General features: G+C 69.3%; 52 protein-coding genes and 2 tRNA genes. 24 read left to right on the plus strand and 30 right to left on the minus strand.

The window, feature by feature from the left end:
• Positions 1–1,198, plus strand: a 1,198-nt coding sequence (locus tag JNL41_RS05225; protein WP_293473217.1) for a pilus assembly protein TadG, incomplete at its 5' end; no start/stop codon positions are given.
• 73 nt (positions 1,199–1,271) lie between these two features.
• On the opposite strand, the gene JNL41_RS05230 is transcribed toward JNL41_RS05225, so the two are convergent.
• Complete coding sequence (locus JNL41_RS05230) at positions 1,272–1,823, minus strand: MOSC domain-containing protein (protein WP_293473218.1); 552 nt, start codon at positions 1,821–1,823, stop codon at positions 1,272–1,274.
• A 95-nt stretch (positions 1,824–1,918) separates the two neighbouring features.
• Here JNL41_RS05230 and JNL41_RS05235 point away from each other — a divergent pair, with 95 nt between their 5' ends.
• Entirely contained in the window at positions 1,919–2,149 is a 231-nt protein-coding gene (locus tag JNL41_RS05235; RefSeq protein ID WP_293473219.1) for a sulfurtransferase TusA family protein, read from the plus strand.
• Here the strand turns inward: JNL41_RS05235 and JNL41_RS05240 are convergent.
• Positions 2,146–3,078, minus strand: coding sequence for a YihY/virulence factor BrkB family protein (locus JNL41_RS05240; RefSeq protein ID WP_293473220.1), 933 nt, complete (start codon positions 3,076–3,078; stop codon positions 2,146–2,148). The genes JNL41_RS05235 and JNL41_RS05240 overlap by 4 nt on opposite strands.
• Positions 3,079–3,319: 241 nt before the next feature.
• A complete protein-coding gene (locus JNL41_RS05245; protein ID WP_293473221.1) occupies positions 3,320–4,432 on the minus strand; it encodes a CaiB/BaiF CoA-transferase family protein in 1,113 nt (370 codons plus the stop codon).
• Between the two features lie 112 nt (positions 4,433–4,544).
• Between JNL41_RS05245 and JNL41_RS05250 the strand changes: the two genes are divergently transcribed.
• Positions 4,545–4,883, plus strand: a complete 339-nt coding sequence (locus JNL41_RS05250; protein ID WP_293473222.1) for a VOC family protein — start codon at positions 4,545–4,547, stop codon at positions 4,881–4,883.
• 14 nt (positions 4,884–4,897) lie between these two features.
• Here the strand turns inward: JNL41_RS05250 and JNL41_RS05255 are convergent, their stop codons facing one another.
• Positions 4,898–5,674 (minus strand): SDR family NAD(P)-dependent oxidoreductase, encoded by a 777-nt coding sequence (locus tag JNL41_RS05255; RefSeq protein ID WP_365697872.1) that lies wholly within the window; start codon positions 5,672–5,674, stop codon positions 4,898–4,900.
• 103 nt (positions 5,675–5,777) lie between these two features.
• Between JNL41_RS05255 and JNL41_RS05260 the strand changes: the two genes are divergently transcribed.
• Both JNL41_RS05260 and JNL41_RS05265 read left to right on the plus strand, forming a co-directional pair.
• Positions 5,778–7,109, plus strand: a complete 1,332-nt coding sequence (locus JNL41_RS05260; RefSeq protein WP_293473224.1) for a diguanylate cyclase — start codon at positions 5,778–5,780, stop codon at positions 7,107–7,109.
• Positions 7,109–7,630, plus strand: coding sequence for a CcdC protein domain-containing protein (locus tag JNL41_RS05265; protein WP_293473225.1), 522 nt, complete (start codon positions 7,109–7,111; stop codon positions 7,628–7,630). Before JNL41_RS05260 ends, JNL41_RS05265 begins: the two co-directional genes overlap by 1 nt.
• Positions 7,631–7,634: 4 nt before the next feature.
• Here JNL41_RS05265 and JNL41_RS05270 read toward each other — a convergent pair whose 3' ends face one another.
• The 5 genes from JNL41_RS05270 to JNL41_RS05290 all read right to left on the minus strand — a co-directional run bounded on the left by JNL41_RS05270 (position 7,635) and on the right by JNL41_RS05290 (position 12,673).
• A complete protein-coding gene (locus tag JNL41_RS05270; RefSeq protein WP_293473226.1) occupies positions 7,635–7,991 on the minus strand; it encodes a hypothetical protein in 357 nt (118 codons plus the stop codon).
• A 67-nt stretch (positions 7,992–8,058) separates the two neighbouring features.
• Positions 8,059–8,511: a hypothetical protein gene (locus JNL41_RS05275; RefSeq protein WP_293473227.1), complete on the minus strand. Its 453-nt coding sequence runs from the start codon at positions 8,509–8,511 to the stop codon at positions 8,059–8,061.
• A gap of 4 nt (positions 8,512–8,515) precedes the next feature.
• Entirely contained in the window at positions 8,516–8,893 is a 378-nt protein-coding gene (locus JNL41_RS05280) for a hypothetical protein (protein ID WP_293473228.1), read from the minus strand.
• 14 nt (positions 8,894–8,907) lie between these two features.
• On the minus strand, positions 8,908–12,384 hold the full coding sequence (gene mfd, locus JNL41_RS05285; protein WP_293473229.1) for a transcription-repair coupling factor: 3,477 nt from the start codon (positions 12,382–12,384) through the stop codon (positions 8,908–8,910).
• Positions 12,377–12,673 (minus strand): succinate dehydrogenase assembly factor 2, encoded by a 297-nt coding sequence (locus JNL41_RS05290; protein WP_293473230.1) that lies wholly within the window; start codon positions 12,671–12,673, stop codon positions 12,377–12,379. The genes mfd and JNL41_RS05290 overlap by 8 nt, the downstream gene beginning before the upstream one ends.
• 69 nt (positions 12,674–12,742) lie before the next feature.
• Between JNL41_RS05290 and JNL41_RS05295 the strand changes: the two genes are divergently transcribed.
• Complete coding sequence (locus tag JNL41_RS05295; protein WP_293473231.1) at positions 12,743–13,663, plus strand: sulfotransferase domain-containing protein; 921 nt, start codon at positions 12,743–12,745, stop codon at positions 13,661–13,663.
• A gap of 3 nt (positions 13,664–13,666) precedes the next feature.
• Here the strand turns inward: JNL41_RS05295 and JNL41_RS05300 are convergent, their stop codons facing one another.
• Entirely contained in the window at positions 13,667–14,506 is an 840-nt protein-coding gene (locus tag JNL41_RS05300) for a peptidyl-prolyl cis-trans isomerase (protein WP_293473232.1), read from the minus strand.
• 84 nt (positions 14,507–14,590) lie between these two features.
• On the opposite strand from JNL41_RS05300, the gene recG reads away from it, so the two are divergent.
• Together recG and JNL41_RS05310 are read left to right on the plus strand one after the other, a co-directional pair.
• The gene (recG, locus tag JNL41_RS05305) at positions 14,591–16,666 is read left to right on the plus strand and encodes an ATP-dependent DNA helicase RecG (protein ID WP_293473233.1); all 2,076 of its coding nucleotides are present in this window, start codon (positions 14,591–14,593) and stop codon (positions 16,664–16,666) included.
• Between the two features lie 70 nt (positions 16,667–16,736).
• Entirely contained in the window at positions 16,737–17,084 is a 348-nt protein-coding gene (locus tag JNL41_RS05310; RefSeq protein WP_293473234.1) for a YciI family protein, read from the plus strand.
• A 45-nt stretch (positions 17,085–17,129) separates the two neighbouring features.
• Here the strand turns inward: JNL41_RS05310 and JNL41_RS05315 are convergent, their stop codons facing one another.
• From JNL41_RS05315 to kdsA, 6 genes are all read right to left on the minus strand, one after another.
• Positions 17,130–18,221, minus strand: a complete 1,092-nt coding sequence (locus tag JNL41_RS05315; RefSeq protein WP_293473235.1) for a M14 family metallopeptidase — start codon at positions 18,219–18,221, stop codon at positions 17,130–17,132.
• Positions 18,218–19,213, minus strand: coding sequence for an NADP-dependent oxidoreductase (locus JNL41_RS05320; protein ID WP_293473236.1), 996 nt, complete (start codon positions 19,211–19,213; stop codon positions 18,218–18,220). The genes JNL41_RS05315 and JNL41_RS05320 overlap by 4 nt, the downstream gene beginning before the upstream one ends.
• Before the next feature lie 31 nt (positions 19,214–19,244).
• The gene (locus tag JNL41_RS05325) at positions 19,245–20,342 is read right to left on the minus strand and encodes a DUF3089 domain-containing protein (RefSeq protein WP_293473237.1); all 1,098 of its coding nucleotides are present in this window, start codon (positions 20,340–20,342) and stop codon (positions 19,245–19,247) included.
• Positions 20,343–20,344: 2 nt separating this feature from the next.
• Positions 20,345–21,346: an ADP-glyceromanno-heptose 6-epimerase gene (rfaD, locus tag JNL41_RS05330; protein WP_293473238.1), complete on the minus strand. Its 1,002-nt coding sequence runs from the start codon at positions 21,344–21,346 to the stop codon at positions 20,345–20,347.
• Positions 21,343–22,803, minus strand: a complete 1,461-nt coding sequence (gene rfaE2, locus JNL41_RS05335) for a D-glycero-beta-D-manno-heptose 1-phosphate adenylyltransferase (protein ID WP_293473239.1) — start codon at positions 22,801–22,803, stop codon at positions 21,343–21,345. Before rfaE2 ends, rfaD begins: the two co-directional genes overlap by 4 nt.
• 79 nt (positions 22,804–22,882) lie before the next feature.
• A complete protein-coding gene (gene kdsA / locus JNL41_RS05340; protein WP_293473240.1) occupies positions 22,883–23,737 on the minus strand; it encodes a 3-deoxy-8-phosphooctulonate synthase in 855 nt (284 codons plus the stop codon).
• Between the two features lie 144 nt (positions 23,738–23,881).
• Between kdsA and JNL41_RS05345 the strand changes: the two genes are divergently transcribed.
• From JNL41_RS05345 to JNL41_RS05360, 4 genes are all read left to right on the plus strand, one after another.
• Positions 23,882–25,096 carry a cyclopropane-fatty-acyl-phospholipid synthase family protein gene (locus JNL41_RS05345; protein WP_293473241.1) on the plus strand — a complete coding sequence of 405 codons (1,215 nt, stop codon included), beginning with the start codon at positions 23,882–23,884 and terminating at the stop codon, positions 25,094–25,096.
• Positions 25,097–25,141: 45 nt separating this feature from the next.
• Entirely contained in the window at positions 25,142–26,143 is a 1,002-nt protein-coding gene (locus tag JNL41_RS05350) for a cysteine synthase A (RefSeq protein WP_293473242.1), read from the plus strand.
• Positions 26,131–26,985 carry a 3-mercaptopyruvate sulfurtransferase gene (sseA, locus tag JNL41_RS05355; RefSeq protein WP_293473243.1) on the plus strand — a complete coding sequence of 285 codons (855 nt, stop codon included), beginning with the start codon at positions 26,131–26,133 and terminating at the stop codon, positions 26,983–26,985. Before JNL41_RS05350 ends, sseA begins: the two co-directional genes overlap by 13 nt.
• Positions 26,986–27,063: 78 nt before the next feature.
• Positions 27,064–27,486 (plus strand): GNAT family N-acetyltransferase, encoded by a 423-nt coding sequence (locus JNL41_RS05360; protein ID WP_293473244.1) that lies wholly within the window; start codon positions 27,064–27,066, stop codon positions 27,484–27,486.
• A 13-nt stretch (positions 27,487–27,499) separates the two neighbouring features.
• On the opposite strand, the gene JNL41_RS05365 is transcribed toward JNL41_RS05360, so the two are convergent.
• Positions 27,500–28,600, minus strand: a complete 1,101-nt coding sequence (locus JNL41_RS05365; protein ID WP_293473245.1) for an amino acid ABC transporter substrate-binding protein — start codon at positions 28,598–28,600, stop codon at positions 27,500–27,502.
• 84 nt (positions 28,601–28,684) lie between these two features.
• Between JNL41_RS05365 and metC the strand changes: the two genes are divergently transcribed.
• Positions 28,685–29,854, plus strand: a complete 1,170-nt coding sequence (gene metC / locus JNL41_RS05370; protein WP_293473246.1) for a cystathionine beta-lyase — start codon at positions 28,685–28,687, stop codon at positions 29,852–29,854.
• Positions 29,851–30,732, plus strand: coding sequence for a kinase (locus tag JNL41_RS05375; protein ID WP_293473247.1), 882 nt, complete (start codon positions 29,851–29,853; stop codon positions 30,730–30,732). The genes metC and JNL41_RS05375 overlap by 4 nt, the downstream gene beginning before the upstream one ends.
• Here JNL41_RS05375 and JNL41_RS05380 read toward each other — a convergent pair.
• The 4 genes from JNL41_RS05380 to JNL41_RS05395 all read right to left on the minus strand — a co-directional run bounded on the left by JNL41_RS05380 (position 30,680) and on the right by JNL41_RS05395 (position 32,555).
• On the minus strand, positions 30,680–31,471 hold the full coding sequence (locus JNL41_RS05380; protein ID WP_293473248.1) for a pseudouridine synthase: 792 nt from the start codon (positions 31,469–31,471) through the stop codon (positions 30,680–30,682). The genes JNL41_RS05375 and JNL41_RS05380 overlap by 53 nt on opposite strands.
• Before the next feature lie 11 nt (positions 31,472–31,482).
• Complete coding sequence (locus JNL41_RS05385) at positions 31,483–32,133, minus strand: hypothetical protein (protein WP_293473249.1); 651 nt, start codon at positions 32,131–32,133, stop codon at positions 31,483–31,485.
• 30 nt (positions 32,134–32,163) lie between these two features.
• Positions 32,164–32,240: transfer RNA gene (locus tag JNL41_RS05390), tRNA-Arg, on the minus strand.
• A gap of 6 nt (positions 32,241–32,246) precedes the next feature.
• The gene (locus tag JNL41_RS05395) at positions 32,247–32,555 is read right to left on the minus strand and encodes an ETC complex I subunit (RefSeq protein WP_293473250.1); all 309 of its coding nucleotides are present in this window, start codon (positions 32,553–32,555) and stop codon (positions 32,247–32,249) included.
• 341 nt (positions 32,556–32,896) lie between these two features.
• Between JNL41_RS05395 and JNL41_RS05400 the strand changes: the two genes are divergently transcribed.
• On the plus strand, positions 32,897–33,745 hold the full coding sequence (locus JNL41_RS05400; RefSeq protein WP_293473251.1) for a site-specific DNA-methyltransferase: 849 nt from the start codon (positions 32,897–32,899) through the stop codon (positions 33,743–33,745).
• On the opposite strand, the gene JNL41_RS05405 is transcribed toward JNL41_RS05400, so the two are convergent.
• The 5 genes from JNL41_RS05405 to JNL41_RS05425 form a co-directional block, all read right to left on the minus strand.
• On the minus strand, positions 33,716–34,372 hold the full coding sequence (locus JNL41_RS05405) for a hypothetical protein (protein WP_293473252.1): 657 nt from the start codon (positions 34,370–34,372) through the stop codon (positions 33,716–33,718). The two genes, JNL41_RS05400 and JNL41_RS05405, sit on opposite strands and share 30 nt — an antisense overlap.
• 161 nt (positions 34,373–34,533) lie before the next feature.
• Positions 34,534–34,610, minus strand: a tRNA-Pro gene (locus JNL41_RS05410).
• A 47-nt stretch (positions 34,611–34,657) separates the two neighbouring features.
• Positions 34,658–35,080 (minus strand): PaaI family thioesterase, encoded by a 423-nt coding sequence (locus tag JNL41_RS05415; RefSeq protein ID WP_293473253.1) that lies wholly within the window; start codon positions 35,078–35,080, stop codon positions 34,658–34,660.
• A complete protein-coding gene (locus JNL41_RS05420; RefSeq protein WP_293473254.1) occupies positions 35,073–35,594 on the minus strand; it encodes a DUF192 domain-containing protein in 522 nt (173 codons plus the stop codon). The genes JNL41_RS05415 and JNL41_RS05420 overlap by 8 nt, the downstream gene beginning before the upstream one ends.
• Before the next feature lie 25 nt (positions 35,595–35,619).
• Positions 35,620–36,192 carry a cold-shock protein gene (locus tag JNL41_RS05425; protein WP_293473255.1) on the minus strand — a complete coding sequence of 191 codons (573 nt, stop codon included), beginning with the start codon at positions 36,190–36,192 and terminating at the stop codon, positions 35,620–35,622.
• 317 nt (positions 36,193–36,509) lie between these two features.
• Here JNL41_RS05425 and JNL41_RS05430 point away from each other — a divergent pair, with 317 nt between their 5' ends.
• From JNL41_RS05430 to JNL41_RS05450, 5 genes are all read left to right on the plus strand, one after another.
• Positions 36,510–37,805, plus strand: coding sequence for a site-specific integrase (locus tag JNL41_RS05430; RefSeq protein WP_293473256.1), 1,296 nt, complete (start codon positions 36,510–36,512; stop codon positions 37,803–37,805).
• Positions 37,802–38,413: a hypothetical protein gene (locus JNL41_RS05435; protein WP_293473257.1), complete on the plus strand. Its 612-nt coding sequence runs from the start codon at positions 37,802–37,804 to the stop codon at positions 38,411–38,413. The genes JNL41_RS05430 and JNL41_RS05435 overlap by 4 nt, the downstream gene beginning before the upstream one ends.
• A gap of 140 nt (positions 38,414–38,553) precedes the next feature.
• Positions 38,554–38,790, plus strand: a complete 237-nt coding sequence (locus JNL41_RS05440) for a hypothetical protein (RefSeq protein ID WP_293473258.1) — start codon at positions 38,554–38,556, stop codon at positions 38,788–38,790.
• 12 nt (positions 38,791–38,802) lie between these two features.
• Complete coding sequence (locus tag JNL41_RS05445; protein WP_293473259.1) at positions 38,803–39,261, plus strand: hypothetical protein; 459 nt, start codon at positions 38,803–38,805, stop codon at positions 39,259–39,261.
• Positions 39,258–41,390 (plus strand): AAA family ATPase, encoded by a 2,133-nt coding sequence (locus tag JNL41_RS05450; protein WP_293473260.1) that lies wholly within the window; start codon positions 39,258–39,260, stop codon positions 41,388–41,390. Before JNL41_RS05445 ends, JNL41_RS05450 begins: the two co-directional genes overlap by 4 nt.
• 334 nt (positions 41,391–41,724) lie before the next feature.
• Here the strand turns inward: JNL41_RS05450 and JNL41_RS05455 are convergent, their stop codons facing one another.
• Positions 41,725–42,405, minus strand: a complete 681-nt coding sequence (locus JNL41_RS05455; RefSeq protein WP_293473261.1) for a hypothetical protein — start codon at positions 42,403–42,405, stop codon at positions 41,725–41,727.
• On the minus strand, positions 42,402–42,791 hold the full coding sequence (locus JNL41_RS05460) for a hypothetical protein (RefSeq protein WP_293473262.1): 390 nt from the start codon (positions 42,789–42,791) through the stop codon (positions 42,402–42,404). Before JNL41_RS05460 ends, JNL41_RS05455 begins: the two co-directional genes overlap by 4 nt.
• A gap of 109 nt (positions 42,792–42,900) precedes the next feature.
• Between JNL41_RS05460 and JNL41_RS05465 the strand changes: the two genes are divergently transcribed.
• The 4 genes from JNL41_RS05465 to JNL41_RS05480 all read left to right on the plus strand — a co-directional run bounded on the left by JNL41_RS05465 (position 42,901) and on the right by JNL41_RS05480 (position 46,783).
• The gene (locus tag JNL41_RS05465; RefSeq protein ID WP_293473263.1) at positions 42,901–43,152 is read left to right on the plus strand and encodes a helix-turn-helix transcriptional regulator; all 252 of its coding nucleotides are present in this window, start codon (positions 42,901–42,903) and stop codon (positions 43,150–43,152) included.
• Between the two features lie 367 nt (positions 43,153–43,519).
• Positions 43,520–43,642, plus strand: a complete 123-nt coding sequence (locus JNL41_RS05470) for a hypothetical protein (RefSeq protein ID WP_293473264.1) — start codon at positions 43,520–43,522, stop codon at positions 43,640–43,642.
• Between the two features lie 238 nt (positions 43,643–43,880).
• Positions 43,881–45,257, plus strand: coding sequence for a toll/interleukin-1 receptor domain-containing protein (locus tag JNL41_RS05475; protein WP_293473265.1), 1,377 nt, complete (start codon positions 43,881–43,883; stop codon positions 45,255–45,257).
• Positions 45,254–46,783 carry a hypothetical protein gene (locus JNL41_RS05480; RefSeq protein ID WP_293473266.1) on the plus strand — a complete coding sequence of 510 codons (1,530 nt, stop codon included), beginning with the start codon at positions 45,254–45,256 and terminating at the stop codon, positions 46,781–46,783. Before JNL41_RS05475 ends, JNL41_RS05480 begins: the two co-directional genes overlap by 4 nt.
• 13 nt (positions 46,784–46,796) lie before the next feature.
• Here the strand turns inward: JNL41_RS05480 and JNL41_RS05485 are convergent, their stop codons facing one another.
• Complete coding sequence (locus JNL41_RS05485) at positions 46,797–50,141, minus strand: DUF499 domain-containing protein (RefSeq protein ID WP_293473267.1); 3,345 nt, start codon at positions 50,139–50,141, stop codon at positions 46,797–46,799.
• An 11-nt stretch (positions 50,142–50,152) separates the two neighbouring features.
• Positions 50,153–52,321 carry a hypothetical protein gene (locus JNL41_RS05490; protein WP_293473268.1) on the minus strand — a complete coding sequence of 723 codons (2,169 nt, stop codon included), beginning with the start codon at positions 52,319–52,321 and terminating at the stop codon, positions 50,153–50,155.
• Between the last annotated feature and the right edge of the window lie 245 nt (positions 52,322–52,566).

Raw genomic sequence — 52,566 nt, forward strand, 5'->3', positions numbered from 1 at the left:
GAACGACGGCGCCATGCACGTCGGCGCGTCGAGCGAGGTGGTCCGCGCCGAGATGAAGGTCGAGATCGCCCTGGTGCTCGACAACACCGGCTCGATGACCGAGGGCAGCAAGCTCGCCGACCTGAAGAAGGCGGCCAAGGATTTCGTCACCAAGATGGAGGAGGCCGCCGGGAAGTCGACCGAACCCGACGCGGTGCGGATCTCTCTGGTTCCGTTCTCGAACTCGGTGCGGCTGGACGGCACGACCTACCGCAACTCGGTCTGGATCGATCAGAACGGCGACTCGCCGGTCAACGACCAGATCTTCACGACCTCCAGCGGCACCCAGCACGCCAATCGCTTCACGATGCTGAGCAACCTGAGCACCAGTTGGCGTGGATGCGTCGAGATGCGCAAGGCGCCCTACGACGTCCAGGACACGGCCCCCACGACCGGCAACCCGGTGACGCTCTACACGCCGTTCTTCGCGGTGGACGAGCCGGACTCGCGCACCACGGGCTACGGCGACGACTATGAGAACGACTACGTCTCCGACGGCACGTCGAACAGCAACTGGCGGGTCCGCCAGGGCATGATCACCAAGTATTCGGGCTCGAAGAAGGGCAGCATGTCCACGACCTTCGGCCCCAACAAGGGCTGCGAGCTGCAGAAGCTCATGCGCCTGACGACGGACTTCAGCGGCCTGCGGACCGCGATCACCAACCTGAACGCCGCAGGCAACACCAACATCCCGATCGGCCTGATGTGGGGCTGGAACACGCTGACGCCCTGGGCCCCGTTCTCGGACGGCGTCGCCTACGGCACGGACAAGTACAAGAAGATCATCATCCTGATGACCGACGGCGAGAACACGATGGACTCGCGCGACACCCCCAACAACGGCACCTACGCCGGCACCGGCTACATCTGGCAGGGCCGGGTGCTGCGGGCGAACAACACGCCGCTGCCGCAGGGGGCGAGCAGCAGCGAGCGGACCGCGGCGCTGGATTCCCGCCTGTCGCTGCTGTGCGAGAACATCAAGGCCAAGGACATCGAGATCTACACGATCCGCGTGGAGGTGAGCTCGGGCACGTCGACGCTCCTCAAGAACTGCGCCACGGCCGCCGACTATTTCTACGACGTCCACAACTCGACCAACCTCACCGCGGTCTTCCAGAGCATCGCCGGGCAGATCGCCGCCCTGCACCTGTCCCGCTAGGGCGCGTTCATCCCCTGGACGCCGGCGACGGCGGCAGGGCGGCGGTCTCCGGCCCGCCGCCCTGCTTGCGCCGTCAGACGGGTTTCAGCGGGCGGTGCAATCCGGGCCGAGCCACCACCGCAACCAGGTCGCCTGCCCTCACCTCCCCGCCCTGCAGCACCACGGCCATGACGCCGGCCTTTCGGACCGGTTCACCGTCGGGACCCCGCGCCAGGCAGGCCGCCATCAGACCGGGGTGCAGGCCTTCGAGCTGGACGCAGGGATTTCGCAGGCCCGTCACCTCGACCAGCGCGGTCTCCCCGAGCCGCAGGCGGGCGCCGGTCGGCAGTCCCAGGAGGTCGATGCCACGGGTGGTGACGTTCTCGCCCATCAGGCCCGGCGTCAGGCGGAACCCCCTGGCGGCCAGTTCGTCGTGCAACTCGGCGTGGATCAGGTGGACCTGGCGCAGATTGGGCTGGTGCGGGTTCTGCCGGACACGGCTTCGGTGCTTCACCGTCTCGCCGAAGTGCGCGTCGCCCTCGACTCCATGGCCGGCGACGAGGCGGATCGCCAACTGGTTCGGCTTGTCGACGCCGTGGCCGGTCTTGCGGCTCACGGCGACGACGGTGGCGGCATCCTGGCTCATCCTGTCCGGATCCTAGACCGCGCCGGGCGGCGGCGTCATCCGCGGCGGCGGGGCTTGGGTTGGGCAAGGCCGCGCGGCTGGTGTAAGGCCGCGCGATGGGTTCGGACGAGATCGTCGTCGATGCGCGCGGCCACCGCTGTCCGGTGCCGACGCTGCGGCTGCGCCGCGCACTGGAGAGGGCGCCGGCGGGCGCGCGGGTCCGCCTCCTGGCGGACGACCCCATGGCGCGGATCGACGTGCCGCACTTCGCGGGCCAGGTCGGAGCGGCGGTGGTCGAGCAATCGGAAGATGGCGGCGCGCTGAGCTTCCTGGTCGCCAAGCCTTAGTCGCGCGCCTGCAGGCCGCCGACCTCCGAGGCGAGCGGCACGCGCCGGCGGTGCAGCGCCAGCTCCACCTCGGTGGCCAGGGCTCCGCCGAAGAAGACGGCGTTCACGTTCCAGCTAAGCCAGATCAGGAAGATCACGACAGTCGCGATCGAGCCGTAGGTCGCGCCCAGCGCCGCGATCTGCTCCACGTAGATCCCGAGCGCCCAGGAGGCGAAGATGCAGAGCCCCGAGGCCGCCGCGCCGCCGATGAAGGACGCCCGCCAGTCCACCGGATCGCGCGACATCGCCCAGCGGTAGATGAGCGCCATGGCGAGCGCCATGCCGGCGCTCGCCCAGGTCCACTCGCTGTAGAGCCAGAGCACGCCGCGCAGGGGGCGGAGGTCCAGGGTCTCGCCCAGGATACGGAACGCGAAGAAGACGACCGACAGCAGGCCCAGCGCGCCGAGGGCCGCGAACAGCACCGCCAGCGCCAGCAGGTTGAAGCTCAGGAAGCCGCGCTGCCGCTGTTCGTCGTGGATGAACGAGAGGCCCGCCAGCAGCGCCTTGAAGCCGCGGTGGCTGGCGTAACCGCCGACCAGCAGGGCGATGGTGCTCTGGGTCGAGACGGTGTCGATCGGCGCCCGCGACAGCCGGACCAGTTCGCTCTGGAAGATCATTCGCGCCGCTTCCGGCATCACCCGGGCGAGTTGCTCGCCCTGCGCCGCCACCCGTGCCGGGTCGGAGAGCATGCTGTAGAGGCCCATCACGATGGCGATGGCCGGGAAGATCGCCAGCATCACGAAGAACGAGACGCCGCCCGTGTAGAGCATCACGTCGCGACCCCACATGCGCGACAGCGCCTTGCCGAGCACGACCAGGATCACACGCGCTGCGTGGATCGGGTCCAGGTCCCGGGCACGTATCCGGCGGATCATCTCGATCGGGGTCATGGCCGCGCCGTTATCGGTCGACTCAGGGTCCGGCAAGTGCAGGCCCCAATGATAACGGCGCGCCACCCGGGTTAGTAGGTGGCGCGCCGCCGATGGGCGTGTCGTTCCATCCGGACCGTCCGCCGCTTCGAGGGACGGGAGAGCGCGACGACCGATCCGAGCGCCAAGATGCCGGGACCCGGCTGAACCCAATCTGAACGGCGCTTTCAGGTAACGTGCTGTTACCGTTCAGCTTACGGCGTCACGCCAGGGCGGCGATCTCGACGTCCGAGAAGCCCCAGTCCTTCAGCGCCGCTTCGGTATGCGCGCCGATGGCGGGCGGCGGGCCCTGGATCTTGCCGGGCGTCGCCGAAAAGCGCGGCGCGGGCGCCGGCTGCACCACGCCGGCGACCTCGACGAAGGTCTCGCGGGCCTTGTTGTGTGGGTGCTTCGGCGCCTCGTCGAGATCGAGCACGGGGCCGAAGCAGACATCGGTCGCGCCCATGATCGCTGTCCACTCGTCGCGCGTCTTGGTCCTGATGACGCTGGCGAGCTTCTCGCGCAGGTCGGGCCAGATCGCGCGGTCGTGCTGACGCTGGAAGTCCGGATCGTCGATGCCGGTCTTCTCCAGCAGCAGCGCGTAGAACTGCGGCTCGATGGAGCCGATCGAGATCCACTTGCCGTCGCTGCACTCGTAGGTGTCGTAGAAGTGCGCGCCGCCGTCGAGCATGTTGGCGCGGCGCTCCTCCTTCATGATCCCGGCGGCCTTCATGCCGTAGAACATGGACATCAGGCTGGCGGCGCCGTCGCTCATGGCCACGTCGACCACCTGGCCCTTGCCGGTCTCGCGCGCCTGGATGACGCCCGCCAGCAGGCCGAAGGCGAGGTAGAGCGCCCCGCCCCCGAAGTCGCCGACGAGGTTCAGCGGCGGAACCGGCTTGTCCTTGGTGCCGATGGCGTGCAGCGCGCCGGTGATGGCGATGTAGTTCATGTCGTGGCCCGCCGCCTGGCTGTAGGGCCCGGTCTGGCCCCACCCGGTCATGCGGCCGTAGACGATCTTGGGATTGCGCTTCAGCACCACGTCGGGCCCAAGGCCGAGGCGCTCCATGACGCCGGGGCGGAAGCCTTCGAACAGCACGTCGGCCTGTTCCACCAGCTTCAGGCAGGCCTCGATGGCGGCCGGCGACTTCAGGTCCAGCGCGATGGAGCGGCGGCCGCGGCCGGTGACGTCGGTGGGCGAGCCGCGCCCCGGGCCCTTGCGGTCGATCCGGACCACGTCGGCGCCGAGGTCGCTCAGCAGCATGCCGCAGAACGGACCCGGCCCGATGCCGGCGAATTCTACGATCTTGAGGCCGGTGAGCGGACCCTGGCGCATGCGTGTCTCCCTGGATTTGCGGCGATCTAAGCGCCTTGCCCCTCGGTCAGCCAACATCATAGGCGGCGCCGGCAGGGAGGCGTAACGTCGGTAGGTCACCGAGGAGACGAGCATGGGAACGCGCCTGACCTACGTCATCAAGTTCGTGGCCGACATGGACGTCGCGGTCGCCTTCCACCGGGACAGGCTGGGCCTGGCCGTGAAGTTCGCGACTCCGTTCTGGACCGAGATGGCCACCGGCGAGACCACGCTGGCGCTACATCCCGCAACGCCCGAAAAGCCCGCCGGCCACGTCGAGGTCGGCTTCGGCGTCGACGACCTCGCCGCCTTCTACGCGGAGAAGAGCGCCGCGGGCCTCACGTTCACCCAGCCGCCGCGCGAGCAGCACGGCGTGCAGGTTGCAAAGCTACGCGACTGTGAAGGCGCAGAGACCCGCGTGAGTGGGGCCTGACGCCGGCTCCGCCTCTACCCGCCCCCGGGCAGCGACTGGCCGTCGTCGATGGTGATGATCGAGCCGGTGATGGCGCTGGCGGCCGGGCCCACCAGCATCAGGAACGCCTCGTCCAGGTCGCTCGCGTCCATCAGCCGCCGGCGCGGGAACCCCTTCAGTTGCTTCTGCCCGCCCTCTGTCGGCCACCAGAAGTCGTTGATGCCGGTTTCGATGTAGCCGGGACACAGCGCGTTGACCGCGATCCCCGGCCGCGCCCACTCGCGCGCCATCGACTTGGTCAGCATCGCCACCGCCGCCTTCGACCCGCAGTAGGCGGAGAGACCCGGCAGCACGGTGTGACTGGCAATGGAGGCGATGTTCAGGATCCGCCCGGGGATCTTCGCCGCGATCATCCGCCTGGCCGCCTCGCGCGCCGCGAAGAAGGTCCCACGGACGTTGACGGCGAAGGTCTGGTCGAAGGTTTCGATGGAGACGTCCAGGGCCAGGCCCTCGCCGCCGACTCCCGCGTTGTTCACGAGGATGCCGACCGGCCCGAGGTCCTCGGCCACCCGGTCCAGCGCCGGCCCGATCGCCTCGGCCTCGGCGACGTCCAGGGCCAGCGCCAGCGCCCTCGCGCCGCCGGCCCGCAACTCCGCCGCCAGCGCCTCGATCCTGTCCACGCGCCGCGCGGTGAGGGCCACCGCTGCGCCGTTTCTCGCCAGAACGCGCGCGAAATGTTCGCCCAACCCGCCGCTTGCGCCCGTGACGACCGCTACCTGCCCGCTCAGATCCACAGCGAATTCCCCCTCCACGTGCGACAACTAACCCTTCCGCAACCTGCGATCGGGTATGGGACAACCTTCCGGCCCTGTGATTCCGCACTTAAACAGAACGGGGCTGATGTTGGACGGGGATATGACGGCAGGGGTCCAAGCGCGAGTTCTGATCGTCGCGCGAGACGATTCCACCGCCGGCCCCCTCGCTGAGGGGCTGGACCGGCTGGGCTGGCGCACGGTCACCGCGCGCAGCGAAGCTGCGGCGTGCCTCGCCCTCGCAGACCTGCAGATCCAGGCGGCGATCGTCGACCTGGCGGCGTTCGACGGCGAGATCGAGGGCCTGGCCGGCCGTCTGCGCGCCGCGTGCGCGCCCCGCCGCCTGCCGGTCATGGCCATGGGCGCTCCCGATCCCTTCCAGAAGGAACGCGGCCTCGACCTCGTGCTGGCCAGCCCGCTGCATCCGGCCCAGGCGGCCATGCGCCTCGAGACCCTGGTGCGCACCGCCGTCGCCGAGGAGGAGTTCGAGGTCCGCGTCGAGACGTTCTCCGAGCGCGGCCATCTGCTCGAGGCCCCCGAGAACGATAAGTCGCCTTACCGCGTGCTGGCGATCGGTGAGCCTGCCCCGCAGTTCCTGGCGCTTTCGAACGCCTTGCAACGCAACGGGGCCGAGGTGACGGGCGCCTTCACGGCCTTCACGGCTTTCGACTATCTGCATGAGAAGGCGTTCGACGCCGTGGTGCTGTGGGCGGGCGACAATCCGCACGAGGCGCTCTCGATCGCAGCGGGCCTGCGCCGGAACACCCGCCTCTACCACACGCCCGCCCTGCTCTACATGCGCGCCGACTCTGCCGTGACGGCGTCGGAAGCCTATCATCGCGGCATTTCCGACGTGGCCTCGCCCGAGACGCCCGAGAACGAGACGGCCCTGCGCGTCGTCGAACTCGCCCGCGCCTACCGCCGCCAGAAATCGGTGCGCCACGCCCTCGACCAGGCGCGCAGCTCGGGCCTCATGGACGCGGCCACCGGTCTGTTCACCCGCGATCTCTTCGCCAGCCACGTCATGCGTCTGGCCAAGAGCGCCAGGGACCGCAACAGGCCGCTGAGCGTCTGCATGCTGAAGGTCTCGGAGAAGGCCGACCTGAAGGCTCCGCGCGCCGGCGGATGGGTGGCCCGCGCCGTCCCGCAGATCGGTTCGATGATCGGCCGGCTGGTGCGCGTGGAAGACACCGCCGCCCGTCTCGCGCCGGAGGTCTTCGCCCTGGCGCTCCCCGCCACGCCGCTCGCGGCGGCCCGCGCGGCGGGCGAGCGGATCGCCGCCGTCATCGGTTGCACCGCCTTCGAGGCCGGCCAGGGCGCCACGCCGTTCGTCGTCGAATTCGACCTGGGGGTCGCCGAGGTGGCGTCGCCCGAGAACGTGGGCTACGCCCTGGAGCAGGCGGCTGCGATGGCCGCGACGCTGAAGGCGAGCTGATGGCTCACATCCCCGCGGGCGGCGGAGCGCCGGCCTACCTCACCTACCTGATCCCCCTGGTGGTGCTCGGGCTCGTGATCCTGCGCAACTCGCGCGAGCGCCGCATCCGGATCGAGCGGCTCTGGATCGCCCCGGCGATCGTCATGCTGATGACCGTGCTGGCGTTCAGCGCCAATCCGCCGCCGGGCCCCTTCGGCCTGGGTATGGACATCGTCGCGCTTTCCCTGGGCGGCTTCCTCGGCTGGTGGCGCGCCCGCGCCTCGACCTTCACGATCGACCCGGCGACCCATGTGATCACGAGCAAGGTGTCGCCGTGGGGCATGCTGCTGATCCTGAGCATCTTCGCCCTGCGCTACGTGCTGCGCAGCGTCATGGCCGGCGGCGCGGCCACGGCCATGCATGTGACCGCCGCCGAACTGACCGACAGCTTCCTGCTGCTGGCCGTCGGCGTGGTGTCGGCCCAGCGGATCGAGTGGCTGATCCGCGCCCGCAAGCTGCTCGCCGAGGCGCGCGCCGCCTGACGACCTAACGACCGGAGCCCCGAGGCGCCGGCGGCTTCATCGCCTCGTAGGCGCGGCTGCGGTCGGCCAGCAGATCGCTGCACCGCTTGATCTCGGCGTTGTACTCGTCCGGCCGGATGAGGCGCACCTCGCGCTTGACCGCGTCCGACAGGCTGAAGCCCGGATCGCGGCCCTCGATCCGGCCCGCGTAGAAGAACACGCCGAACGTGCCCCACTGCTTGTAGGTCTCGTTGCGGGCCATGACGCTCATGGCCAGGACGCAGCGCACGTCCTGCCGGTTGGCGTCGCGGATCGCGTCGTCGTCGGCCCGCGCGGACGTGGACACAGCGGCGAGCAGGCCCGCCAGGATCAAGCGTTTCATTGTTCCAGCCCCCTGGAGCGTTCCCCAGGGCAGCATGCGCCGAACTCCGTGTCGTCGCCAGCCGGCGTTACCGCGGCTCCGCGTCCTTCGGCGGTTCGATGGCCTGAGAGGAATCCACCTCGTTCGCCGGTCCTGCGGCCTTGGAGGGCTCGCCCGAGGCCGGCGCGGCCGGGTTTTCGCCCGCGAGCTTCTGATCCAGCGCCTGGAACTCGGTCTGGTTCTTCTGCAACTCCCCGGCGCAGCGCTGGAATTCGGCCTGCGCGGCGGCGGCGCTGTTCATCGCGCGGCCCTCGCCGACGATGACCGGCTCGAGCCGCGCGACGGGCCCCCGGGCGGCGAGGCGGCCCATGTAGTAGTGCGCGCCGCGCACCGCCATCTCCCGGGCCTTGGGGTCGCGCGCGGCGAAGCGCAGGACGAGCATGCAGCGCACGTCGGCCTTGTCCGTGACGGCGTCGGCTGCCGCGGGCGCCGCCGGAAGCGCCACCGCGGCGGCGGCGGCGATCGGGATCAGGGCGCGCATCGGGCTACTTCTTCGCCGGCGGCGGCTTGGGCGCCACCGACGCCGCCAGGCGCCTGTTGACGGCCTGCAACTCGCCGCCACGGCCGTTGAGTTCGCCGCCGCAGCGCGTCAGTTCGACCTGCCCCTGGGCCGGGGTCAGCTTCATCGCCTCGGCCTTGAGCAAGGGTTCCAGCCGCGACACCGGACCTCGCGCCGACAGGCGCCCCAGGTAGAAGAAGATCCCCTTGGCCGCCTGCTCCGCCTGCTTCGGGTCGCGGCCGACCACCTGGAGGACCATCAGGCAACGGACGTCGGCGGAATCGGCTGGGCTCTGCGCGGCGGCGGGCGCGGCCGGCGCGCAAAGGGCCGCGGCGGCGGCGAGGATCAGGGCGGTTCTTTGCAAGCGGATACTCCTTCTCAGGCCGCCAGCCGGGCAAGCTCGGCCAGGACCTTCTCGGCGGCGTCGAGGCGCTGCTTGGGCGTCTCCCACTCGCCCTTCACGACGACCTTGTTGTCGGGCCGCACGCGCCAGGCGATCTGGTTCCGGGCGACGAACGCGACAAGGTTGCCCGGGTTCTTGAAGAAGTCGTTGCGGAAGCTCACCACCGCGCCCTTCGGACCCACGTCGATCTTGGCGACGTTGGCCTCGCGGCACAGTCCTTTGATGGCGACGACCTTCAGAAGCTGGTCGGCCTCGGGCGGCAACGGGCCGAAGCGGTCGATCAGCTCCGCAGCCAGGGCCTCGCGGTCCTGCGCCTTCTCGGCGTCGGAGATGCGGCGGTAGAGCGCCAGCCGCACGTTGAGGTCCGGCACGTACTCCTCCGGGATGAGGACGGCGGCGCCGGTATTGATCTGCGGCGACCACCCGCGGTCCGGCGCGTCCTCGGCGCCGCCGCGCGCCTTCAACTCGCCCACCGCATCCTCGAGCATCTGCTGGTAGAGTTCGACGCCGATCTCGCGGATGTGGCCCGACTGCTCCTCGCCCAGCAGGTTGCCGCCGCCGCGCTGGTCCAGATCGTGGCTGGCGAGCTGGAAGCCGGCGCCCAGGCTGTCCAGCGACTGCAGCACCTTCAAGCGCTTCTCCGCCGACAGGGTGATCTGCTTCTCGGCCGGCGTGGTCAGGTAGGCATAGGCGCGGGCTTTCGACCGGCCGACGCGGCCTCGAAGCTGATACATCTGCGCCAGGCCGAACATGTCGGCGCGGTGGATGACCATGGTGTTGGCGGTCGGGATGTCGAGGCCGCTCTCCACGATCGTGGTCGACAGCAGGACGTCGTAGCGGCCGTCGTAGAAGGCGCTCATCACCTCCTCGAGCTGGGTCGGCGCCATCTGGCCGTGACCCACCACGAACTTCACCTCGGGGACCTGCTCGCGCAGGAATCGTTCCAGGTCGGGCAGATCGGAGATGCGCGGCGCCACGAAATAGGCCTGGCCGCCGCGGTACTTTTCCCGCAGCAGGGCCTCGCGGACGACGACCGGGTCCCAGGGCGTGATGTAGGTGCGCACCGCCAGGCGGTCGACCGGCGGCGTGGCGATGATCGACATCTCCCGGATGCCGCTCAGCGACATCTGCAGCGTCCGCGGGATCGGCGTGGCGGTCAGCGTCAGCATATGCACGTCGGCGCGAAGCTCCTTGAGCTTCTCCTTGTGCTTGACGCCGAAGTGCTGCTCCTCGTCGACGATCACGAGGCCCAGGTTCCTGAAGCTGACCTGCTTCGAGAGCACGGCGTGGGTGCCGACGACGATCTCCACCTCGCCGCTCGCCAGACCGTCGCGCGTCTCGGCCGCCTCCTTGGCGCTCACCAGGCGCGAGAGGCGGCGCACACGCACGGGCCAGCCTTCGAAGCGCTCGGTGAAGGTCTTGTAGTGCTGGCGCGCGAGCAGGGTCGTCGGCGCGACCACCGCCACCTGCTGGCCGCTCATGGCCACGACGAAGGCCGCCCGGAGCGCCACCTCTGTCTTGCCGAAGCCGACGTCGCCGCAGATGAGGCGGTCCATCGGTCGGCCCGCGCCCAGGTCCTCCAGCACGTCGCCGATGGCGTGGAGCTGGTCGTCCGTCTCCTCGTAGGGGAAGCGGGCGCAGAACTCGTCGAAGAGGCCGCTGGGCGGCTCGACGGGGTCGGTCTGCTTCATCGCGCGCTCGGCCGCGATGCGGATCAGGCCGTCGGCCATCTCGCGCAGGCGTTCCTTGGCGCGGGCCTTGCGCGCCTGCCAGGCCGCGCCGCCGAGGCGATCGAGTTGCACGCCCTCGCTGTCGGCGCCGTAGCGTGTCAGCAGGTCGATGTTCTCGACGGGCAGGTAGAGCTTCGCCTCCCCGCCGTACTGCAGTTCCAGCGTGTCGTGCGGCGCGCCCTGGACATCGAGGGTCTTCAACCCCTCGTAGCGGGCGATGCCGTGGTCGATGTGGACGACGAGGTCTCCGGGCGTCAGCGCGGAAGCCTCCGCCAGGAAGTTCGACGCACGCCGGCGCTTGCGCGGCCGCGCGAGCCGGTCGCCCAGGATGTCGGTCTCCGAGATCACCGCCAGGCTCTCGGTCTCGAATCCGGCGTCCAGCGGCAGAACCACGCGCTGCGGCGTCTTCGGATCGGCCGCGCGGGCGGCGTCCCAGTACGCGGCGAGCGGCAGCTTCTTCAGGCCGTGATCGGCCAGCATGTGGCTGAGGCGGTCGGACGAGCCTTCCGACCACGAGGCGAACAGCACCCGCTTGCCTGCGGCCGCCAGCTTGTCGGCGTGGTCGACGGTCGCCTCGAAGAGGTTGACCGAGTCCAGTTTCCGTTCGGCCGAGAAGTTGCGCCCGGCGCGGGCCCCCATGTCGATGACCGCCTCGCCCTCGGCCTCGTTGAAGGCGGAGAACCGGCGGGTCGGCCGCACCCTGAGCTGCTCGTCCCACGCCCCGGCGTCGAGATACAGGCGCGAAGGCTCGAGCGGACGGTACTGGCCCTTGCGGTCGGCGGCGTTACGGGCGTCGAACGCGTCCTCGATCATCGCGCGCCGTTCGTCGCGGGCGTCGCGGGCCAGATGGTCCAGCGCCACCGCGGCGCCCGCCGGGAGGTAGTCGAAGAGGGTCGCCATATCCGCGTAGAACAGCGGCAGGTAGTGCTCCATTCCCGCCCGCCGGCCACCCTCCGAGACGGCCTCGTACAGGGGGTCGCCACCCGGCGCGCCGAACGTCTCGAGATAGCCCGTGCGGAAGCGGCTGATCGCGTCCTTGTCGAGCAGCGCCTCGCTGACAGGCAGCAGCGAGACCTCCTTCAGTTGACGCGTCGAGCGCTGGGTCTCGGGATCGAAGCCGCGGATGCTCTCCAGGGTGTCGCCGAACAGGTCCAGGCGCACCGGCTCCTCCGATCCGGGCGGGAAGACGTCGATCACCCCGCCGCGGATGGCGAACTCGCCCTTCTCGGAGACGGTGGAGGCCCGGCTATAGCCGTTGACGGCGAAGTAGCGCTCGACCTCGGCGATATCGACGCTGTTGCCGGTCCTGGCCGAATAGCTGCCCCGCTTGATGGCGGCCTTGGGCGGCACGCGCTGCAACAGCGCCGGCACGGTCGTGACCAGAAGCCGCGGCTTGTCGTCCAGGCCTTCGGCCAGCCGGCAGAGCGTGGCCATGCGCTGGGCCGCGACGCCCGCCGACGGACCGACGCGGTCGTAAGGCAGGCAGTCCCATGCCGGGAAGGTCAGGACCTCCACCCCCTGGCCGAAGAAGGCGAAGGCGTCGACGAAGGCCGACAGACGGCCGGCATCCCGCGCCACGAAGACGGAGAGGCCCTTCCGCGCCTTGATGAGGTCGGCCATGACCAGGGCGTCGAAGCCCTCCGGCGCGCCGACCAGGTCGAGGCGGCCGGGATCGTCGGCCACCCGGCGCATGTTCGCCTGGGGCCGGTTGCCGTCAGCCATGGAGCGAGCCCCCGGGCCCGGAGACCTTGTAGGCTTCGTCCCGGAAGGCCCTGAGAAGGCTCATCAGAGGCCCCTGGAATTCGGCGGGGGTCTCCTGCCGCTCCAGGATCCAGGCGTAGACGTCCTGGTCGGGCTGCTCCAGCAGGCGTTCGAACCAGTCGAGCTCGGCTTCGCCGAAGGTCGAGACGTGCTTGTCCGCGAACGGCCCCAGAATGAGGTCCGCTTCCTTGAAGCCGCGTCGCCAGGCGCGCAGCTTCAGTTTCTTCAGCCGTGCTTCGTCGGTCGTCATTCGGGAGTGCGGCATATAGAGCCCGCGCGGGTGGCGCGCCACCCCGGAACCGCGCGGACTTGCGACACGGTGCGTTCCCCGCCAGTCATGGGGCCGATGCCGCCGCCCAGCCTGCCTCTGCGTCACTACCGCAACGCGGTGTTCGACAACGCGCGCTGGGCCGCGTTCCGTCCGCGGGCGGGCGACGTGGTGGTGGTTGCGCCGCCCAAGTGCGGGACGACGTGGACGGCCAAGCTCTGCGCGATGCTCCTCCACGACAGCCCGGCCCTGCCCCGCCCGCTCAGCCGCATGGCGCCCTGGCTCGATCTGACGGCGGCCCCGCTGGACGGCCTCATCGCGGAGCTGGACGCCGCGCCCGGGCCCAGGCTCATCAAGACCCACACGCCCGGCGACGGACTCCCCTGGTATCCGCAGGTCCGCTACGTCTTCTGCGGGCGCGACCCGCGCGACGCCTTCCTGTCGATGCTCGATCACGTGCGCAACAGCCGCGATGTGGCGCGAAGCGGCGTACCGCAGGGCGCGCGGCTCGATCCGAACGCCATCTTTCCGCGCTGGGCCACCGAAGGCGCGTTCCCGTGGATGTACGACGGCGCCCCGTTCCAGTCGGTCGTCTGGTTCACCGAAAGCTGGTGGGCGTGGCGCGACCTCGCGAACGTCCACTACACCCACTATCGCGACCTCAGCATCGACCTGGACGGCGAGTTGCGCACGCTGGCCGCCTTCCTCGGCCGCGAGGTCGACGAGGCGCGCTGGCCGGCGTTCCTCGCCGGGGGTTCGTTCGCCGAGATGAAGGCCGCCGCCGACGCGCACGCGCCCGGCGCACATCGCGGCAACTGGATCCGCAACGCGGACTTCTTCCGCGAAGGCCGCCTCGACGCGTGGCGCGACGCCCTGAACGCCGAAAACCAGGCGCTCTATGAAGCGCTGAACGGCGCGCGCCTGGAGCCGGCCCTCAAGGCGTGGATGGAGCGCGGCCGAACGGCCGGCTGACGCCTACTTCTTGTCGGCCGCCGCGGCCGGCTTCTCGGGGTCGGCGACGCTGCCGTCGACGTAGGTGACCTTCTTCGCCTTCAGCGCGTCCAGCCGCTCCTTCATCTTCGTCGTCTGGCGCTGGCTGTAGACGATCTCGCTCGCGACGCGGACCGCGGCCGGTCCCGCCAGGGGCTGCACCTTGCTGTCCCGGACCCGCCCGACGGTGAAGCCGTTCGGCTCCGGCACCACGAAGGGCTCGCCCGGCTGCAGCCGGCGCAGCGTGGCGGTCAACTGGGGCGCGGCCTGCAGCGTGTCGACCTGACTGACCGAGCGCGTGTAGGCGATCCCACGCTGGGTCAGCACCGACTCGACGGCCTCCAGCGTCTTGGCGGGCTCCAGGGCCTGGACAAGGGCCGGATCGGCCTTGGTGACCACGTTCAGCCGCTCGATCACATAGCCCGTCCGCTCGCCGAACATCTCCGGGTGCGCCTGGATGAACGTCGTGGCGTCGGCGTCGGTCGGCTTGGGGACCGTCGACATCATCGCGCTGCGTTCGAGGTTCGCCTCATAGGTCTCGATCGCCGCGATCCGCAGGGCCGCCGCCTCCGCCGACTTGTCGAGCTTCTCGGCGCGGGCTTCCTGCGCCAGCAGCTTGCGCGCGACGATCTGCTCCAGCATCGCCTTGCGGACGGCCGGGTTCGTCGGATCGGCGGCGCCGCTGAGGGTGAGTTCGGCGTCGAGCTGCGCCTTGGTGATCTTTTCGGCGCCGACCTTGGCCACCACGTCGCCGCCGGCCCCCGCGCCGCAGCCGGCCATGACCAGGGCGGCCGCCGCCACCGTCATCCACATCCCTGCACGCATTGGTCTCTCCACCCCGATTCGCCGCCGGTCGCCCGACTATGCCCCATGATGCGCAGGCTCGCGCCGGAAGGCTATGCTTGCGAGATGCGGCCGGAGATTCTGTTTTCGCTGTTTGCGCCCGTCACCACCCTGAAGGGGGTGGGGCCGCGGGTCGCGCCGCTGCTGGAGCGCGTGGCGGGCCCGAAGGTGCGCGACGTGCTGTGGCTGAAGCCGCATTCGGTCGTGCGGCGCACCCCGGCCGTGCTGTCGGCCGCCCGCGACGGCGAGATCATGACCTTCGAAGTCACCGTCCAGGATCACCAGAAGCCACGGGTCCACACCCAGCCGTGGCGGATGCAGGTGGCCGACGAGACCGGCCTGATGATGCTGATCTTCTTCGGCCGCTTCGGCGAAGGGCTCGTGCAGCGCCACCCGGTCGGCGCCAGGCGGATCGTCTCGGGCAAGGTCGACGAGTCGAAGTTCGGCCGCCAGATGGTTCACCCGGACTACATCGTGGCCCCCGACAAGCGTGACGAGATCCCCGAGCTCGAGGCTGTCTACCCCGCGACCGAGGGGCTGCCGGCACGCAGCGTGCGCACCTTCGTCCTGGAGGCGCTGGAGAAGGCGCCCGACATGCCTGAGTGGCAGGACCGCGCGTGGCTGGACCGGGAGCGATTCCCGTCGTGGCGCGAGGCGCTGCACGCGCTGCACCATCCCGAGGGCGAGGCCGATCTCTCCCCGCTCAGCGTCCATCGCCGGCGCCTCGCCTACGACGAGCTGCTGGCGCACCAGTTGGCCATGGCCCAGCGCAAGGCGGCGCGCCGCCGCGAGCCTGCCGCGCGGATCGGGGCGGGAGACCTGGCGGGCCGCCTCAAGGCCGCCCTCCCCTTCGCCTTCACCGGAGCGCAGGAGCGGTCGCTGGCAGAGATTCGAGGCGACCTCGGCTCGGGCGAACGCATGAGCCGACTGGTCCAGGGCGACGTGGGGTCGGGCAAGACCGTCGTGGCCATGTGCGCCATGGCCGACGTCGTGGACAGCGGTGGCCAGAGCGCCCTGATGGCGCCCACCGAAATCCTCGCCCGACAGCACTACGAGACGATCTCGGGGCCGTTGCAGGCGCACGGCGTGGGCGTGGTCCTCCTCACCGGTCGGGACAAGGGCGCGGCGCGGGCCGAGAAGCTTCGCGCGCTGGCGTCGGGCCACGCGAAGGTGGCGGTCGGCACCCATGCCCTCTTCCAGGACGACGTCGCCTTCGACAGCCTGCGGCTGGTGGTGATCGACGAGCAGCATCGGTTCGGCGTCGCCGAACGGCAGCGGCTGCAGGCCAAGGGCGAGGCCACACACCTCATCGCCATGTCCGCCACGCCGATCCCCCGCACGCTGGAGCTCACGATGTACGGCGATCTCGACGTCAGCCGCATCGACGAGAAGCCGCCGGGCCGCACGCCCGTCGCCACCCGCGCCGTGCCGATGCCGCGCCTCGACGAGATCGTCGGCCGCCTGCGCGACGCCGTCCGCGGCGGGGCGCAGGCGTTCTGGATCTGCCCGCTGGTCTCGGAGTCCGAGGTGAGCGATCTGGCCGCCGCGGAGATGCGCGCCATCGCCCTGCGGAAAGCCATCGGCCCGGGCGTGGGCCTCGTCCACGGCAGGATGACCGGCGCCGAGAAGGACGCCGTCATGGCCAACTTCGCCGACAACAAGCTCTCGGTGCTGGTCGCCACGACGGTCGTCGAGGTGGGCGTGAACGTGCCCAACGCCACCATCATGGTCATCGAACAGGCCGAGCGGTTCGGGCTGGCCCAACTCCACCAGTTGCGGGGGCGCGTGGGGCGCGGCCGGCGCGAGAGTTCCTGCGTCCTGCTCTACGACCCGCCGCTCACCGAGGCCGCCGAGCAGCGCCTCGACATCCTGCGGCGCACCGACGACGGCTTCGCCATCGCCGAGAAGGACCTGGAGCTGCGCGGCGGCGGGGATGCGCTGGGCCTGCGCCAGTCCGGCCTGCCGGACTATGTCTTCGCCGACCCCTTCGTGCATCGCGATCTGATCGCGGCGGCGGGCGACGATGCGCGCCTCGCCATCCAGCGCGACCCCGACCTGGCGACTCCGCGCGGCCAGGCGCTGAACGTCCTCTCCGAACTCTTCGACTGGAAAGCGGGGCTCGCGCTGCGCGACGCCGGCTGACAGGAATGTCGGATCCGGCGGCGCCGCTTCGACCTTGGGGGCGGAACACCTGGCCGAAAGGAGCCGTCCCATGAAGTTCATCTGCCTCGTCTATGCCGAGCCGGGCGCCGTCTCGAACCTGCCCGACGCGGAGCGTGAGGCGCTCGATCGCGACTCGCTCGCCTACGACGAACGGCTCAGCGCGGGCGGACACTTCCTCGCCGCCTCGGCGTTGCAGGGCGTGAAGACCGCCCGCACCGTGCGCGTGCGCCAGGGCAAGCCGCTCGTCCTCGACGGCCCCTTCGCCGAGACGAAGGAGGTCCTCTGCGGCTTCATCTTCATCGAGGCCGCCGACGCCGACGAGGCGATGCGGCTCGCCGAAGGCATCCCGATGGCCCGCGTCGGCACGATCGAGGTGCGCCCCGAGCTGCGGTTCTAGCTCGGCCATTCGGCGCTCAGGTGGGCAAGGCCGGGAAGCCGATGCTCAGCCGGCCAGGGCCTTCGCGAGGCCCGCCGTCGACTGCCGTGCGGCGACCAGCGACTGACCCAGCACCATGCCCCGCCAGACCTCGTCGTCGCCGTAGAAGGCCGCGCGGACCTGCGCCTTGATCGCCTGGCCTTCGGGGCTCAGCGGATCGCCATGCGCGTGCAGCCAGTTGTCGGCGCGCAGGGCTTCCAGCACCTGATTGCTCGGCACGACGCCGTACTCCAGCGCGACGCCCGCCGTGCGCGCGTGCGGGACGAGCCGCGGCACGGCCTCCAGCCAGTCGCCGGCCAGGACCGCCGAGACGGATTGCCCGCCCGACATGCTGGTCACCGCCAGCCCGTGCCAGTCGCGGGCGCGGCGGTACTCTTCCGACGCCGGATGCGCGCTGGCGATCGGCTCGGCATAGCCCCAGGGGCCGAGGCCGGTGTGGTAGTCGATCACGCCGACGTCGGACGCGGCGCCCAGGCGCTCGCGGAAGATGGTCTCCAGGGTCCGGCGCGACCACGTGGGCTCATGTCCGCCATAGAAGATGCCGTCGGGGTGGCTGTACTGGCCGCCCGACATGGCCTGCACCAGGGCTGGGAAGCCATAGGTCTTGGCGTAGTCCAGCAGCGTGGCGCGGCTGGCGGCCTGCGTGGCCTCGCTCCAGTCGGCCGGCTTCACCGCATGATGCAGGGCGTCATAGTTCGGGTTCGCCGGCAGCGGCTTCCCGAAGTCCACGAAGTTGCGGTTCAGGTCGACGTTCTCGTGGGTCACCCGCCGGCTCCAGGCGAAGCCGTAGGGGTTGATGGCGTGGACGATCAGGGCGGCCGCACCCTGCGGCAGGCGCGCGGCCTCGCCGCGCCGGAGCCAGTCGATCTGCGCGCCCGAACCGCAGTGGCCCTCGACGCCGTGGGTGGCGGAGACCATGACGAGCACGGCCCGGGCGTCCGCAGGCCCGATCCAGGCCACGTCGGTGGCGAGTTCGCCGCCATCCGGGCCCCTTTCCGGGTGGACGTAGGCCGAGAGCGAGGCCCCTGCCCCATGCGCGGCGGCCAGGAACTTGTCGCGCGCCTCGCCAAAAGTCGCGCTGAACGGCGAGCCGCTCAAACCCGCACCATCCGCTTGCCGCGGTTGTCGCCGCCCAGGAGGCCGATCAACGCCTGCGGCAGGTTCTCGAACCCGTCCACGATGTCCTCCTTCACCCTCAGCTCGCCCGACGTGACCCAGCCCTGCAGGTCGGCCAGCGCCTTTGCGTTCTGCTCCGCGAAGTCCATCACCACGAAGCCGCGCAGCGTCAGCCGCTTCGTGACGATCAGGCCCGGGATGCCGCGCGGCCCGTGCGGCGGCGGCGCGCCGTCGTACTGCGAGAGCGCGCCGCAGCAGGCGATGCGGCCATGGTTCTTCATCGCGAACAGGCAGGCCTCGAACACGTCGCCGCCGGTGTTGTCGAAGAAGACGTCGATGCCCTCCGGTACGGCCGCGCGCAGTTGGCGCTTGAACTCCGGGCTCCGGTAGTCGACCGCCGCATCGAACCCGAGTTCCTCGGTCAGCCAGCGCCCCTTCTCCTCGCCGCCGGCGATGCCGACGACCCGGCAGCCCTTGATCCTGGCGATCTGCCCCACGATCGAGCCCACCGAACCGGCCGCCGCCGAGACCACGACCGTATCGCCCGCCTGGGGCCGCCCGCACTCCAGGAGGCCGAAGTAGGCGGTGAGCCCCGCGATGCCGTAGACGCTCAGCAGGTGGGTCTCCGGCTTCAGGTCGGGCAACTTCTCCAGCCGCTTGCCGGGCGCCACGCCGTACTCCTGCCAGCCGATGTCCGCGAACACGAGGTCGCCGGGCTTCAGGTGATCGACGTCGGACTCGACCACCTCCGACAGGGAGCCGCCGGCCATCACCTGCCCGCCCTCCAGCGCGGAACGATAGGTCGCGCCCTGCATCCAGGCGCGGTTGGCCGCATCGAGGGAGACGTAGCGGGTCTTCAGCAGCACCTCGCCGGCGCCGGGCTTCGGGACCTCGCCGTTCCTCAGCGCGAAGTGCCCGGGCGAGAGCTTCTCCCCGCCGGGCAGCCGGTCGAGCAAGTACTGGCGATTGGTCATCCGATCTCCCTCCGTCTTCGAGGGGATCAAATCACCGCGCGCGCCAGGCCGCCAGCCGCGCTTTCGCATCGGCTTCCAGGTCGGCGTAGAAGAGGTTGAAGCCCGGCGCCTTGCGTCGGTCGGCCCAACTGCCGCTCTGCTTCAGCGACGAGGACTTGGGCTTCGTCACGTGCAGCACGCCGCCGCCGCAGTAGGCTGAGACCTGCCGCGCCATGAACGCCGGCCGCGCCCCCCATTCCAGGCCCGTCGCATTGGCGGCGCCCAGATGCAGCCGCGCGGGCGCGGGCTGATCGGTGACGGCGCCCAGGATCGGGTTCCAGCAGAGCGCCGGCCGCGGCGCGAGGTTGTCCAGGCGGCCGTCGGCGGTCCAGACGAGCGCGCGGTCGAGCAGGCGCGCGGCGGCGTCGAAGTCCCCCTCGTGGATCGGCGCCCAGGCGGCCAGGCAGCCGGCCTGCCGACGCTCGACGCAGGGGGCGATCGGAGGCGCGTCCGCGGGGACGACCGTGTCGACCAGGTAGGCGGCCACCAGCCGCCCCTTCAGCACCGGATCGCGCGCCACCTCGTCGGCGAGAAGCCGCGCCGCCAGCGTGCCGCCCTGCTCCACGCCCACGACGAAGAACGGCCGGCCGCCATTGTCCTGGTCGATGTACCATCTGAAGGCGTCGCGCACGTCGCCGTAGGCGAACTGCCGCGCCTCGCGGGCGTCTTCCCGCAGCGTCGTCAGCGTGTAGAGGCTGGCCTGGCGATAGCGCGGGGCGAAGACGCGGCCGACGCTGACGAACGGTCCGACGTAGTTCGGGGCCATCACCTCCTCGAACTGGCGGTTGGCGCGCCGTGCGTCGAGCCGGGCGTTCCAGTTGCGGCCGCCGTCGTAGGTCGTGGGCGCGACGAAGAAGACGTCGGCCTCGAGCGGGCTCGGCGCATGGGGGCGCAGATACCAGGCGGCGTCCTTCCCGTAGTCCGGCCCGGGCGGCGGCTCGTAGGTCTGGAACGGGACTTTCGGATCGAGCGCGGTCGAGACGAGGTCGCCCCAGAACACCGCCACCCCCGTTCCCAGGAACAGCAGCAAGCCCACGAGGCTCGGCAGCAGCCAGCGCCGGCGTCGCGGAGCGGGCGGCGTCTGCGACATCGTCAGCGGTACGGGTCCGGCTGGCTGAGATAGCGGCCGACGTAGTCGCCGATCCCCTCCTCCAGCGACGTGAGCGGCGCGCCGTAGCCGGCGGCGGCGAGGCGCTCCATCTTCGCCTCCGTGAAGTACTGATACTTGTCGCGGATGGCCGGCGGCATCGGTCCGTACTCGATCCGGGCGTTCTTCCCGGCGGCCTCGAACACCTGGCGCGCCATATCCTCGAAGGCGCGCGCCTGGCCCGAGCCCAGGTTGTAGATGCCGTTCACCTGCGGGTTGTCGAACAGCCAGCGCGTCACGTCCGCAACGTCGCGGACATAGACGAAATCACGCTTCTGGCCGCCGTCGGGCACGTCCTTGCGATAGCTCTTGAACAGTTGCACGCCGTGGCCGTCGCGCACCTGCGGCCAGATCTGCGAGGCCACGGACTTCATCGAGAGCTTGTGCTCCTCGTTCGGCCCGTAGACGTTGAAGAACTTCAGCCCGACCCATTGGGGGGGCGCGTAGTCGCGGCCCGCCTGGCGCACGGCGAAGAGATCGAACAACGCCTTCGACCAGCCGTAGGTGTTGAGCGGCCGCAACGCCGCCAGCGCCTCGTAGTCGTTGTCGTCGTCGAAGCCGTGCTCGCCCGCGCCGTAGGTGGCCGCGCTGGAGGCGTAGACCAGCCTGCGCTGCCGGTCGGCGCACCAGCGGAAGAGGTCGCGGCTGAGCTGGAAGTTGTTCTGCAGGATCTTGTCGGCGTCGGGCTCGGTCGTCGACGACACCGCGCCCATGTGGACGACCATCTCGACGTCGCGCCAGCGCTTCTCCAGCCAGTCGAACATGTCGTCGGGATGCACGAAGTCGCCGATCGGAGCCTTGGCGATATTGCGCCACTTGCCCGTATCGACGCCGTGCAGGCGGTCGCAGACGACGAGGTCCAGGCCGCGATCCTCGGCCAGTCGGGCCACGATGTTCGAGCCGATGAAGCCCGCGCCGCCGGTCACGAACACGATGCGCCGGGTCATGCGTCAGCTCCTTTCCGGGTCATCCGGGCGATGGCGGCGGTCGTGGAGTAGCCGTCGACGATCTCGGCCAGCTTCACCTCTCCGCCCCAGGACTTCACGAGATCGCCGCCCACGACCTGGTCCTCGGCATAGTCCGCGCCCTTGATGAGCACGTCCGGCCGGGCGGCCTCGATCAGCTTCAGCGGGGTCGCCTCGTCGAACGGCGCCACGAGGTCCACGCTGCGCAGACCGGCCAGCACGAGGGCGCGGCTCTCCAGGTCGTTCACCGGCCGCCCCTCGCCCTTCAACGCACGCACGGAGGCGTCGGCGTTCACGCCCACGATCAGGCGGTCGCACCATGTTCGGGCCTGCGCCAGGTAGGCCACGTGACCGCGGTGCAGGATGTCGAAGCAGCCGTTGGTGAAGCCCACCTTCAAGCCCTGGCCGCGCCAGCGCGCGACCTCCTCGGCCATGCGCTGGGGCGTGGCGATCTTGCCCTCGGCCAGCGACGAGTGCTGGGCCAGGACCGCCTCGACCAGCTCGTCGCCGCTGACGGTTGCGGTGCCGGCCTTGCCGATGGCGACGCCCGACGCCAGTTGCGCGAAGGCGATGGCGGCCTCGACGTCGGCGCCGGCCGCCAGCGACAGGCCCAGCGCCGCGATCGCCGTATCGCCGGCCCCCGACGCGTCGAACACCTCGCGCGAAACCGTGGGGAAGTGCTTCACCGGCCGGTCGCGAAGGCCCAGGGACATGCCCTTCCCCGCGCGCGTCACCAGGACCCCCTTCGCGGCCCACAGTTCCAGCGCCCGCCCGATGGCCGCTTCGACCTCGGCGTCGGTCTCGGTGGGAAGCTCGGTGGCGTAGGCGAGTTCGGAAGCGTTCGGCTTCACCAGGTCCACCTCGCCGTAGCGGGCGAACGAGCGGGCCTTGGAGTCGACGACGACCCGCGCGCCGGTCTCGCGGGCGGCGGCGATCACCGCGTCGGTGACCACGCCCTTGCCGTAGTCGGAGATCAGGATCACCCCGGCGCCGCGCGCGGCGTCCTTCAGCGTGCGGATCACCCTCAGCTCGACCTCGCCGGAGATCGGCCGGACCTCTTCCAGGTCCACGCGCAGCAGTTGCTGGCCGCTGGAGACGAACCGCGTCTTGAGCGTCGTCGGCCGTTCGGCGTCGGTGACGAGGTAGCCTTCGAGGTCGGCCTCGCCCACCAGGCGCGAGGCGTCGTGGCCTTCGGCGTCGCCGCCGACCAGGCCCACCAGGGCCACCGAGCCGCCCAGCGCCGCCACGTTGCGCGCCACATTGCCGGCCGCGCCCAGCATCTTCAGCTCGCGCGAGCGCTTCAGGACCGGGATCGGCGCCTCGGGCGAGACACGGCTCACCGAGCCGTAGACGAACCGGTCCACCATCAGGTCGCCGACGCAGCAGACGCGCTTGCCGGGCAGGTCCGTCAGGAGGCTCTGAAGGGCGGCCAGATCCATGGCCTGTCCCTTGGGACGCGTTGGCGGGCCGGTCAAGCAGACCCTTCATCCCTCCCGGACAAGCCCGGGGGGACGACGATCAGCGGATATGCAGCTCCCGCAGCGCCTTGAGCTGGCTCAGCAGCCCCCGCGCCGCGCTGAGGGGCAACGCGCTGGGCCCGTCGCACAGCGCCTGGTCGGGTTCGGGGTGGAACTCCAGGAACACCGCGTCGGCCCCCGCCGCCACCGCGGCCCTGGCGATCACCGGCACGCCGCTGCGGCGGCCGCCGGTCGAGGCGCCGCCGTTCGAACCTACCTGCGCGCCCGGCAACTGCACGGCATGGGTGGCGTCGATGCTCACCGGCGCGCCCAGCTCCTGCATGAGCGGGATGCCCAGCATGTCGACCACGAGGTTACCGTAGCCGAACGAGACGCCGCGCTCGCACAGGATGGTCATGTCCGCGCCCGTCGCCTCGCGAACCTTGTCGAGGATCGAACGGCAGTCCTGCGGGGCCAGGAACTGCCCCTTCTTGACGTGCAGCAGCCCGCCGGCCGCCCTGGTCGCCCGCGCCGCGGCGATCACCAGGTCGGTCTGGCGGCACAGGAAGGCGGGGATCTGAACCAGGTCCGCCACCGCCGCGACCGCCGCGGCCTGGGATACCTCGTGCAGGTCGGTGCAGATCGGCACGTTGAGCTCGGCCTTGACGGCCCTCAGCATTTCCAGGCCCTCTTCCAGGCCGGGGCCGCGGTAGCTGGCGATGGAAGAGCGGTTCGCCTTGTCGAAGCTCGCCTTGAAGACATAGGGCAGCCCGAGCTCGCCGGTGACCGCCTTCAGATCGCGCCCCACCTGCAGCGCCAGTTCGAGGTCTTCGAGCACGTTGAGGCCCGCGATGACGACGAGCGGCTGCCCGTCGCCGATCGGGAGGTTCCAGCGGTCCAGGGTCAGCATCGCCATGACCGCTCAATGGCCCGACACGCGCATCACCTCAAGTGTCATGCAGGCGCGTCCCTTCGAGCGTCTTGACCGTATCCAAGGCTCGGTCGAAGTAGCGGGCCCAAACTCGTTGCGACGGTCAGGCGTTGGCGTGAAGGTGTTTGAATGAGCAATGGTTCGCCGGTGACGGACCTCAGCGGCACACCGATCGTGTTCCGGACCGCGGCGCGGACCATGATCCAGAACTGGATCGTCGGGACGATGACCTTCGTGCTGCCCGATGGCCGGGAAATCCGGTTGCAGGGCGCCGAGCCCGGCCCGGAGGCGCGCCTGATCGTTCACGACTACGACTTCATCAAGCGCACCATTTCCAACGGCACCATCGGCTTCGGCGAAGGCTACATGGCCGGCGAGTGGGACACGCCCGACCTCTCGGTCCTGCTGGAAGTGCTGGCCTCGAACTACGCCCGCTTCGAGAAGGTCTCGTTCGGCACGCCGTTCATGGCGGCGCTGAACATGCTCGAGCACGTCCTGCACCGCAACAACAGCCGCTCGGGCTCGAAGAAGAACATCCACGCCCACTACGACCTCGGGAACGCCTTCTACTCGCAGTGGCTGGACCCGACGATGACCTACTCGGCCGCCCGCTTCGAGAAGCCCGGCGAACCGCTTCCCCAAGCCCAGAAGCGCAAGTACCGCACACTCTGCGAGAGCATGGGCCTGCGCCCCGACCACCATGTCCTCGAGATCGGCTGCGGCTGGGGCGGCTTCGCCGAGTTCGCCGCCAAGGACGTCGGCGCCAGGGTCACCGCCATCACCATCTCCGAGGCGCAGTACAGGTTCGCTCAGGAGCGGATGTTCCGCGAGGGGCTGAACGAACGCGCCGAGATCCGCCTGGTCGACTACCGCGACGTGGCCGGCCAGTTCGACCGCGTGGCGTCCATCGAGATGTTCGAGGCCGTGGGCGAGCGCTACTGGCCGACCTATTTCGACAAGGTGCGCGAGAGCCTGAAGCCCGGCGGTCGCGCCGGCCTGCAGATCATCACCATCCGGGACGAGTACTTCGAACATTACAAGCGCACACCGGATTTCATCCAGAAGTACATATTCCCGGGCGGGATGCTGCCCTCGGAAGAGCGCCTGAAGGTCGTCACCGACAACGCCGGCCTCTCCTGGGGCCAGATCCACCGCTTCGGCGTCTGCTACGCCGACACCCTGGCCGAGTGGGGCCGCCGGTTCGAGGCGGCGTGGGACGAGATCACCCGCCTGGGCTTCGACGAACGCTTCCGCAAGCTCTGGCGCTTCTACCTGAGCTACTGCGAGGCCGGCTTCCGCACCCAGCGGACCAACGTCGTGCAGCTCTCGCTCAGCAAAGCTTGAGCCGACCCCTGTTCGCCATCGCCTGGCCCCCTTAAGTAGGCAGCCATGCAGATCGCCCGCTCGGTTCTCGACGCCATCGGCAACACCCCACTCATCCGCCTGCGCCGCGCCAGCGAGACGACCGGGTGCGAGATCCTGGCCAAGGCCGAGTTCATGAACCCCGGCCAGTCCGTGAAGGACCGCGCCGCGCTCTGGATCGTGCGCGACGCGGAGCAGAAGGGCCTGCTGCGGCCCGGCGGCCGGATCGTCGAGGGCACGGCCGGCAACACGGGCATCGGGCTCGCGATGGTGGGCAAGGCGCTGGGCTACAGGTCGACCATCGTCATCCCGCGCACCCAGAGCCAGGAGAAGAAGGACGCCATCCGGCTCTACGGCGCCGAGCTCGTCGAGGTGGACGCGGTCCCCTACGCCAACGAGATGAATTACGTGAAATATTCCGGCCGCCTGGCGGCGGAACTTGATGTGAAGGAGCCCAATGGCGCGGTCTGGGCGAACCAGTTCGACAACGTCGCCAACCGCCAGGCCCACGTCGACGGGACCGGTCCGGAGATCTGGGCCCAGACCGACGGCAAGGTCGACGCCTTCGTCAGCGCCATCGGTTCGGGCGGCACCCTGGCCGGCGTCGCCGAGGCGCTCCGCGCCCGCAAGCCCGACGTGAAGATCGGGCTGGCCGAACCGCACGGCTCCGCGCTCTTCGCCTATTACACCGACGGCGAGCTCAAGGCCGAAGGGACCTCGATCAGCGAGGGCATCGGCCAGGGCCGCATCACCGCCAACATCGCCGACCTCGCCATCGACCACGCCTACCGCATCGACGACGCCGAGATGCTGCTCGCCATCTACGACCTGATGGAGCACGAGGGGCTGGTGATGGGCGGCTCGACCGGAATCAACGTGGCCGGCGCCATCCGCATGGCCAGGGACCTCGGCCCGGGCCACACCGTCGTCACGGTCCTGTGCGACCACGGTTCGCGCTATCAGTCGAAGATCTTCAACCCGCCGTTCCTGCGGGAGAAGGGCCTGCCCGTCCCGCCATGGCTGCAGTAGACTCCCCCGAGCCCCCCCTCGCCTCCACCGGATGGCTCGCCGCGCACCTGGGCGATCCGAACGTCCGGGTGGTCGACGCCACCCTGCCGCTGGTCGGCCAGCCCGGCAGGGGTCGCGACTTCTACGACGCCGGCCATATCCCGGGCGCGGTGTTCTTCGACATCAACGCCGTCGCCGATCCCGACACCGACCTGCCGCACATGCTCCCCTCGCCGGCCGCGTTCGCGGAGGCCGCGGGCGGACTGGGCCTCGGGCGCGGACACACCATCGTCTGCTACGACGCCCACGGGCTCTATTCGGCGGCGCGGGTCTGGTGGTCGCTGCGCGCCATGGGCTACCGCGACGTGTTCGTCCTCGACGGCGGCCTCAGGAAGTGGCGCGCCGAGGGACGGCCCGTAGAGACCGCAGAGCCGACGCCGGCGCCGGTCGCCGTGCCGCTCGCGTTCGAGCCGGACCTCGTGGCCGACATCGCCGACATCGAGCAGGCGATCGGCGACCGCTCCGCCGAGATCGTCGACGCCCGCCCGGCCGGCCGCTTCACGGGCGAGACGCCGGAGCCGCGCGCCAGCCTGCGCTCGGGCCACATGCCGGGGGCCAGGAACGTGCCCTTCACGAACCTCGTCGCCGAGGACGGCACGCTGAAGCCCGCCGACGAACTCGCCCGCGCCTTCGCCCGCGTCGATCTCGACAGGCCGATCGTCACGACCTGCGGGTCGGGCGTGACCGCGGCGGTGCTGGCGTTGGCCCTGGCGCGGCTGGGCCGGTTCGACGTGGCGGTCTATGATGGGTCCTGGACGGAGTGGGGCGGCCGCTCCGACACCGATATCGTCACGGGAGCCTGACCCATCGAGATACGACCGGCCCGAGAGGCGGAGCTGCCCGAGATCCCCCGGATCGAACTCTCCGCCGCCCAGAAGTTCGTGGGGTGGGACATCCCGGCCGAGCTGCTGACCGACGTTGCGCCCGCCGACGCCTATCGCCCGCACCTCAACGCCGGGACGCTCTGGGTCGTGGACGACGGCGGCGCGCCCGTCGCGTTCCTCGCCGGCATGGTCCACGGCGAACGCCTCCACGTCGACGAGCTCGATGTCCGCCAGGACCGGCAGGGCGAAGGCCTGGGCCGCCGTCTCCTGGCGCACGCCGCCGACTGGGCGCGCGGGCGGGGCCTGCGGACCATGAGCCTCACGACCTTCCGCAACATCCCCTGGAACGCGCCGTTCTACGCCTCGGCAGGCTTCCGCGACTGGCCGGAGGACGAGGCGCCCCCGAGCGTGCGCCAGGCCCTGATGAACGAGCGCGCCCGCGGCCTGAAGGACCGCTGCGCCATGGTGATGGACCTGTAGGCGGGGGCCGTCCTCAGCGCATCGGCGGGGCGTACATCAGGCCGGGCCTGGGCGCGCTCCAGAGCGCGTTGAGGCCGCGGTCGAGCTGGAGAGCCGAATCGGCGCCCAGGTCCTTGCGGAAGAGTTCGTGATAGGCGCCGACCTGGCGGATCACCTGGTAGGCCCAGTCGGCCTTCAGCCCCAGCAACGGACCGAGGTCGCCCTCGAGGCCCAGCAGCCGCCGCGCCTCCGGGTCCGCGACGGTCTCCCGGGCCTGCTCGACCGTCCGCGACGACAGGCCGAGCTCCTCGCCGAGGATCATCGCGTAGACCGACCAGCGCACGATGTCGGCCCAGACCGGATCGTTCTGCCGCACGACCGGCCCCAGCGGCTCCTTGGAGATTACGTCGGGCAGGATGACATAGGCGCCGGGGGCGCCCAGCACCGAGCGCGCCGCCGCGAGCGCCGAGACATCGGAGGTGAAGGCGTCGCACTCGCCGGCCTCGAACTTCTTCCGCGCCTCGGCCTCCGAGCGCACCAGCAGCGGCTGGAACGTCATGCCGCGCACGCGGAAATAGTCCTCCACGTTCCCGGCGCTGGCCGTGGCGTCCTGCACGCAGATCCTGGCGCCCGACAGCTCCTCGGCGCTGCTCAGCCCCAGCGCCTTGGCCACCAGAAAGCCCTGACCGTCGTAGTAGGTGGTCACCGGGAACGTCAGCCCCAGGCCGGCGTCGCGCGCGAAGGTCTCCGAGGTGTTCCGCGACAGGATGTCGACCCGGCCGCTCTGCAGCGGCCCGAACCGGTCGTTGTTGGGGATCGGCGTGAAGTCGACCTTGTTCGCGTCCCCCAGCGTGGCGGCCGCGACCGCGCGGCAGATGTCGACATCGAACCCGCGCCACTCGCCGCGGGCGTCCTTCAGCGCGAAGCCCGGGAGGCCCGGGTGGATCCCGCAGGCGACGCGGCCGCGCCTGCGCACGGCCTCCAGCGTCGCGCTCTTCGCGGCGTGGTAGCCCGGCTGGGTGGCGCCGACCTTCGCCGGCTGGGCCGGCGCGGGCTCCTTCTCCGCCGGCTTCGGCGCGCCGCATCCTGCGAGGAACGTCCCCACTGCCGCGACCGCCAGGAGGCGCCGGATCATCCCTGCTCCTTGAAACGAAGATTGGCTTCGGGCTCTAACTCCCTGCAGCACTTTCGCCAGCGCCGCCAGGACCCGCAACCCCGCATGTCGGACGAGACCCGCCTGATCCACGCCGGCAAATCGCCGCCGGCGCCGCTGGCCCGGACCGTAGGCCCGCCGATCCAGAAGGGTTCCACGGTCCTGCTGCCCAATGCCGAGGCGCTCTACGACGACGAGGCCCATCTCACCTACGGACGCGCGGGCCTGGCGGCCCAGGCCTGCCTGCAGGAGGCGCTGGCCGTGCTGGAGGGCGCGGTCGGCGTGTCGCTCTACCCGTCGGGCATCGCGGCCATCTCGGGCGCGCTGATGGCCGTGCTCGGGGCGGGCGACGAAATCCTCGTCGTCGACAACTGCTACAAGCCCGTGCGTCGCTTCTGCGACCGCGTCCTGAAGCGCTTCGGCGTGACCGTGCGCTACGTCGATCCCGCGATGCCGCCCGAGACCCTGGTCGGCGACGCCGGTCCGGCGACGCGGCTGATCCTGCTGGAAAGCCCCGGCTCCCTGTCGTTCGAGATGCAGGATGCGCCGCGGATCGCGGCGCTGGCCCGCGAGCGGAATATCCTGACGGCCATCGACAACACCTGGGGCGCGGGCCTGACCTTCAAACCGCTGGAGCATGGCATCGACCTCTCGCTCCAGGCGCTGACCAAGTACGTGGGCGGTCACTCCGACGTCTTCATGGGCTCCGCCGCGGCGCGCGATCCGGCTCTGGTCCGCGCGCTCGCCGACGGCGTGGACAACATGGGCTGGGCCGTCTCGGGCGAGGACGCCTACGCTATGCTCAGGGGCCTGCGCACCTTGCCGACCCGGATGGCGCGGCATGGCCAGAGCGCGCTCGCCGTCGCCGGCTGGCTGAGCGCACAGCCGGAGGTGGCCGCGGTGCTGCACCCCGCGCTGCCCGGCGCGCCGGACCATGAGCTGTGGCGACGCGACTACAAGGGCGCCTGCGGGCTGTTCGGCGTGGTCCTGAAGCCCGCCCCCGAGGCGGCCGTGAACGCCTTCCTGGACGCCCTGAAGCTCTTCGGGCTCGGCTTCTCGTGGGGGGGCTTCGAGAGCCTGGCGATCTCCTGCGACGCGCAACTGTCGGTGCGCAGGCATCGCAAAGCCTACGGCGGCCCGCTCATGCGCCTCCACATCGGCCTGGAGGATCCTGCGGACCTGATCGCCGACCTCCGCGCCGGTCTCGACGCCTACGCCCGGCTGGCATCGGCGTGAGCGCGCCGCAGGACTGGCTCGGCGCCTTCATGGCCGAAGAGCGCCTGCCGGACTCGTTCCGGCAGACGTTCGAAGAAGTCTGCTGGCCGCTGGCGGACCGGGCGGTGGACTGGCGGGCCGACTTCGGCCGCACGGCCCTGATCGGCCTCTGCGGCGCGCAGGGCTCCGGCAAGTCGACGATCGCCGCGGCGACGGCGCGGCTCCTCGCCGAGCGCGGCTTCAATGTCGCCGCGATCTCGCTCGACGACTTCTATCTGGGCCGCGAGGCGCGGGGCTGGCTGGCCGGCAAGACGCACCGCCTGCTGCAGGTCCGCGGGCCGCCGGGCACGCACGACGTCGCGCTCGCGTGCGCGGTGCTGGACCATCTGCGCCAGCCCGGCGCCACGCCCCTGCCCGCCTTCGACAAGGCCACCGACGAGCGCAGGCCCAAGAGTCGATGGCGCGAGGTCGAGGGCCCGGTCGACATCGTGATCTTCGAGGGCTGGTGCGTCGGCGCGAGGCCCGAGCCCGCCGAGCGGCTGCGGACGCCGCTGAACGCCCTGGAGCGGCGCGACGACCCTTCCGGCGCGTGGCGCGGCTATGTGAACCGCCAGCTCGCAGAGCCCTACCAGGCGCTGTTCGGGCGGCTCGACCGACTGGTGATGCTGGCGGCGCCGGGGTTCGAGGTGGTCCGCGGCTGGCGCGCCGAGCAGGAGGCGAAGCTGCGCGCGCGCACCGGCGCCGGCATGAGCGACGCCCAGGTCGGCCAGTTCGTCCAGCACTACGAGCGGCTGACCCGCTGGATGCTCGAGGAGATGCCGCGCCGCGCCGACTGGACCATCCGCCTCAACGCCGACCGGACGCCGCGGCCGACGGGTCTCGCGACGCGCGGATCATAGCCTCGCGCTCGGCCGCGGTGAGCAGCCGCCACCTGCCTTCCGGCAGGTCGCCGAGCGGGAGCGGCCCGATGCGGACACGCACCAGGTCCACGACCCGCAGGCCGACGAGGTCGCACATCCTGCGGATCTGTCGCTTGCGCCCCTCGTTGAGGACGAACCGCAGCGTCTGGCCCTGGACCACGGTCACCTTCGCAGGCTTGAGCTGGCGCCCGTCCAGCGACAGGCCGTGCCGCAGGCGCGCCAGCTTCGGACCTTCGATCGCGCCCGCCACCGTCACCAGATACTCCTTGTCCAGCCCGGACTGCGGCCCGATCAACGCCTTGGCCAGAACGCCGTCGTCGGACAGCAGCAGCAGCCCGCGGCTGTCCTCGTCGAGGCGGCCCAGCGGCGGCAGGCTGGCCCGCGCGTCCGGCGCCACGCCCTCCCCGATCAGCGCCGCCTTCGTCAACAGGCGCACCGCCGGCACATGCCCGGGCTCGGGCTGCCCGGACACGTAACCCACGGGCTTGTTCAGCACCGCCGTGAACCCCTCCAGCCGCCCCTCGGCCTTGTCGGTCAGCGTCAGCGTCTGCCCAGGCAGGATCTTGCGGCCCGCGTCCTCGACCCGCTCGCCGTCGATGTAGACCAGCCCCTCGCCGATCAGCGCCTCGGCCTCGCGCCGCGAACACACCCCGCTCTGCGCCAGCCACCTGTTGACCCGCTGGGGTTCGGGCTCGTCGTAGGTCTTCGTCCAGGCCATGCGGCGCTCGCTCAGAACCAGGCGCGAATGGGATGGCCGCGCTCGCCCCAGAAGACGAACCATCGACCCGCCGCGCGGACGATCTGCAACTGCTCGTCGGAGGGCGTATCCCGTGGCGCCTTGGCAAGGCCGAGCCGCGCGAGGAGCCCCTTCTTCGGCGGTTCGCTGCGCGCCGCTCCGGTCGAGACGGCATCGGCCGCGGCGAGGAGCGCCTGTCCGTATGCGACCGCCTCATCGGGCATCTTGTGATTCCAGGCGTCTTCGATCACCGCGTCGCTGAGGATACTGCGGCAGTCGGAGAGGAACGCGCCTCGAAAGCTCGTCTCATCGACGCCGTCATAGAGGCCGCCGTGGCTGTACATCGGCACGCCGTCGCACTTCGCCAGTCGCAGCACGTGGTAGCCGTCGAATTCCTTCAACACCGCCGCGATCTGATCCTCGCCAACGGCCTTGCGCGCCTCGATCATCCAGGCGTCCGCGGCGGGATCGGCGCCCACGCGAGGGGCCCCGGTGCGCTCGTAGGCAGGAATGCTGATCTGGTTGAACCGGGCGACGTCGGCATCGCTGAGGTCCTCGTCGCGAAACGCCCTCTCGGCAAGTCGGCGCCATTCAGCCTCGAAGCCCGGCTTCGCGCACCCCTCGGGCACAAGATCCAGTCCCATCGCGTCTCCCTTCGCGGCCGGCCATCGGGTTGGCGCGCCCGGCAGGACTCGAACCTGCAACCGTCCGCTTAGAAGGCGGATGCTCTATCCGGTTGAGCTACGGGCGCTAAAGCTCAGTGCGTCCAGGGGATGCGTCTGCCGAACGCGAAGTTGTCGGCGTAGGCCTTGATGATGCGCTTGGCCGGCGCCGGGTCGATCAACTGGAAGGCGATGCCGTGCGCCTCGGCGTAGCGGACCGCCTCGTCCTTCGTGTCGAACGACAGCTTCACCTGGCTCGACTCGGTGTCGCTGGTGACCGTCCAGCCCATCAGCGGGTCGGGACGGCGCGCGGCGCTGGGCTCGAACTCCAGCAGCCACGTCGCGGCCTTGGCGCGGCCCGACTGCATGGCGGTCTTCGACGGACGGTAGATGCGCGCGAGCATGTCTCTCTTCAGACCCCAGTATCTTCGCCGCCGGCGTGGCCGGATCTTCTCTGCCGGCATGGCCGGGCGGCTGGATTCGAACCTGCGGGCCCCTTCCTTGAAGCACCGCCGGCCCTGGGTTCCGAGCGCCTTTTTCGCCGAGCGGCGTCAAAGGGCCTGAAACCAGATCAGCCCCTTAGCAGAGGATTGCAAAACTTCCATAGCCTGGCGGCCCGACGTGCCGGTCAATTCGCGGGGCCGATTGGCGATGACAAAACGGCGGGCCGTCCGCCGTTGATCTTGACCCTCGAATCCTGATCCGGGACATTCATCTTCTGTTCCAGACCAGGAAGCCGCTTCACATGACCGCGCTCGCTCGAACGCCGGTCCTGGACGAGGACGATTCGAACCTCGTCCTCGATCCCCAGGACGTCTTCTCTGCGTTCGACTGGGTCGAAGCCCGTGGACTGAGGCCCGAACTCACAATGCTGGATCCCTGGTACAACAAGGGCGTCGGCGGCGTGGTCGATGAGGCGGAGTACGACAGGTTCATCGCCGAACTGCTCGAGCGGGCCTGCAGAGTGTCGCCGCACGTCTATCTCTGGGGCTTTCCGGAGATCCTCGGTCCGTATGTGCGGTGCATTCCCGGGTCGCACAGACTCGTGGCCTGGCTCACCTGGTACTACAAGAACAATCCCTCGGTGATCCGGGGCTGGCGCTCGGCCCAGATGACCTGCCTGCACCTGGCCGAGCCCGATGCTCCGATGTACCCGCAGCACTTCATCAACGCGGCTCAGAAGCAGCGGCTCGAAGACGGAACCCTTCGCTACATGCCCGGGCCTCCGAGCGTGATCGAAAGCCCGCTGATCATCGGGTTCATCGGGAAGAAGGAGCAGACGGGACACCCGGCCCAGAAGCCGGTCGCCGTGTATGACAAGCTCATCCGCATGGTCACGGTCGAATCGGACACGATCTTCGACCCGATGTGCGGATCGGGGACGACGGGCGCCGTCGCAAAGATCCGGGGCCGGCGCGCGATCATGAATGACGTGAATCCCGAGTATGCCGCGATCGCGCAGCGACGACTGGGCGAGGACTACACCGGGTGGGCGGAACGGCTGGACGCGGAGCTCAACAACCGCGAGACGGGCGCCCCGAAGGCGCGGCGGACCTCTCAGGACCTACCGCCTGACGATATCTCCGTCGGCTAGCCGTCTATATCCAAAGTAGTCGAGGAGGAGCTGGAAGGCCGCCTCCTTGTCGCGAGCTCCGGCCGCCTGGACGATCGCCGTCACGTTCAGCTTTCCGGTGGCGTTGTCCCAGTAGTTCTTCTTCGTGACCTGGTGGCGCCCGCAGAGCGCCTGCCAGGCATCCGGGTCGTTCGGATCGCTGTTCGGATCGACGGAGTGCGGGCTCTTGTGGTCGGGCGTGAGTTTCACCCTGCCGCCACCGACGGGATCGACGTCGCCCGCCTGGAGGCCGCATGTCTCTCCCGCCTCGTTCCACTCGCACCGGTCGCCGGCACGCTCCAGGACTGTTCTCCAGGCCCCCGGCGTCGGCCTGACGCGCCTGGCGGCCGCCTCGCGACGCTCGGCATGCGGCATCATGTATTCCCCCGGACGGAGGTCTGCGGAGTCGCGCGCCGCCCAGATCGTGTAGCCCTCGTCCGTGCGCAGTTCGGAGAGGCGCTGATGCCAGTTCTCGGGCTCGACGCCTGTCGCCGGGTCCCGACTTGCCGCGATGATGTCCTGACGGGTGAGGACCTTGCCGATATTCGCCAGGAAGAGCGCCCTGATCCGATCCCGCACTCCCGAACCTCGGGCCATCGGCGCCTCCACCTGGGCGCCTCGCGGTGATCGCGAGTCGCGCTCGGGATAGTAGCGCCCATCCAGCCATTCGGGCGGTAGCCTGAGTTTGCGGACCCGGCGCCGGCCGCACGCGAAACCACCCCGTCGGGCGCATTGTCCGACGGGGTGGCTGCCGACGCTGGAATAGGTTTTGGTCGGGGCGGCAGGATTTGAACCTGCGACCCTCTGCTCCCAAAGCAGATGCGCTACCAGGCTGCGCTACGCCCCGAGGGCGCCGGCGGGCCTGCGATATAGCCGTTTCGGGTTTTCCGCAAACTAACCGCGGCGATCCATGAGCTTGAAGAGGCCCGACGCGCGCACGACGTCCACGCCGCGGGCGCGGAGCCACCCGTCCGCGAACGCGACGTCCCTGGTGGCGCGGGTCATGCGGGCCTCGCCGATCACCCAGTCGCCCTGCCGCGCCATGTGCAGGAAGTCGAGCGACAGGTGAATGGTCACGCCCACCCTCTGCGTGCCGTGGCCGACGGCCGAAGCCAGCAGGCCGTCGGTGAAGGCCGAAAGCATGCCGCCATGCACCAGTCCGAGGCCGTTGGCGTGCCGCGGCAGCGCGAAGAAGGCCTGACTGACCAGTCCCTCGACCGGCGGCTTGTGGAAGTAGGGCCCGTTCAGGGTCGAGAACGCGCCCCGCCCCTCCGAGCGGACGAACCCCTCGGGCGGCTCCGGGATCGCCTCATCCACGCGGCATCGCCCGATGCGTGACGCGGTCGCCGGGCAGGAGACCGATCTCGGCGGCGCGGCCCGCCGCCAGTTCCAGCACGTACCTGGCGGGACCCGCGGACGGCGCGCCGCTCTCGTCCAGCGGCCGGACATTGCGGCTGATCGAGACCACGCGGCCGTTCGCCCCGATGTAGACGATGTCGAGCGGGATGAGCGTGTTGCGCATCCAGAAGACGCGCGGCGTCTCGGCCCCGAACAGGAAGAGCATGCCGCGGTCGGGCGCCAGGCTCCTGCGGCACATCAGGCCATACTGCTGCTCGCGCGGCGTATCGGCGATCTCGACCCGGAAGGTCTTCACGCCCTTGTCGGTGCGGACCGACAACGGCTCCAGCGGCGTGATCTCCGCCTGGCCCTTGCAGTGCTTCGGGTCCATGCGCGGGATGTCCTGCGCGAGCGCAGGCGCGGAGAACGCGGAGAAGACGAGCGCTGCTGCGAGCGCGATCAGGCCGCCCCGGGCGGTCGAAGCAATGGACACGAAGACAAACTCCGAAGCGTCAGCGTCAGTCGAGGTTAGACGCTTCGATCTCGGCCACAACAAGACCCTTCGGGCCCTCGGCGAACCGCACCATCACGCTGTCGCCCGGCTGGAGGTCCTCCATGCCCGAGCGGCGCAGGGTCTCGATGTGGACGAAGATGTCGCCGGGCTGGTTGTCGCGCACGACGAAGCCGTAGCCCTTGGCGCGGTTGAACCACTTCACCTTGGCCTCTTCCAGCGGGCCGGTGGCCTGCAGCGGCCGCCGCGGCGCCCGCGCCGCGAAGTCGGGCCTGCGGGCGGCCTCGGGCCGGCGCTCCAGCGGCGTGGCGGAGGTCTCGTCGACGAGCACCACCTCGGCGACCTGCCAGCCCTTGGGCCTGCGCACGACGTCGCAGGTGATGAGACTGCCCTCCAGGCAGCTCTCGCGGCCGGAATTGCGCAGGCTGGTCACATGGAGAAGCACGTCCTTCAGGTCGGTCTGGCTGGGATCGTCCGGCACGATGAAGCCGTAGCCTTTGCCCGCGTCGAACCACTTCACGCGCCCAGAGATGCGCACGGGTGGCGGCGCATCGATCTGCTCGAATTCGTACCCAGCCATGTGCCCCTCGGCCCGCTACTCCCCCGTCACTTGGATCAGGGCCTACTATAACACTGTTCTTGTAACAGTGAGGCCGTCAATGGGGATTCGCGCGCGCGATAACTGCGCACGGACGCGTGAACACCTGAAGCCGGGGAAGTCGCGTGGCAGTCCCTAGGTCTCCGGGAGCCATACTTCTGGACGTCAAAGCTCGGCACACTTCGCGACGATCTTGCCCTCTTTCCCTCGGAGATTGGTAGATTTGCACACACCGCATCCCACTTGACCAAACCGCGCACCACAACCTAGTTGTGGGGAAGGACGTAGGAAATTTGACGATGCCCAAGAAGGTCAGAGAGCTTGCGCCGCTGGAAGTCAGGGCGCTGACAAAGAGCCCAGGGATGCATGCGGTCGGCGGCGTGGCCGGCTTGCATCTGCTGGTGGGCAAGCTCCCCGAAGGCGAGCCGGATCGCGCCCCTGCGTCCTCGTGGGTGCTGAGGGTGATGGTAGGCGGCAAGCGACGTGACATTGGCCTGGGCGGCTTCCCCGATGTGCCGCTGGCCGACGCTCGCCGCAGGGCGCGTGAAGACCGCGAGGCCATCGCCAACGGCCTGAACCCGGCCGCCGAGCGCAGGAAGGCCAAGGCGGCGCTGCTGGCCAGCGCGGGCCGGCTGCTGACCTTCAAGCAGGCCGCCGAGGATTATCTGGCCGCGCATGAGAAGGGTTGGCGGAACCCCAAGCACCGGGCCGCCTGGAGCCATACTCTGGAGACGTTCGCCTACCCGGTGCTCGGCAAGCTGGCCTGCGCGGACATTGAGACGACGCATGTGCTCTCGGTGCTGCGCCCCCTCTGGGGCGTCGGGGACGGCGCCCCCAAGCCTCGTGTCGAGACGGGCAAGCGGCTGCGCCAGCGCATCGAAGCGATCCTGGACAGCGCAAGAGCGTCCGGGGCGATCAAGTCGCCCTGGGAGAACCCGGCCCGCTGGTCCGGCCACCTGGACCAGTTGCTCGCCAAGCCGCGCAAGCTCGCTCCCATCGTCCATCGAAAGGCGCTCCCCTTCGACGCGGCGCCCGCCTTCATGGCCCGCCTGAGCGCCGTCGAGGGGATGGGCGCACGGGCGCTCGCGTTCGCCATCTACACCGCGGCCCGCAGCGGGGAAGTGCGCGGCGCAACCTGGGCAGAGATCGACCTGAAGGCCAAGGTGTGGACGGTGCCGGCGTCGCGCACGAAACAGGGCCGCGAGCACCGGGTCCCCTTGTCTGACGCGGCCATCGAACTGTTGGACAATGTACCTCGCCTTGCAGACAGCGAATTCGTCTTCCCGGCCGCCAGCGGCAAGCCGCTCAGCGACATGACGCTCTCCGCTGTCTGCAAGCGGATGGCGGTGCCGGCGGTGCCTCACGGCTTCCGCTCCACCTTCCGCGACTGGTGCGGCGAGCGCACAGCCTTTGCACGGGACGTTGCCGAGGCCGCTTTGGGCCACGCCGTAGGCAATGAGGTCGAGGCCGCCTATAGGCGCGGCGACGCCTTGGACAAGCGCCGCAAGCTCATGGAGGCTTGGGCGGCCTTCCTGTCGAAGCCCTTGGCGTCGAAGTCCGACAATGTCACGCCGATGCGCGGGGCGGCGGCGTGAGCGACGAAGAGCTTGCCCCTGAGGTCATGGAAGCCGCGCTAGGGCTGACTAACAAGCGGCGCGGGTTCCCGATCTATGGCGCTTGGATGTGGATTGGCGAGAACGAAGGGCCTCACGACGGCGTGCATCTCCACCTCTACGTCACGCGCCGGGTCCGGGCACGAGGCGGCGACATCACGGCTGGCTCAGCCGTCCACCTTGAGCTTCGCCGCGAGTTCCAGACTGGTCGGCTCAAAGCGTTCGGCGTGAGCCCCGATGGTTCGCGCATCAACATACCCGCCTCCATCTGGGCCGGGTACGGCCCGGCAACCGACGATCTCTGGGAGTTGGCGACGTACCGCGACCCCGCCGACTCGACGCGCGAGTACCGGGTGTTCGTCTCCTCGCGTCCGGATTGGTGGCCCGGCGAGCAGGACCTGACCACCTGGTGCTCGGATGGCTCGCGCGCCGACAAGGCGGCGCGGGAGAGCCTGAAGGCACGTCGTCGTTCGCCGACGGATATGGCGATTTGTAAGGAGCTGTCCGCCATGTGGGCGGAGACCGGGAGCAGCATCAAGGGAGACTGGAAGACAATTCAGACTCTGAGGGCCAGGATGCGCCGCAAATAGTGCCAACGTGTTGGCGCAGAACGAGCGTTTCATAACTCGATCAACAGGATAGCCTGCCAACCTCCCGCCAACTCTTCGCGATCCTGTTGGCGCGCCGAACTCCGCCACACCTCCGAAGCACACAGCAACGGAGGTCAGCTATGGCGACCCGAACGAACACAACCGCGGCCATCCTGGCCGCCTTCGACAACCTGCCCGCCTCGGCGTTCGTCAAACGGGACGTGGTCTGCGGCCTCTGGGGCGGCATCTCGCATTTTGAGGTCGACCGCCTGGAGAAGGCCGGCAGACTGCCCAAGCGCGTGAAGCTCGGCTCGCGCGTCAACGGCTGGCAGGTGGGCGCGCTGCGCGAGGCCCTCGCCGCTCTGGCCTCCAGCTAGGAGGCCTGAGCGATGAACGGCAACGACAAGCACACGGCCCCGCGGGGCCAGGGCCCCTACGAGGTCTATGGTGAGCCCCTCGACCTTGAAGCCGCCACCGCGGCCGGCCTCTGGGGCGCCCGCTTCGCCGCTGTCGCGATGCGCGCGGGCATCGAGATGGCCGCCAGCCTTCCCCTTCCCGCTCGGGAGGAGGCCGAAGCTCGGCGCATGGCGGGCTCGCTCACGATCAACCGCGACGCACTCCCGCAGCCGTTCGCGACATTCCCGACAGTGGCCGAGCATGCTTACCGGACGGCCGAGGCGCTGGCGCGAAAAGCCCGCCAGACGCCCGCGCCGTCGCCTGACCTGCTGCGTGAGGCAGACGATGCCGTGCAGCGGGCCGAGAACCTGGGCCGTCTGACCGCCCTCATGGCGCGCGTGACCTTCCTGTCCGTGCGCGCCCAGCGAGACCTCAGAAAGACGAGCCGATGAGCGCGCCGTTAGAAGACTCGACCCCGCCGGCGCCGGATCGCGCCCTGATGCGCCAGCATCTCGCCCTGATCGCGGCCGACGAGGAGCATGGGCTGGTCGAGATCGCCTGGACGGATGCGGACGCCAAGGCCCAGCTCCGCCACGCCCGGTTGTTTCACGTCTCCGAACTGGACGCTGCGGCGGACTTCGCCGCGGAGCGCAACGCCACGCCCGGCGTCAACGTCTATGTCGGCGCGGCCTTGCGGCGCGAGGACGCGAACCGTGGCCGTCGCGCCAAGGCGTCCGATGTGATGGGAACGCGCGTGCTCTGGTTCGACGCGGATCACGACGCGAAGGCGACAGTCGACAAGGCGATGTCGGGCAGCCCTGCACCTAATGTGCTGGTTAGGACTGGCGCTGTCCCAAGCCTGAGAGTGCATGGCTACTGGCAGCTCCCCGAGCTGCTCACGGATCATGCGGCGATCACGGGGCAGTTGAAGGCCTTGGTCGCCCACTTGGGCACAGACCCGGCTGTCACCGACCCGCCACGCGTTCTTCGGATGGCGGGCAGCGTGACGTGGCCCAAGAAGCCCGGAAGGGTCCCGGAAGTGGTGGGCTATCGGGCGACGACGGCGACGCCCTCAGCGACCTCCCTGGAGTCGCTTAGAACCCTCTATCCACCCAGCATCGCGGTCGGCAGCGCGGACCCAAGGCGAGAGGCGGCCCCCGCTGCGCCGATCCGTCCGCCCGTGATCGTGACGCCGAAGCTGCTGGCCGAACTGCGCGACGCGCTTCGATACATCGAAACGCATGACTACCACACGTGGGAACGCATCGGCGAAGCCCTCAAGACCCTGGGCGAGGCTGGTTGGGACCTCTGGCACGAGTGGTCGGCCACCTCGGAAGCCTACGAACCCGATGAGGCAGAGAGGAAATGGCAGAGCTTCAAGGCGGAGCGTACTGGATACGCCGCCATCTTCGCCGAAGCGCAGCGCCGGGGCTGGCGAAACCCAATGTCGCGACAGGCTCAGATCGAAGCCGGCTCCGACGGCCGGCCCGCCGTCGCGCCGCTGCGCGCGTCTGACCTCCTGAAGAACCCTCCCCCGTCGCGCCAGTGGATGGTCCGCGACCTGATCCCCGCGAGCCAGGTCACGGAGCTGCGGGGCGACGGTGGAGGCGGCAAGAGCACGCTCGCCCTCCAGCTCTGCGTCAGCGTCGTGGCCGAAGCGCCATGGCTCGGCATGGCCATCGAGCACGGCGGCCCCGCCTTCTATCTGGCCAGCGAGGATGACACCGACGAGCTGCACCGACGCCTCAGCGCCATCGCCGGACAGGCCGGCGTGGACCGCACGGCGCTGAACGACCTCCACGTCTGGCCGCTGGCGACGGAAGACCCCGCCCTTGCAGCCCCATCGGGACAAGGCATTGGGCAGACGCAACGATGGGCCGAGTTGGTCGAGCACATCGAGCGCATCCGGCCCGCGCTGGTGGTGCTCGACAGCCGCGCTGACGTGTTCGCGGGCGAAGAGATCAACCGCCAGCAGGTGCGCGCGTTCATTGGCTGGCTTCGCGAGCTGGCGGTGCGGACAGGCGTTGCCGTGGTGGTGCTCGCGCACCCCTCGCAGTCGGGCAAGTCCGACGGCACGGGCAACAGCGGCTCGACGCATTGGGGAAACGCCGTCCGCTCCGCCCTCTACCTCAGCGTCGTGAAGGGCCACGACGGCGAGGCCGACACCGGAAAGCGGCAGCTCGCAGTCGTGAAGTCCAACTATGGACCCGGCGGCATCAGCCTGCGGCTGAGCTGGTCGGCCGGCGCCTTCGTCAACGAGCACGGCGGCGCGGTCCCGCTGAGCGTTGACGAGGAGCGTCTGCGAGTCGACCGGCTGTTCCTGTCGCTGCTGGACAAGTGCGAGGCCCAGGGCCGCATCGTGAGCGACCGTAGTGGCCCCAACTACGCGCCGGCCGCCTTCGCGAGGATGCCGGCCGCCGCGGGTGTCACCGCGCCGGGCTTCAAGGTCGCCATGGAGCGGCTGTTCCACGCCAATCGCATCCGTGTGGTTCGCACCGGCAGACCCTCGAATGGCCGGTGGAAGCTGGAGCGGGTCACCGCAGCGACGGATTTCAACATCGCGCAGCCGGCGGCCGCATGAGCCGAGCACGAGCCTGCCGCTATACGCCAACCGAGTTAGAGGGCGCGCCCCCGCAGGGGCGCCAGCCCTATACCGTAGGTATAGGTGTGTTCACGACGCCGGATCGACGGTGCTCGACGACCGCTCGTACCGGTGCTCGACGCATGATCGACAGGGCACAGAACGCGAACGACGGCTGTTCGACATGTTCGCCTTTCCGCCGCCACGCAATGGGGCGTTTGCAGGATGACATTCACGCACGCCCCCGGTGCGCGGAGGCGAAGCCATGCGACGCGGTACTTGGTTACCTCACGTCCGCGCCCGCTGCGTACCTCCGATCAGAGTACCAACCCGATCATGAGGCTTTACCCGATTGTTTCGCAGGAGGTTTCCCCGCGTTTCGACGCAACGGCCTGGGCAGGTTATGGAAGGCGAACCGCAAGCCGCACATGCCACCCACAGCTACTGCAGCGCCGCCGACGAACGGACCCACGTACTCCACGAACGGGCTCTCCAAGGCCGCGCGCGTCCCCCATGACGTCAGGGCCCACGCAGCAAGGAAGGCGTAGGCGGGAAGCAGGAGCCGGCGGAACAGCGTGACCATGCTCCAGCCGACAGCGCCTCCTGCCAGCCACCACTCACGAAGCCGCAGGGTCCCGTCCTTCCACGGCTCCGGCGCAGGCGTCGCTCCAGCCTTCGCTAACTCGGCCTGACGCCACTTCTCCATTTGCAGCTCTCTCGGGGAGAGCCGCGCTCGCGCAGCCTCCGCACGTTCGGCGGCCCGGATGCGCAGCGCCCTGTAGTAGAGCCAAACCGCGACCACTCCGGCCGTAAGGCTCAGCGCGAGCCGGATCGTGTCGACCACGACCCGCTCGTACAGCCCGAGACGAAACGTCTCGTAGCCCAAACCGAATAGCCCAATAGCCAGCGCCAGCGCGCCCACGGCGAGCAAGACGCCTCGCAGCCCGTCCTTCTCCTTGCCGTCACCCTGCCAGAGGTAGCGGAGATACGCGCGACCGCGGCGGTGTTCGCTCACGAGTTGCTCCCAAGCGCCTCGGCAGCCAGCACGCCGTCCAGCAAGGAGGCCCCTGACCCGGGCAGTGCCTCGCGAGCCCTGCCCAACACCTCATCCGCCTCCTGATCGAGGTAGGTCGCGCAGCTCAGTTGATCGTGGAGGCGTAGGTAGCTCGCCCAATGCCCGAGGATGAAGCCCGTGCCCTCCTGGTCCACCGGCGGCGAGGTGGCGACCATGTTCATCTGAACGAGCATGAAGAGCGCAGCGACGTCATAGGCGTTGCCGCCCATGCGCCTCATCTGAATTCGCGCCACCCGCAAGGTGGGCCGCTGCCAGGGCGCGATATCGTAGCCGTACTCGAAGTGCAGAACCGTGGCGGCTCTCGCGTCGTGCCACAAACCAAGCATCGCGTGCGCGTCCCCCTTCTACCGCGCCGTCGAAGCTACAGGGAAATTCGTCATATGGAATATCGGCATTCAGTTCTCCGCCCCCATCGCGACGGCGGGCCCGAGGACAATGCCGAAGACCATCTTCGAAGGAGCCAACGAGGTGGTGGTCAGCGTCGTGCGCACTGCGCGGGAGGAAGCAGGCCTGACCCAGGCGGAGGTGGCGCGGCGGATCGGACGGGACCAGAGCCACGTCTCCCTGATCGAACGCTCGCAACGCCGCCTGGACGTGGTGGAGTTCGACAAGATCGCCCGCGCCATCGGCGTCGACCCTGTGGACCTCTTCGCGCGCATTGCTCGCCGGCTCGATCCCGGCAGTTGAGAGGCCGCGCGGCGCGCCTCCGGTGCTGACCCAATGTCAAGTCGGGAGCCTCGGAGGCGCGCGCCCGGCGAACGCGGCGGCCCGCCACGATGGCGGAGTCGGAACGCCGGGGCCCAGCCGCCGAGGGTAGGACAGAGAGCCCCGGCGCGTTGCCCGACCCGGCTCACTCCCCGGATCGACTGAAGTGCCGCCCGCGGGCAGCGCAGCTTCGATAGACCCTGAGCGCGCTTCGCGCCAGCTTCCCGCGCGGACCTGTGGATGAAACGCACCGCTGCCACCGCAGCCGTCGCGAATCATCGTCTAGTGGTTGAGATTGCGTGAAGTGCGTGATCGGCCACGCGGGCTCCACCGCGTCGGAGCGACGGTCATGAAGATCGGAAGGAACGCCGGCACGGGCCGGTTTACCCCGGTCAAGACCGCCCAGGACAAGCCCAAGACCCACGTGGTCGAGACGGTGAAGTCCGGGTCGAAGTCTAAGAAGCGGCGCTAAAGACCGTACACGATTCTCGACGTTGGCTCAGCGATATGCGGCGTGTCGGGAGTGACTGGAGGGAGAGGCGGCCCACTGCGGCCAAGCAAGAAGAGCCGTCCTCCCCTCCGATTTCACGCTCACGCGCCCGGCTTCTCTGCCCTGCGTTTCCATTGGCAGGCAAGAGCGTCGAGTGCCAAGGCCGAGAGGCAAGAAGGCCATGGTAAGAGCTTCACCGTCACCGGCGGCCAACCCGGCTGTGCGAGACGAAATCCTCATCACGCACGCCAACCCGGAAGACAACGCCGTCGCGCGCTGGCTGGCGGCGCGGCTGACGACAGCGGGCTATCGCGTCTGGGTCGATGTGCAGGAGCTTCGCGGCGGCGACGACTTCTGGAACGTGATCGAGGACAAGCTCCGCCACCACGTGGTCAAGCAGATCGCGCTGGTGTCGCGTCATGTGCGCAAGCGCGGCGTCCTGAAAGAACTGGCCCTGGGTGACGGGATCGGGCGCCAGCTCGGCGACGACCAGTTCATCATCCCGATCCGCGTGGACGACGTTCCCTACCTGGAGTTCCCGACGGAGCTGCTTCGCCTCAACGCGCTGGAGGCATTCCCGAATTGGGCCGGCGCGCTGGCGCCGCTCCTCAAGACCCTGGAGGACGCCGGCGTGCCCCGGCGCACCGGACCCGACACAGAGTTCCTCGCGTCCCTGGTTGAAGCGCAGCAGCGTGGCAGGCTGACGGTGCTGGAGCGACCTGAGACCCTCCTGACCAACTGGTTTCAGATCACCGAGATGCCCGAGCTGCTGACCTTCTACGGCTCGGCCGGGCTGTCGACCCAACTGGAGAACTGGCTGGCCAACTCCCAGAAGCCGCACCTGAAGTACCTCGGCCTGGCCGGCACGTTCACCGACGTCGGCACCTTCCAGGCCGGTGATGTAGCTCCTCCGAAGCTGGATGGCCGGTTCTGGCTCAGGCCCGGGGATATCCTCACGAACGGCGAGGTCGCCCCCTTCCCCAATGGAGCCGAGGGCCGGCGTCAGATGGTCAACCTGCTTCGACAGCATTGGGATTTGGCCATGCACCGGCGCGGCCTGCGCAGGTTTGAGTACGCTAGCGGGGAGATCGGCTGGTTCTTCCCCGATGGCCTCGTGGACGGGCGCGTGAAGCGCACGCTGGCCAGCGGCAAGAAGGTCGACCGTGCCGTGTCCGGAAAGTTCAAGGACAAGCGCTGGCATCTGGCGCTGATCGGTCGTCCACGCCTGTGGCCCGCGCCCATGTTCCGCGTGCATGCGAACATGGTGCTCAGCCTCGACGGCTCAACGCCACTGCCGGGCAAGGAAACTCAGGCGATCCGGCGCCGGCTCACGCGGAGTTGGTGGAACGACAAGTGGCGCGACCTGCTGCTGGCCGGCCTGGACTGGCTCGCGGAGGGGGAGCCAACTTTCGACCTCGCGGTCGGCCGCGAACGTCTCAAGCTCAGCACCGCCCCGCTGGAGGTGCCGTTCCCTGTTTCCTATGAGGCGGAGGAGCGGCGGGAGAGCGAGGAAGCCGCTGATGGCGAGATCCTGCTGGGCGAGGAGCTGGAGACCGACGAAGGCATCGAGCACGAACCGGAGCCCGAAGGCGCATGATCCAGAAGGCGATCTACCTGCCGGAACCGACGCTTGCGTTCGGTCACGGGCAATGTCTCGAAGCGCCCAAGGATGGGCTGTTCCTCTTCGGGCCGTTCGAGGATGCCGGCGGCCGGCACGAGGTGCGGCTCGGCTTCATCGGCACCCAAGCCGGCGCGGGTCTCTTGCGAGCATGGCTCGGCAAGCTGCGGGGCTGGATCGGGCCTTCCCTCAACCGGCACGGTGCCGAGACCACCTGGGCGCCGCCCTGGCCGGGCTTCCAGGCGGTGTTCGGACTCGCTCTGCCGGATCGCCCGATGACGGAAGTCACCCTGGACGGGGTCGAGATCGACTCCGCGATCAAGCGGTCGAACAGGTCGGACGCGGTGCGCACGACCGTGAAGCTCTACGCCGACGCCATCCGACGCCATCGGACGACAGAAGAGCGGCAACCCGACGTGTGGGTGGCGGTCATTCCTGACGTGGTCTTCCGGTACGGCCGGCCGGCGGTCGCGGCGCCGCCCAGGGCGGAGCGCACCGCGTCAACGATCATCTCCTCGCGCGCAGCGAAGGCCTTCTACGAGCGCGGCGATCTGTTTCCCGAGACGATGGCCGACGCCGAGGTCTACCTGTTTGCCAACAACTTCCACCACCAGCTCAAGGCCGAACTGCTCGGGGACAAGGTGGCCTTGCAGTTGATCCTGGAGCGCACCCTGCAAGATCGCGCGCTCGCCAGCCGTCCTGCCAGCCGGGGCCTTCAGGACGAAGCGACCGTCGCCTGGAACTTCGCGACCACCCTCTACTTCAAGATGGACGCCAAGCCGTGGGCGCTCGCCGATGTTCGGCCGGGCGTGTGCTACGTCGGCCTCGTCTTCAAGAACGACGAAACGCCGGCCGCAAAGGGCGAGGCATGTTGCGCGGCCCAGATGTTCCTCAGCTCGGGCGATGGCCTGGTGTTCCGCGGCGCCCTTGGCCCTTGGTACTCGGAAGAGAACCGCGAGTACCACCTGTCGTCCAAGGCGGCCGGCGAACTCATGGCCTCGGTCATTGACGGCTACAAAGACAAGCACGGGCGAGCCCCGTCTCAGCTCTTCATCCACGGTCGGCATCGCTTCAGCCGCCAGGAGTGGGAGGGCTTCAAGTCCGCTGTGGCGCCCGAGACCAGCTTGGTAGGTGTGCGCATCCGGCCGGGTGATGAGATGCGGCTATTCCGGCCGGCGGCCTCGACGCCCGTGCTGCGCGGCGCCGCTGTTGCGCTCGATGACCGCCAAGCCTTGCTGTGGACGCGCGGCTACATCCCAAGACTGGCGACCTATCCGGGCTTTGAAACGCCGAAGCCATTGAGCGTGGAAGTCACTCACGGAGACGCCGACCTGGAGCAGGTGCTGGGCGACGTGCTCGCATTGACGAAGGTGAACTACAACGCGTGCGACTTCGCGAGCGGCATTCCGGTGACGCTGCGGTTCGCGGATCGGGTGGGCGAAATCCTCATGGCCTCACCGCGAACGGCAGAGGCTCCGCCCCTGCCCTTCCGCTACTACATCTGACGGGCTTCGCGCCCTAATCTTCAGCGAAACCGGTGCCTTCCGGGCTGAACTTCAGCGTCTTGGCATTGTCCCGGACGATGGCGGCATCTTCCACGTCGAAGCCGTTGGGCGCTGTCGCCTCGATTTCCAGGCGCAGGCTCAGCTTGACGCCGTCTGTGCGCAGCAACTCGGCGATCACGTTTTCGAGGATCGGTTGGAGGTCGCGCACCGGGCGCTCGGCGCTCAGCTCGACGCTGCCGTAGAACCGCCGAAGCGCCCGCGCCACGCCCGGCTTCTCCTCGACCGCGCCTCCGCCGCTTTGCGGCGTTGCAGGGGTGGTCGGCCCTGTCGCCCCGGTACTCGATCCGCTGCCCTTGAGCTGGGCTTCGGCGACTTCCTTCCGCACCAGCACTGCGTCGGCGTCGAACGAGGGGTTCACGACCTTGCCGAAGACGAGGCCGCGGTAGGTCCCGTCGGCGGCGATGCCTTCCGCGTAGGCGAAGTCGGTGAAGACGTCGCGCAGCAGCTCCGTCAGCGCCTCGCCGAGTACGATATCATCCCGCACCCGCTCAAATCGGACGTACTGGACAAACCAATCGCGAACGGTGGCCAGCGGCACGTGGTCATCTCCGACCGGCCACGCCTCCTTCAGCCTGTCGGAGAGCGTCTGCCGACCCAGCTTCACCAGGACGCTCTGATCGGTGCTGACCCTATCCCAGACGGCCTGGGCGACCGTCTTGGAGCCCGGGTTGCGGATCGTCACCTTGTCCAGGGAGAACGGCTCGCCTTCGATCCGGGGAGGCGTCGGCACGATGATGTGCGACCACGCCCGGCGCACCGAAGACTCCAGTGCGGCCTGACTGTTGGTGGTCTCCTTGTCGGCCTCCTCACGCTGACTGTCCTTCAGGTCCAGCGAGCGGTCGTCGCGGATCGAGCGCCAGGCCAACAGCAGCTTCGCGGCCTTGCGCGCCTCTCCTAGGAGGGGCCCGTCCGGAGCCACGAAGATCAGCGTGTTCCGCGCCTGCCGCAGACGGCCGCCGCCTCGGCGCTTCAGCGCATCTTCCGCCGTCACCATCGCGAGCGGCGGCTCGACCCGGCTATCGAACGTGAAGTTTGGATGCAGCACGATCAGACCGACGGCCGTGCTCTCCTCCGCCTCTTCGGGGTTCAGGGAGCAGGTGTGAACCTTGACGAAGCTCCCCCGTGCCCGCTCGTCACGCTTCAGCAGCGAGACGATCTCGTCGTCCGCCTCGGCGTCGGACTTCTCCTGCGCCTTGGCTTCGGCGAGCTTGCGCAGGGTCGGCTGGGAGCCGAACCAATAGGCGTTGTTCTCGGCGCGCAGGTGCCCCGACCTGTTCGCCAGCTCTGACAGCGCGTCACCGAAGACCGAGACGTTCTCCCCCGGCCGGGCGCAGGCGAGGCGGACGTCGGCGCCGCTCATCCCGCCGCGGGCCTCGCCGAGCGGCGCGGTGCCCAGGAACACGCCGCGGGCAGCCCGGGTCGCGATCCGGTCGTTGCCGTAGCGCTGCTTCTCACCGTCGAGACGGAACGGCTGGGCGCGGTCGCTCTCGACCTCGCCGTCCACGATGGCCGCCCAGGCGGTTCCCTCCAGGGGCTCGATGACAGACCCCCGCACCAGCGGGTCGCCCAGAGGGATGGAGCCCATCTGGATCAGGGGGTCGTTGGAGCCGCTGATCCAGATGCGGCGCGCGGCTTCGGCGATGAACTTGAGCACGCCGCGGGTCCGCTGGAAGCGGTCGAGCCCGCCCCACTCCTGCGCGAGCTTGTCGAACAGCATCGGGTGGACCGGGTAGGCCTCCCGCATCAGCTCGCCGTAGGCGGCTTCGTCCACGCCGGCCGGGAAGTCCTTCTTGTTGTCCCGGTAGTAGCGCCGATAGGCCTCGATGGTCCGGTCGCGTTCCTTCACCCCGGCCTCGTCCAACTCCTGGAACAGGCGTCGCCGGACGATGGCGTAGGTTTCGGTGCCCTGTGCGGCCTGCCAGGACGATTGCAGGCGGCCGAACAGCTTCTCCAGCCGCGACAGCGTCTCCTGCCCGCGGTCGCCGCCGGCCTCGTCTTCCGACTCCGGCAGCGAGCCCACGATGAGCGCCTGGGGCACGCGCGCCGCAGCCTCGGTGAGCGACTGGAAGAACGCGAGGTTCGCGTCGTAGCGCTCCCCGTCGAGCTGCTTCACATAGGCCACGATCTCATCGAGCAGGATGAGGGCCGGCCCGCCCGCGGCCCGCAGCACCTTCTCCAGCGCCTCGCCGCCGGGGTTGGTGCCCGCCGCCTCCGCGCCAGCGATCAGGGAGAGCCCTTCCTCGCCCGCGAGCCGGTAGGCCAGATAGCCCCAGATCGTCCGCACCGGCTTGGAGCCGGCGTAGATCAGGGGCACGTCAGGCCCCTTGTCGCTGCCGGAGAACGCGACGGCCTTTGCCCCCTTCAGACCGGCGGCGTTCCCGATGATCTCGCCCACGCCCTGAAGCGCTGTAGGATCGGTGGCGCGCGCCACGTGCAGCAGCGCCAGCATCGTGTGCGTCTTGCCGCCGCCGAAGTTCGTCTGCAGGCCGATCACCGAAGGGCCCACGCCTGACGCTAGCCGCGACGAGCCGTTGCGCAGGACCAGCTCCAACCCGCCTGTCATGTGGGTGGAGCGGAAGAACTCTGCGGGGTCGCCGTACGGTCCAGTGACTTCACCGCGGTCCACGACCGCGAGGTTGGCCGCGAAGTGATCCAGCGTCAGGCGCCCGGCCGTGATGTCTTCTCTCGGAGGAGCTGTCAGACGCCATGGCTCCAGGGCGCCGACCTTCTGCCCCTCGTTGAAGCCCAAGCCGAGCTGCTTGGAGACATCGGTGGGCGCTGCGGCACCGGACTTGAGCGTGAGGACGGGCCGCGTTTCCTTGGGCGAGCCGGCTGCGGCTGGCGGAGACGGCGTTGCGGTCGGCACCCCCTTTCCGGCCATCTTGCCGATCATGCCGTCAACAAGCGCACGAGCATCCTTCGCGTTATTCGCCTTGATCCCTTCCAGGAGTTCGGCGGCCCCAAGGAGGGCGCGGAGGGTGACGTCATCCGGAACGTCTGCCCCGCCCGCGGGCGCGTGTGAGTAGGCATTTCGACCTGCGTTGGTCGCGGTCGCGGCATCGCGGATGTTGTGCCCCAGGCCGCGCGAGAAGACCTCACGCCACTCGTTCTGGAAGAGACGCAGATAGGCCTGCACATCCAGGTTGCCGCCGCGAACCGCCCCGTCCGGGAAGTTGGCGTGCTGCCGCCAGTTGGCGCCGTAGTTCGCCTCCAGGGCTCGCTCGACAAAGGTCGGGAGGCTGCCCCCCACCACGTCCAGCATCTTGCCCAGCCGGGCCTTATTGGTCAGGACGTCCACCCATTCCCTCGTCAGAAGAGTTGTCCCGGAGTTGCCCGATTGAGGGCAGCGATCTCGGCGATATCGGTGCGGTCCGCCGCTGCTTCGATGGCATCCCACGCTTCGGAGAGCTGCCCCCAGCCGCGGGCCTCTTCGGCCATGCGACGGTCCTCGGCGATGGCGAAGAGGCGGCCCGTCAACCAATAGACGGCACCCGTCATCTCCCGTCCCTCAGCGAGCAGTGCGCCAGCGGACTCGATACCCCCGCCCTCATTTAAGGCGCGGTTCATGGCCTGGGCGAGTTCCCAAGCGGTGAGCGTCCGATCCCGGCTCGGTCGCCAGTTCTCCGGCATCTCGCCCCTGCGGAGCAGGCGCGCATCGCCGCGGTCGGTTATGAGAATGCCTGCCTCCCGAAGACCTCGTTCGGTGAGGTCATAGGACTGCGCCAACTGGATGGCCTTACCCGAGTCAAAGCTGTTCCATCCGTAGGAGGTGAACCAATCCAGCGCAAACCGGGTCGCCGCATCCAAGTCGCCCGAGTCCGCGTGATCAATTTCCCCCCGGACCTGGTTGATAAGGGTGATTGCGCGGCTCACGGACATGGTGCTGTCATCGGCCTCTCGCACCCCTGAGAAGCGCGAGAAGACCGCCATGCCCGGGCCCAGGGCTGCCTGCGGAATATCCACCGGGTGCAAACCCGCAGCGCGCATGCGCTCGATTGCCTTTGGCAGCTCCCGTCGCAGTTCGGCCAACAATTCCCGCCGCCCAATGGTCGGGGCATCGGAAGCGCGTGTGCGACAGACCAGGACGATGGAAGACGCGAGTGCGTTCGCGCCCTGGGCCCTCATCCGCTCAGCGCTTTCGCTGCGCACTGGCCACGTACCATCGACCACGAGACCCGCATCGACGACGGCTTGCAGGAATGAAGCCCAGCCGGCGGAAGTCACTCCATCCTGCGACATCTCTGATTGCTTGAAGGCATAGTAGATGGCGAGAGGGGCGTCGCTGGATGACGCGTTCCGCATCGCGGTGAGAGCTTGACTCATCCCAAACATGAACTCGCGTTCGGCGCGATCCTTAGGCGAGAGCCGGTCCCATCCTACCAGTAGCGGATGATCTTCACGGCCGACCCGGCGCGTCATCTCTGCACGATCTGGCGACCTATGAGGAGTGGCGACAAGTTCACCGGTCTTCGGGGTCTGTAGTCGGCGAAACAACTCTGGCCACACAGCCGAAATGGAACGTCGGAGCCAGACGTAGAAATAGTCAGATAGGTCTGCGTAACCAATATTATCGTAATAGGGAGGGTCAGTGCTTATTAATACTGGGCGAACAGGGTAGGAATTTGCTGGCGCGTCAAGCTGTAGTATGGTTCCAGCGCCCATTGCAGGAACTTTCTCCAGTGCATTCGCAACTACGTCTATGCATGTCTCTGATCCAGCGCTCGATTTGGCAAAGTAGTTCGCCTCGCAATAGTCCCAGACCATAGGAAGCGCCTGGCGTGCCAGCGCTGAGCGAATTGCATTGTCCTTCGGGAGCCATGTCGCACTCGTGCTCCCGTATTCAGCCATTCGGTCAACCGAGAACGCCAAGTAGGTCGCTATGGCATCGGCGTAACTCTGTGGCCCATTCCCACCCTCAGCCAACGCCGTGGTGTCGCCACTCAACCCGCGCGCATCCCATGCAAGCCCTGCGTCCGCGAGTACCTCTGCCCGCAACTCTTCCACCAGGTCCGCAAATGTCGTCAGGCTGACGAGCTGCCGGTCCGTGAACAGATCGCCGTATGTTGAAAGCCCGTACCCCGGCACCCGAAAGCCAAGCGCCTTCGGGTCGAGCCGAGCCTCCGGCTTCCATGACGCGCAGGCCGAGTGAGCCGTGTGTTCTTGCGAACTGGTGGGAGACAGATAGATCCTCCCCCGATCGCCCTCCGCGACCACGGCCATTAGGCGATCTCTTAGTTCGCCGGACTTACCCGCCGCTCGCACCGCGGCCATAGTGATCGGCGCTCCAGTGAGCGCGCAAACGAAACCCGATGTCCCCTTGGTGCCGTCCCTTGCAGTCGCAAGTTCTTCGTTCGTTGCGCCGCCCTGCCGGACCTCGAACCGCCAGCCGTCGGTAGCCGCATTATCACGCACGACCCGAACAAACGCTTCCTTGCCCGCCTTCGAAGACAGGATGAAGGATGATGCCAGCGGGACCATTGCACCCCGGGCCGCAGGGTCGGGCGAACGGACTGTTCGACACCAAAGCCATGCGGTAACGGGAGTGGTTCGACCTCCAGGCAAGGGCGCATCTGGATACAGATGCCCGATGCGCTGTTGCGCTCTCTCGCGCATGCGGCGGCCGTAGTATCGGACGTCGCTCGCAAGCCCTTCAGCTCCCCGCCAAGGAGGAGCTAGAGGCGACCGAGAAAGGCCAGGCTGCACGGGCGCGTACCCGGCGAACC

The sequence above is a fragment of the Phenylobacterium sp. genome (assembly GCF_016793285.1).
Taxonomy (GTDB): Bacteria; Pseudomonadota; Alphaproteobacteria; order Caulobacterales; family Caulobacteraceae; genus Phenylobacterium.

Coding starts and splice junctions, on each gene's coding strand:
- JNL41_RS05230 (WP_293473218.1), bottom strand. CDS start 1,823: ATGAGCCAGGATGCCGCCACCGTCGTCGCCGTGAGCCGCAAGACCGGC.
- JNL41_RS05235 (WP_293473219.1), top strand. CDS start 1,919: ATGGGTTCGGACGAGATCGTCGTCGATGCGCGCGGCCACCGCTGTCCG.
- JNL41_RS05240 (WP_293473220.1), bottom strand. CDS start 3,078: ATGACCCCGATCGAGATGATCCGCCGGATACGTGCCCGGGACCTGGAC.
- JNL41_RS05245 (WP_293473221.1), bottom strand. CDS start 4,432: ATGCGCCAGGGTCCGCTCACCGGCCTCAAGATCGTAGAATTCGCCGGC.
- JNL41_RS05250 (WP_293473222.1), top strand. CDS start 4,545: ATGGGAACGCGCCTGACCTACGTCATCAAGTTCGTGGCCGACATGGAC.
- JNL41_RS05260 (WP_293473224.1), top strand. CDS start 5,778: ATGACGGCAGGGGTCCAAGCGCGAGTTCTGATCGTCGCGCGAGACGAT.
- JNL41_RS05265 (WP_293473225.1), top strand. CDS start 7,109: ATGGCTCACATCCCCGCGGGCGGCGGAGCGCCGGCCTACCTCACCTAC.
- JNL41_RS05270 (WP_293473226.1), bottom strand. CDS start 7,991: ATGAAACGCTTGATCCTGGCGGGCCTGCTCGCCGCTGTGTCCACGTCC.
- JNL41_RS05275 (WP_293473227.1), bottom strand. CDS start 8,511: ATGCGCGCCCTGATCCCGATCGCCGCCGCCGCCGCGGTGGCGCTTCCG.
- mfd (WP_293473229.1), bottom strand. CDS start 12,384: ATGGCTGACGGCAACCGGCCCCAGGCGAACATGCGCCGGGTGGCCGAC.
- JNL41_RS05290 (WP_293473230.1), bottom strand. CDS start 12,673: ATGACGACCGACGAAGCACGGCTGAAGAAACTGAAGCTGCGCGCCTGG.
- JNL41_RS05300 (WP_293473232.1), bottom strand. CDS start 14,506: ATGCGTGCAGGGATGTGGATGACGGTGGCGGCGGCCGCCCTGGTCATG.
- recG (WP_293473233.1), top strand. CDS start 14,591: ATGCGGCCGGAGATTCTGTTTTCGCTGTTTGCGCCCGTCACCACCCTG.
- JNL41_RS05310 (WP_293473234.1), top strand. CDS start 16,737: ATGAAGTTCATCTGCCTCGTCTATGCCGAGCCGGGCGCCGTCTCGAAC.
- JNL41_RS05320 (WP_293473236.1), bottom strand. CDS start 19,213: ATGACCAATCGCCAGTACTTGCTCGACCGGCTGCCCGGCGGGGAGAAG.
- JNL41_RS05325 (WP_293473237.1), bottom strand. CDS start 20,342: ATGTCGCAGACGCCGCCCGCTCCGCGACGCCGGCGCTGGCTGCTGCCG.
- rfaD (WP_293473238.1), bottom strand. CDS start 21,346: ATGACCCGGCGCATCGTGTTCGTGACCGGCGGCGCGGGCTTCATCGGC.
- rfaE2 (WP_293473239.1), bottom strand. CDS start 22,803: ATGGATCTGGCCGCCCTTCAGAGCCTCCTGACGGACCTGCCCGGCAAG.
- kdsA (WP_293473240.1), bottom strand. CDS start 23,737: ATGGCGATGCTGACCCTGGACCGCTGGAACCTCCCGATCGGCGACGGG.
- JNL41_RS05345 (WP_293473241.1), top strand. CDS start 23,882: ATGAGCAATGGTTCGCCGGTGACGGACCTCAGCGGCACACCGATCGTG.
- JNL41_RS05350 (WP_293473242.1), top strand. CDS start 25,142: ATGCAGATCGCCCGCTCGGTTCTCGACGCCATCGGCAACACCCCACTC.
- sseA (WP_293473243.1), top strand. CDS start 26,131: ATGGCTGCAGTAGACTCCCCCGAGCCCCCCCTCGCCTCCACCGGATGG.
- JNL41_RS05365 (WP_293473245.1), bottom strand. CDS start 28,600: ATGATCCGGCGCCTCCTGGCGGTCGCGGCAGTGGGGACGTTCCTCGCA.
- metC (WP_293473246.1), top strand. CDS start 28,685: ATGTCGGACGAGACCCGCCTGATCCACGCCGGCAAATCGCCGCCGGCG.
- JNL41_RS05380 (WP_293473248.1), bottom strand. CDS start 31,471: ATGGCCTGGACGAAGACCTACGACGAGCCCGAACCCCAGCGGGTCAAC.
- JNL41_RS05385 (WP_293473249.1), bottom strand. CDS start 32,133: ATGGGACTGGATCTTGTGCCCGAGGGGTGCGCGAAGCCGGGCTTCGAG.
- JNL41_RS05395 (WP_293473250.1), bottom strand. CDS start 32,555: ATGCTCGCGCGCATCTACCGTCCGTCGAAGACCGCCATGCAGTCGGGC.
- JNL41_RS05400 (WP_293473251.1), top strand. CDS start 32,897: ATGACCGCGCTCGCTCGAACGCCGGTCCTGGACGAGGACGATTCGAAC.
- JNL41_RS05425 (WP_293473255.1), bottom strand. CDS start 36,192: ATGGCTGGGTACGAATTCGAGCAGATCGATGCGCCGCCACCCGTGCGC.
- JNL41_RS05430 (WP_293473256.1), top strand. CDS start 36,510: ATGCCCAAGAAGGTCAGAGAGCTTGCGCCGCTGGAAGTCAGGGCGCTG.
- JNL41_RS05440 (WP_293473258.1), top strand. CDS start 38,554: ATGGCGACCCGAACGAACACAACCGCGGCCATCCTGGCCGCCTTCGAC.
- JNL41_RS05445 (WP_293473259.1), top strand. CDS start 38,803: ATGAACGGCAACGACAAGCACACGGCCCCGCGGGGCCAGGGCCCCTAC.
- JNL41_RS05450 (WP_293473260.1), top strand. CDS start 39,258: ATGAGCGCGCCGTTAGAAGACTCGACCCCGCCGGCGCCGGATCGCGCC.
- JNL41_RS05460 (WP_293473262.1), bottom strand. CDS start 42,791: ATGCTTGGTTTGTGGCACGACGCGAGAGCCGCCACGGTTCTGCACTTC.
- JNL41_RS05465 (WP_293473263.1), top strand. CDS start 42,901: ATGCCGAAGACCATCTTCGAAGGAGCCAACGAGGTGGTGGTCAGCGTC.
- JNL41_RS05470 (WP_293473264.1), top strand. CDS start 43,520: ATGAAGATCGGAAGGAACGCCGGCACGGGCCGGTTTACCCCGGTCAAG.
- JNL41_RS05480 (WP_293473266.1), top strand. CDS start 45,254: ATGATCCAGAAGGCGATCTACCTGCCGGAACCGACGCTTGCGTTCGGT.
- JNL41_RS05490 (WP_293473268.1), bottom strand. CDS start 52,321: ATGGTCCCGCTGGCATCATCCTTCATCCTGTCTTCGAAGGCGGGCAAG.